The sequence below is a fragment of the Bradyrhizobium sp. Ec3.3 genome (assembly GCF_000472925.1).
In the GTDB taxonomy this organism is placed as follows: domain Bacteria; phylum Pseudomonadota; class Alphaproteobacteria; order Rhizobiales; family Xanthobacteraceae; genus Bradyrhizobium.
Map to the genome: position 1 here is coordinate 56,536 of NZ_AXAS01000008.1, position 40,965 is coordinate 97,500.

The 40,965-nt window shown below is 64.4% G+C and carries 37 protein-coding genes, 2 tRNA genes, 2 rRNA genes and 1 riboswitch (2 of these 42 cut by a window edge); of the genes, 27 read left to right on the forward strand and 14 right to left on the reverse strand.

The features are described 5' to 3' along the window. The 3 genes from YUU_RS50550 to YUU_RS0109460 form a co-directional block, all read left to right on the forward strand. Nucleotides 1-765, forward strand: the 3' portion of a protein-coding gene (locus YUU_RS50550; protein WP_245287982.1) for a nucleotidyltransferase domain-containing protein. The gene continues 63 nt to the left of window position 1, outside the view; only the last 765 of its 828 coding nucleotides appear in the window; the start codon falls outside the window, past its left edge; the stop codon is at nucleotides 763-765. After that, nucleotides 765-1,634 (forward strand): tRNA glutamyl-Q(34) synthetase GluQRS, encoded by an 870-nt coding sequence (gluQRS, locus tag YUU_RS0109455; RefSeq protein WP_027522139.1) that lies wholly within the window; start codon nucleotides 765-767, stop codon nucleotides 1,632-1,634. Before YUU_RS50550 ends, gluQRS begins: the two co-directional genes overlap by 1 nt. A gap of 87 nt (nucleotides 1,635-1,721) precedes the next feature. Beyond that, entirely contained in the window at nucleotides 1,722-3,035 is a 1,314-nt protein-coding gene (locus YUU_RS0109460; protein WP_027522140.1) for an ATP-binding protein, read from the forward strand. On the opposite strand, the gene YUU_RS0109465 is transcribed toward YUU_RS0109460, so the two are convergent. Continuing rightward, a complete protein-coding gene (locus YUU_RS0109465) occupies nucleotides 2,962-3,822 on the reverse strand; it encodes a YihY/virulence factor BrkB family protein (RefSeq protein WP_371260480.1) in 861 nt (286 codons plus the stop codon). The two genes, YUU_RS0109460 and YUU_RS0109465, sit on opposite strands and share 74 nt — an antisense overlap. A 199-nt stretch (nucleotides 3,823-4,021) precedes the next feature. On the opposite strand from YUU_RS0109465, the gene YUU_RS0109470 reads away from it, so the two are divergent. The 6 genes from YUU_RS0109470 to YUU_RS0109495 all read left to right on the forward strand — a co-directional run bounded on the left by YUU_RS0109470 (nucleotide 4,022) and on the right by YUU_RS0109495 (nucleotide 8,055). Next, nucleotides 4,022-4,216 (forward strand): twin transmembrane helix small protein, encoded by a 195-nt coding sequence (locus YUU_RS0109470; RefSeq protein WP_027522142.1) that lies wholly within the window; start codon nucleotides 4,022-4,024, stop codon nucleotides 4,214-4,216. Nucleotides 4,217-4,297: 81 nt separating this feature from the next. Further along, nucleotides 4,298-4,870 carry a cob(I)yrinic acid a,c-diamide adenosyltransferase gene (locus YUU_RS0109475; RefSeq protein WP_027522143.1) on the forward strand — a complete coding sequence of 191 codons (573 nt, stop codon included), beginning with the start codon at nucleotides 4,298-4,300 and terminating at the stop codon, nucleotides 4,868-4,870. A 128-nt stretch (nucleotides 4,871-4,998) separates the two neighbouring features. Then, nucleotides 4,999-5,748, forward strand: coding sequence for an electron transfer flavoprotein subunit beta/FixA family protein (locus YUU_RS0109480; protein ID WP_027522144.1), 750 nt, complete (start codon nucleotides 4,999-5,001; stop codon nucleotides 5,746-5,748). Beyond that, a complete protein-coding gene (locus YUU_RS0109485; RefSeq protein WP_027522145.1) occupies nucleotides 5,748-6,692 on the forward strand; it encodes an electron transfer flavoprotein subunit alpha/FixB family protein in 945 nt (314 codons plus the stop codon). The genes YUU_RS0109480 and YUU_RS0109485 overlap by 1 nt, the downstream gene beginning before the upstream one ends. Before the next feature lie 190 nt (nucleotides 6,693-6,882). After that, the gene (locus YUU_RS0109490; protein WP_027522146.1) at nucleotides 6,883-7,764 is read left to right on the forward strand and encodes a 3-hydroxybutyryl-CoA dehydrogenase; all 882 of its coding nucleotides are present in this window, start codon (nucleotides 6,883-6,885) and stop codon (nucleotides 7,762-7,764) included. A gap of 96 nt (nucleotides 7,765-7,860) precedes the next feature. Then, complete coding sequence (locus YUU_RS0109495) at nucleotides 7,861-8,055, forward strand: hypothetical protein (protein ID WP_027522147.1); 195 nt, start codon at nucleotides 7,861-7,863, stop codon at nucleotides 8,053-8,055. On the opposite strand, the gene YUU_RS0109500 is transcribed toward YUU_RS0109495, so the two are convergent. Beyond that, nucleotides 8,052-8,741 carry a TlpA disulfide reductase family protein gene (locus YUU_RS0109500; protein ID WP_035661910.1) on the reverse strand — a complete coding sequence of 230 codons (690 nt, stop codon included), beginning with the start codon at nucleotides 8,739-8,741 and terminating at the stop codon, nucleotides 8,052-8,054. The genes YUU_RS0109495 and YUU_RS0109500 overlap by 4 nt on opposite strands. 118 nt (nucleotides 8,742-8,859) lie before the next feature. On the opposite strand from YUU_RS0109500, the gene argH reads away from it, so the two are divergent. The 3 genes from argH (at nucleotide 8,860) to lysA (ending at nucleotide 11,933) form a co-directional block, all read left to right on the forward strand. Then, nucleotides 8,860-10,257: an argininosuccinate lyase gene (gene argH / locus YUU_RS0109505; RefSeq protein ID WP_027522149.1), complete on the forward strand. Its 1,398-nt coding sequence runs from the start codon at nucleotides 8,860-8,862 to the stop codon at nucleotides 10,255-10,257. A 93-nt stretch (nucleotides 10,258-10,350) separates the two neighbouring features. After that, complete coding sequence (locus YUU_RS0109510) at nucleotides 10,351-10,644, forward strand: lipoprotein (protein ID WP_027522150.1); 294 nt, start codon at nucleotides 10,351-10,353, stop codon at nucleotides 10,642-10,644. A gap of 23 nt (nucleotides 10,645-10,667) precedes the next feature. Then, nucleotides 10,668-11,933 (forward strand): diaminopimelate decarboxylase, encoded by a 1,266-nt coding sequence (gene lysA / locus YUU_RS0109515; RefSeq protein WP_027522151.1) that lies wholly within the window; start codon nucleotides 10,668-10,670, stop codon nucleotides 11,931-11,933. A gap of 127 nt (nucleotides 11,934-12,060) precedes the next feature. Here lysA and YUU_RS0109520 read toward each other — a convergent pair whose 3' ends face one another. Beyond that, complete coding sequence (locus YUU_RS0109520) at nucleotides 12,061-12,951, reverse strand: NAD(P)-dependent oxidoreductase (RefSeq protein ID WP_027522152.1); 891 nt, start codon at nucleotides 12,949-12,951, stop codon at nucleotides 12,061-12,063. A 230-nt stretch (nucleotides 12,952-13,181) separates the two neighbouring features. Next, entirely contained in the window at nucleotides 13,182-13,565 is a 384-nt protein-coding gene (locus YUU_RS0109525) for a carboxymuconolactone decarboxylase family protein (RefSeq protein WP_008567285.1), read from the reverse strand. A gap of 169 nt (nucleotides 13,566-13,734) precedes the next feature. Here YUU_RS0109525 and YUU_RS0109530 point away from each other — a divergent pair, with 169 nt between their 5' ends. Further along, complete coding sequence (locus YUU_RS0109530) at nucleotides 13,735-16,359, forward strand: TIGR02302 family protein (RefSeq protein ID WP_027522153.1); 2,625 nt, start codon at nucleotides 13,735-13,737, stop codon at nucleotides 16,357-16,359. 245 nt (nucleotides 16,360-16,604) lie between these two features. Here the strand turns inward: YUU_RS0109530 and YUU_RS0109535 are convergent, their stop codons facing one another. Together YUU_RS0109535 and YUU_RS0109540 are read right to left on the reverse strand one after the other, a co-directional pair. Further along, the gene (locus YUU_RS0109535) at nucleotides 16,605-16,979 is read right to left on the reverse strand and encodes a response regulator (protein WP_027522154.1); all 375 of its coding nucleotides are present in this window, start codon (nucleotides 16,977-16,979) and stop codon (nucleotides 16,605-16,607) included. A 34-nt stretch (nucleotides 16,980-17,013) separates the two neighbouring features. Then, nucleotides 17,014-17,871: an MJ0042-type zinc finger domain-containing protein gene (locus YUU_RS0109540; RefSeq protein ID WP_027522155.1), complete on the reverse strand. Its 858-nt coding sequence runs from the start codon at nucleotides 17,869-17,871 to the stop codon at nucleotides 17,014-17,016. A 163-nt stretch (nucleotides 17,872-18,034) separates the two neighbouring features. On the opposite strand from YUU_RS0109540, the gene ftsE reads away from it, so the two are divergent. From ftsE to YUU_RS0109560, 4 genes are all read left to right on the forward strand, one after another. After that, on the forward strand, nucleotides 18,035-18,694 hold the full coding sequence (gene ftsE, locus YUU_RS0109545) for a cell division ATP-binding protein FtsE (protein ID WP_027522156.1): 660 nt from the start codon (nucleotides 18,035-18,037) through the stop codon (nucleotides 18,692-18,694). Then, entirely contained in the window at nucleotides 18,687-19,655 is a 969-nt protein-coding gene (locus YUU_RS0109550) for an ABC transporter permease (protein ID WP_027522157.1), read from the forward strand. The genes ftsE and YUU_RS0109550 overlap by 8 nt, the downstream gene beginning before the upstream one ends. Nucleotides 19,656-19,732: 77 nt before the next feature. Then, entirely contained in the window at nucleotides 19,733-20,437 is a 705-nt protein-coding gene (locus YUU_RS0109555) for a YdcF family protein (protein ID WP_027522158.1), read from the forward strand. A gap of 8 nt (nucleotides 20,438-20,445) precedes the next feature. Further along, nucleotides 20,446-21,219 (forward strand): 1-acyl-sn-glycerol-3-phosphate acyltransferase, encoded by a 774-nt coding sequence (locus YUU_RS0109560; protein ID WP_027522159.1) that lies wholly within the window; start codon nucleotides 20,446-20,448, stop codon nucleotides 21,217-21,219. On the opposite strand, the gene YUU_RS0109565 is transcribed toward YUU_RS0109560, so the two are convergent. Next, nucleotides 21,216-21,827, reverse strand: coding sequence for a gamma-glutamylcyclotransferase (locus YUU_RS0109565; RefSeq protein WP_027522160.1), 612 nt, complete (start codon nucleotides 21,825-21,827; stop codon nucleotides 21,216-21,218). The two genes, YUU_RS0109560 and YUU_RS0109565, sit on opposite strands and share 4 nt — an antisense overlap. A 110-nt stretch (nucleotides 21,828-21,937) precedes the next feature. Between YUU_RS0109565 and YUU_RS0109570 the strand changes: the two genes are divergently transcribed. After that, nucleotides 21,938-23,122, forward strand: a complete 1,185-nt coding sequence (locus YUU_RS0109570) for a DUF2125 domain-containing protein (protein ID WP_027522161.1) — start codon at nucleotides 21,938-21,940, stop codon at nucleotides 23,120-23,122. Between the two features lie 144 nt (nucleotides 23,123-23,266). Here the strand turns inward: YUU_RS0109570 and YUU_RS0109575 are convergent, their stop codons facing one another. Genes YUU_RS0109575 through YUU_RS0109585 form a run of 3 tightly spaced genes read right to left on the reverse strand, consistent with a single transcriptional unit; the run spans nucleotide 23,267 to nucleotide 26,184 of the window. Then, nucleotides 23,267-24,202 (reverse strand): prephenate/arogenate dehydrogenase family protein, encoded by a 936-nt coding sequence (locus tag YUU_RS0109575; protein ID WP_027522162.1) that lies wholly within the window; start codon nucleotides 24,200-24,202, stop codon nucleotides 23,267-23,269. Next, nucleotides 24,199-25,296 carry a histidinol-phosphate transaminase gene (gene hisC / locus YUU_RS0109580; protein WP_027522163.1) on the reverse strand — a complete coding sequence of 366 codons (1,098 nt, stop codon included), beginning with the start codon at nucleotides 25,294-25,296 and terminating at the stop codon, nucleotides 24,199-24,201. Before hisC ends, YUU_RS0109575 begins: the two co-directional genes overlap by 4 nt. A gap of 30 nt (nucleotides 25,297-25,326) precedes the next feature. Continuing rightward, nucleotides 25,327-26,184 (reverse strand): chorismate mutase, encoded by an 858-nt coding sequence (locus tag YUU_RS0109585; RefSeq protein WP_027522164.1) that lies wholly within the window; start codon nucleotides 26,182-26,184, stop codon nucleotides 25,327-25,329. A 191-nt stretch (nucleotides 26,185-26,375) separates the two neighbouring features. Then, a riboswitch (SAM riboswitch) is annotated at nucleotides 26,376-26,455 on the forward strand. A gap of 90 nt (nucleotides 26,456-26,545) precedes the next feature. On the opposite strand from YUU_RS0109585, the gene YUU_RS0109590 reads away from it, so the two are divergent. Further along, nucleotides 26,546-27,745 (forward strand): homoserine O-acetyltransferase, encoded by a 1,200-nt coding sequence (locus YUU_RS0109590; RefSeq protein ID WP_027522165.1) that lies wholly within the window; start codon nucleotides 26,546-26,548, stop codon nucleotides 27,743-27,745. A gap of 2 nt (nucleotides 27,746-27,747) precedes the next feature. Continuing rightward, the gene (metW, locus tag YUU_RS0109595; RefSeq protein ID WP_027522166.1) at nucleotides 27,748-28,410 is read left to right on the forward strand and encodes a methionine biosynthesis protein MetW; all 663 of its coding nucleotides are present in this window, start codon (nucleotides 27,748-27,750) and stop codon (nucleotides 28,408-28,410) included. A 232-nt stretch (nucleotides 28,411-28,642) separates the two neighbouring features. On the opposite strand, the gene YUU_RS0109605 is transcribed toward metW, so the two are convergent. Further along, entirely contained in the window at nucleotides 28,643-29,509 is an 867-nt protein-coding gene (locus YUU_RS0109605; protein ID WP_027522167.1) for an alpha/beta fold hydrolase, read from the reverse strand. A gap of 236 nt (nucleotides 29,510-29,745) precedes the next feature. Here YUU_RS0109605 and YUU_RS0109610 point away from each other — a divergent pair, with 236 nt between their 5' ends. Both YUU_RS0109610 and YUU_RS0109615 read left to right on the forward strand, forming a co-directional pair. Beyond that, nucleotides 29,746-30,390 (forward strand): TIGR02594 family protein, encoded by a 645-nt coding sequence (locus tag YUU_RS0109610; RefSeq protein ID WP_027522168.1) that lies wholly within the window; start codon nucleotides 29,746-29,748, stop codon nucleotides 30,388-30,390. Between the two features lie 106 nt (nucleotides 30,391-30,496). After that, nucleotides 30,497-31,135: a hypothetical protein gene (locus YUU_RS0109615; protein WP_027522169.1), complete on the forward strand. Its 639-nt coding sequence runs from the start codon at nucleotides 30,497-30,499 to the stop codon at nucleotides 31,133-31,135. A gap of 168 nt (nucleotides 31,136-31,303) precedes the next feature. On the opposite strand, the gene YUU_RS0109620 is transcribed toward YUU_RS0109615, so the two are convergent. Further along, the gene (locus YUU_RS0109620) at nucleotides 31,304-32,092 is read right to left on the reverse strand and encodes an MOSC domain-containing protein (protein ID WP_027522170.1); all 789 of its coding nucleotides are present in this window, start codon (nucleotides 32,090-32,092) and stop codon (nucleotides 31,304-31,306) included. Nucleotides 32,093-32,348: 256 nt separating this feature from the next. Here YUU_RS0109620 and clpB point away from each other — a divergent pair, with 256 nt between their 5' ends. Continuing rightward, entirely contained in the window at nucleotides 32,349-34,988 is a 2,640-nt protein-coding gene (gene clpB / locus YUU_RS0109625) for an ATP-dependent chaperone ClpB (protein ID WP_027522171.1), read from the forward strand. Nucleotides 34,989-35,069: 81 nt separating this feature from the next. On the opposite strand, the gene YUU_RS0109630 is transcribed toward clpB, so the two are convergent. Beyond that, nucleotides 35,070-35,336, reverse strand: coding sequence for a hypothetical protein (locus YUU_RS0109630; RefSeq protein ID WP_027522172.1), 267 nt, complete (start codon nucleotides 35,334-35,336; stop codon nucleotides 35,070-35,072). Nucleotides 35,337-35,492: 156 nt separating this feature from the next. Beyond that, a complete protein-coding gene (locus YUU_RS0109635; protein WP_027522173.1) occupies nucleotides 35,493-37,556 on the reverse strand; it encodes a M23 family metallopeptidase in 2,064 nt (687 codons plus the stop codon). 1,004 nt (nucleotides 37,557-38,560) lie between these two features. On the opposite strand from YUU_RS0109635, the gene YUU_RS0109640 reads away from it, so the two are divergent. From YUU_RS0109640 to YUU_RS0109655, 4 genes are all read left to right on the forward strand, one after another. Then, nucleotides 38,561-40,049, forward strand: a 16S ribosomal RNA gene (locus YUU_RS0109640). Nucleotides 40,050-40,271: 222 nt separating this feature from the next. After that, nucleotides 40,272-40,348 (forward strand) — tRNA-Ile (locus YUU_RS0109645). 35 nt (nucleotides 40,349-40,383) lie between these two features. After that, nucleotides 40,384-40,459: transfer RNA gene (locus YUU_RS0109650), tRNA-Ala, on the forward strand. Nucleotides 40,460-40,874: 415 nt separating this feature from the next. Beyond that, a 23S ribosomal RNA gene (locus YUU_RS0109655) occupies nucleotides 40,875-40,965 on the forward strand; it runs 2,783 nt beyond the window's last position. Together the 16S and 23S rRNA genes with 2 tRNA genes alongside form the textbook arrangement of a ribosomal RNA operon.

Here is a 40,965-nt window from a genome sequence, read left to right on the forward strand (position 1 = left end):
GTTTTCTTGCCCCTCGCCATCGAAAGCGGTAGCCGGGCATGGGGCTTTTCGTCTCCTGACAGCGACTACGACTGTCGCTTCGTCTTCGTGCGTCGCGCCGTCGATCATGTTACGCCATGGACCTCGCGTGACGTCATTGAGCTCCCGCTTGAAGGAGACCTCGATGCCAATGGGTGGGACTTGCGCAAGGCGCTTCAGCTCTTGCTGAAGGGCAATGCGGTGATTGTCGAGTGGCTGCGCTCGCCGGTCATTTACTGCGGGCAGGCCTGGTTTCGCGATGATTTTCTGGAGTTTGCTCGCCAGGCGGCGAGCCGGGAGGCGATTGGCCGTCACTATCTTCATCTTGGCGAGCGTCAGCGACGCGTATACTTCGGCGATGGAACGAGCGTTGCGCAAAAGAAGATCTTCTATGCACTTCGGCCCGCGGCCGCCTTGCGATGGTTGCGCATGCATCCGACCGAGGCTGTCGCGCCAATGCATTTTCCGACGCTCATGGCAGAGTGTGAGCCGCCGAGCGATTTGAGGGCGGAGGTCGTCGATCTGATGGATCGCAAGGCGGTCACGCGCGAGCTCGGCGTAGCGCCTCTGTCACGCGTGGTAGCTGGCTTCATCGATTCAGAGTTCGAGCTTGCCCGTGGTGTATTCGAGGGCGGCGGGGTCGGTGCATCGGAACAAATGATCCTTAGGGCGGAGCAGTTCTATCGCGGTGTGGTCGAGCGACTCGAGCGGGAGAGCGGCACGATTGATCCGTTTCGGCCCGCCTGATGCCACCCGTTTTCCGATTCGCCCCGAGCCCAAATGGCTATCTCCATCTCGGCCACGCCCTTTCCGCCCTGCTCAATTTCGATCGCGCGCGCGAGACGGGCGGGCGCTTCCTGCTGCGCATCGAGGACATCGACAGGGCGCGCTGCCGGGTAGAGTTCGAGGCGGCGATCTACGAAGACCTCGCCTGGCTCGGGATCGCCTGGGAGATGCCGGTGCGGCGGCAGTCTGATCATTTTGAGGCCTACCGCGTGGCGCTGGACCAGCTCACCGCGCTTGGCCTCGTCTATCCCGCCTTCGAAAGCCGCGCTGAGATCGCAAGGCTGGTGACGCAGCGCGAGGCCGATCAGCCGTGGCCGCGCGATCCGGATGGCGCGCCGCTTTATCCGGGCACTGCGAAATCGCTCTCCGCCGCCGAGCGTGCGCGGCTGATCTCGTCCGGCGCGCCCTATGCGCTGCGGCTCGACATGGCCGCCGCTTGCCGCCGCGTAACGGACCTCATGTGGCATGAGGACGGCGAGGGGCCCGCGGGCGAGCAGGGCAGCATTCCTGCCCAACCGCAGGCCTGGGGCGACGTCATCCTCGCACGCAAGGAGACGCCGACCAGCTATCACATCTCGGTCGTCGTCGACGATGCGTTGCAAGAGGTGAGCGAGGTGGTGCGCGGTCAGGACCTGTTTCATGCCACCTCGGTCCACCGCCTGCTCCAGCAACTGCTCGGCCTGCCCGCGCCCGCCTACCGCCACCACCGGCTGATACGCGACGAGGGCGGGCAAAAGCTTTCCAAATCGACCCGCGCCACCGGTTTGCGCGACTTGCGCGCGGCGGGAGCGCTGCCTGCCGACATTCGCGCTTTGGTGGGATTACGTTAAGTTTCTCTGGGGTTTAGCAAAACGCCTCAGTGACTCCCTGGGCCCCGCCGTGCCATGCTGACTGCGAGCCGGGGTTCAAGGGGAAACATGGCGGCGAAAACGCGCATCGCGCGCACCACGCGGTCGTCAAAGCGGCGGTTGCCCAAGACGGGCGCCAAGACGCCGGTTAAGACGCGCGTTAAGCCGCATGCCGCACGAAAGCGCAGCCCAAAGACGAGTGCAAAACCTGTCGCGGCGGACATGGTTCAGGCGGCGCTTGCCGCCTTTGCCCATGAGGTTCGCACCCCCCTGACCGGAATCCTTGCGATCAGCGATCTCCTGGCGACCTCCGACCTCGGCGAGCGCGAGCGTCGCTGGGCCGATACCATCAAGGCCGGCGCGGAGCATCTGGCGAGCCTTGCCACGTTGTTCGTCGATGCCGCCAAGACAGGGAAAAATGGTGGCGGTGGCCTCGGTCAGGATCTGTTCGACCTGCGAGCGCTGGCGCGCGCCGCCGGCGACTCGCTCGCCGGCCGGGCGGCCGCCAAGGGGTTGCAGGCCCGGGTCGATATCTCGCCAAAGCTCCCCGCGCTGGTGGTTGGTGATCCCGTCCGCCTGCGCGCGGCGCTGGAGAATCTGATCGACAATGCCGTGAAGTTCACCGAGCAGGGCGGGATCGCTCTCTCCGTCGCGCCATGGCCGATCGCCAAGGACAGGATCAAGGGGAAAGCCAAAGACAAGGCCAGGACCGGCGTCGCATTCGCGGTGTCCGACAGCGGCATCGGGCTGACCATGGCCGAGATCAAGCGCCTGTTCCGTCCGTTCTCGCAGGCCAATGTCACCATCGCCTCGCGCTTCGGCGGCGCCGGGCTCGGGCTGTCATCGGTGAAGCAGCTTGCGCGCGCGATGGGCGGCGACATCACGGTCGCGCCGCGGCGCGGCGGCGGCGCCACCTTCACATTGACGGTGTCCCTGACCTCGGCCGAGGCGGAGAAATCCACCAAGTCAGGGGCGCACGACGGTCGCGGGGAGAATGCGCCGGCGGGCTTGCGCGTGCTCAGCGTCGAGGACAATCCGTTCGGCCGCGTCGTGCTCAACACCATACTGACCGAACTCGGCCATCATGCCGAGTTCATCGGCCGTGGCGAGGACGCGGAAAACCGCCTGGCGCAAGGCGGCTTCGACGCGGTGCTAATGGACATGGTGCTGCCGGGCATCGACGGCATCGAGGCGATCAAGCGCATCCGCACGATGTGTCCGCCGCTCGGTCAGATCCCGATCATCGGCATTTCCGGCCGCGGCGAGGACGAGACGGCCTCGCGCGAGGCCGGTGCCGACGCCTTCCTGGTCAAGCCCGTGTCTCCGCGTGCGCTAGCGACTGCGCTGCTTGAAGCGACACGCCGTGAGGAAGCCGCGACTTGATGATCGCGGCGTTGAGCTCGCCGCCATAGACGAAGATCGCGGCGATGAAATACAGAAACACCAGCGCGATGATCACGGAGGCGAGCCCCGCATACATCGTCACGTAGTTGTTGGCGAAGCGCGCCAGATATTGCCCGAACACGATGCCTGAGACGACCGACCCCACGATGGTGAAGACGATGCCGGGCAGGATCTGGAGAAACTTCCGCCGTCCCGCCGGCACCCAGGCATGCAGGATCAATAGCGCCACGATCAGCGCGCCGATGGTGATGCCATAACGCACCCAGGTCAGGATGCTTTCGTTGGACTCGACGAACAGCGGGATGTGGCGCCGCGCCGCCTCGATGATCAGAGGGCCGAGCACGATCAGGAAGGCCATGGCGAGCGCGGCGAAGGCCGCGACCAGCGTGTAGGCGATCGATTCCAGCCGCAGCCAGTACCAGCGCCGCATCTCGACCACCGCGTAGGCGCGGTTGAGCGCGACCCGTAAGGCCTCGACGCCGTTCGAGGCGAAATAGACCGACAGCACCGCGCCGATCGTCAGCACGTCGGTGCGGGTCGTGGTCAGAACGTCGTGGATCTCGCCGGACAATGTGTCGGCAACCTGCTTGGGCCAGACCTGGAGCATCAGCCCGGCGGCCTGGTCGGCGAGCTCCTTGGAGCCGAAGAAGCCCGCCAGCGAGGTCAGCACGATCAGGAACGGGAACAGCGCCATCAGGCTGGACAGTGCGATATGGCTCGCGATCGCCCAGCCGTCGTCGGCGAGGAACGTGTAGAACGCGTCCATCACGACGAGGTAGAGGTAGCGGATCTGCCTCACGGCGTACCCCGGCGCTGCTCTGCTCTCTCTTCCCGCAAGCGGCGAGAGGCGAAGTCTGCGGGCTGGCTCAAATCGATAATCATCCGCTTAGCTTCTGATATTATTGGCCTAAAAGCCAGATCGCGCCGCGATGGCGCAGCCGCAAACACAATGTTATCTACCCCTAATGGCATCCTTCCTGAGTTCTTTCATCCTGCCGGTGGCTGTCGGCGCCGTGGCGCTAGTGCTGCTGCTCGGTCTCGTCAACATGATGCGCGGCGGCTCGCCGAACACCTCGCAGAGGCTGATGCGGCTGCGCGTACTGTTTCAGTTCGTGGCGATCGTCATCGCCATGCTCGCGGTCTGGGCGATGGGCCGCTAGAGCATGATCCGGAAAAGTGTGCAGCGGTTTTCCGATAAGATCATGCTCAAACATTGAGAGCCGGCGGCTGGAGAGGCAAACATGGTCGTTCTCAACCGTATCTACACCCGTACCGGTGACGACGGCACGACCGCGCTCGGCTCCGGCGAGCGCCGTCCGAAATATGATCTGCGGATCGAGGCCTATGGCACCGTCGACGAGACCAATGCCGCGATCGGCGTTGTGCGATTGCACGTCAAGGACTGGCCGGAGCTCGATGCGATGCTCGGCCGGATCCAGAACGACCTGTTCGATCTCGGCGCCGATCTCGCGGTGCCCGAGCGTGAAGGCAAAGCCGAACGGTTGCGGGTGGTGGCAAGTCAGGTCGAGCGGCTCGAGCGCGACATCGACGCGCTGAACGACAAGCTCGCCCCGCTCACCTCCTTCGTGCTGCCGGGCGGAACCCCGGCGGCCGCCCATCTCCATGTCGCGCGCACGATATGCCGCAGGGCGGAACGCGTGATGGTGGAACTCGCTGCAAAGCCGGACGAGCCGGTCGGAGCGGCTGGCATCCAATATATGAACCGGCTATCGGATTTCCTGTTTGTCGCGAGCCGCGCGGCCAATCATAATGGCGCCGGCGACGTGCTCTGGGTGCCGGGCCAGAACCGCTAAGCAAACCGCCAAGATTGGCTCGCAAAGCCAACTTTTGGGCCTCCGCGCGCGTTGACCGGACTGGGCCGGGCCATTAGGTTCCGCGCCAGTTGATAACCCCCCTCAAGAATTCAAGTGAAAGAGGATCGATGAAGGTCTTAGTGCCGGTAAAGCGGGTGGTCGATTACAACGTCAAGGTCCGCGTCAAGGGCGATGGATCGGGCGTTGAACTCGCCAACGTCAAGATGTCGATGAACCCATTCGACGAAATCGCGGTCGAGGAAGCGCTGCGCCTGAAGGAAGGCGGCAAGGCCACCGAGGTCGTGGTGGTGTCCATTGGACCGGCGCAGGCGTCGGAGACGATCCGCACCGGTCTTGCCATGGGCGCCGACCGCGGCATCCTGGTGAAGGCGGACGGCAATGTGGAGCCGTTGGCGGTCGCCAAGATCCTGAAGAAGGTCGCCGAGGAAGAGCAGCCGGGCTTGATCATTCTGGGCAAGCAGGCGATCGACGACGACAGCAACCAGACCGGCCAGATGCTGGCCGCTCTGCTTGGCTGGTCGCAGGCGACGTTTGCCTCCAAGCTCGAGGTCGAAGGCAGCGACTTCAAGGTCACCCGCGAGGTCGATGGCGGCCTGCAGACGGTGAAGCTGAAGGGACCGGCGATCGTCACCACCGATCTCCGTCTCAACGAGCCGCGTTATGCCTCGCTGCCCAACATCATGAAGGCGAAGAAGAAGCCGATCGCGGAGAAGACCGTCGCCGATTACGGCGTCGATGTCACCGCGCGCCTTGAAGTTCTCAAGACGACGGAGCCACCGGGCCGCAAGGCCGGCGTCAAGGTCAAGGACGTCGCCGAGCTGGTGTCGAAACTCAAGAACGAAGCCGGGGTGCTCTGATGACGACGCTTCTGATTGCTGAACACGACAATGCGTCGCTGAAGGACGCTACCAACAAGGCCCTGACGGCGGCCGCCGCCCTCGGCGCCGACGTCGACGTGCTGGTGGCCGGCCAGAACGCCAAGGGCGCGGCGGACGCCGCCGCGAAGCTCGCAGGCGTGAAGAAGGTGCTGCTCGCCGACGGCGAGGCTTACGCGCACGATCTCGCCGAGCCGCTGGCCGCGCTGATCGTCTCGCTGGCATCCGGCTATGACGCGATCGTCGCGCCCGCGACCTCGCGCTTCAAGAACGTGATGCCGCGCGTCGCGGCGCTGCTCGACGTCATGCAGGTCTCGGAGATCATCAAGGTTGTCGCGCCCGACACCTTCGAGCGTCCGATCTATGCCGGCAACGCCATCCAGACGGTGAAGTCGAAGGACGCCAAGAAGGTCATCACGGTGCGCACCTCGACCTTCGCCGCCGCACCGGCCGGTGGCAGCGCGAGCGTCGAGAGCATCGCGGCGGCGGCCGATCCGGCCCTGTCGTCCTTCGTCGGCGAGGAAGTCGCCAAGAGCGACCGTCCCGAGCTGACCTCGGCGAAAATCATCGTGTCCGGTGGCCGCGCCATGCAAAGCCGGGAAAACTTCGCAAAATACATCGAGCCGCTCGCCGACAAGCTGGGCGCCGGTGTCGGTGCCTCGCGCGCGGCGGTCGACGCGGGCTATGCGCCGAACGACTGGCAGGTCGGCCAGACCGGCAAGGTCGTGGCCCCCGAGCTCTACGTCGCCGTCGGCATTTCCGGCGCGATCCAGCATCTCGCCGGCATGAAGGACTCCAAGGTGATCGTCGCGATCAACAAGGACGAGGACGCGCCGATCTTCCAGGTCGCCGACTACGGCCTGGTTGCCGACCTCTACCAGGCGGTTCCTGAGCTCACGGCCGAACTCGGCAAGCTCGGCAAGTAAAACACCGTAAAAACACCGGCCGGATGTCCCAACTCCGGCCGGTGTTTCATTTCTGAGGCGGTTTCTTTCGCGGGGGCACGCGGAAGGGCGCGATCCAATCTAGGTTTCGAGCCCGGGTTCTGATTAAATCGGACCCTCGGCTCACGGGGGATAGGCAGGGCGCGGCATCCGCGCCGTTCCGGTGGATGACATTATGGCAGAGATCAAGAAGGTCGGCGTGATCGGCGCGGGGCAGATGGGCAATGGCATTGCCCATGTCGCGGCGCTGGCCGGTTTCGACGTGGTGCTCAACGACATCTCGGCCGACCGTTTGAAGTCGGGTATGGCCACCATCAACGGCAATCTGTCGCGCCAGGTCTCCAAGAAGGCCGTCAGCGAGGACGACAAGGCCAAGGCGCTGTCGCGCATCACCCTCGCCGAGAAGCTCGATGACCTCGCCGACTGCGACCTCGTGATCGAGACCGCGGTCGAGAAGGAGGAGGTCAAGCGCAAGATTTTCCACGAGCTTTGCGCCGTTCTGAAGCCCGAAGCGATCGTCGCCTCCGACACCTCCACGATCTCGATCACCCGTCTGGCCGCGGCCACCGACCGCCCCGAGCGCTTCATCGGCATTCATTTCATGAATCCGGTGCCTTTGATGGAGCTGGTCGAACTGATCCGCGGCATCGCCACCGATGACTCCACCTTCGAGGCCTCCAAGGCATTCGTCGCCAAGCTCGGCAAGCAGGTCGCGGTCTCCGAGGATTTCCCGGCCTTCATCGTCAACCGCATTCTGCTGCCGATGATCAACGAGGCGATCTACACGCTCTATGAAGGTGTCGGAAACGTCGAGGCGATCGACGCGGCGATGAAGCTGGGCGCGCATCATCCGATGGGCCCGCTGGAGCTGGCCGATTTCATCGGCCTCGATACCTGCCTCTCAATCATGCAGGTGCTGCATGAGGGGCTGGCCGACTCAAAATACCGCCCGTGCCCGCTGCTGGTGAAATACGTCGAAGCCGGCTGGCTCGGCCGCAAGACGCAGCGCGGCTTCTACGACTACCGCGGCGCCAAGCCGGTCCCGACGCGGTAAGCCGGTCCATTCAACAGGTCCGCTTCGCGCTTGACGGCCCCGCTCACCTCTCGTTAACCCCTCGCGCCTAGGCTGCCGCCGTACGAGGGTCTGCGTATGGACATGATGGCCATGGTCAGCAGCATGCTGACCGCTCAGCAAGGCGCGTTGCAGTCGAACATCGCGGCGACCGTGACGAAGCAGAACATGGATGCGGAGAAATCCGCCGTCCTGACCCTGCTCGGCGCCAGCCAGCCCTCGCTCGCCAATGTCGGCGCCGGCATCGGCAACAATCTCAACGTCACAGCTTAAAGCGACGCGGCGGCCGGCTTCATTGCCGCCTGGATCAGCCCCAGCGCGTCGTCGCTGGACCATTCTGCGGGGCCGGCGATCGTGGCGATCTCGCAGCCTTGCGGGTCGACCAGCACCGAGGTCGGCATGCCCAGTGCCCGGCCTATGGCTTTAAGATCCTGAAAGGTCTTGGCTTTCTGGTCACTGAAGTAGCCGAGGCGGGTGATGCCGGCCTCTTTCAGGAAGTTTTTGGGCTTCTCGGGGTCGCGGGTGTCGATATTGATTGCCACCACCTGGAAATTCTCGCTGCCCAGCGTGACCTGGAGCCCTTCCAGCGCCGGCATCTCCTTGCGGCAGGGCACGCACCAGGTCGCCCAGAGGTTCACCAGCACCGTCTTGCCGCGGAAATCGGACAGCTTTTTCGGCTTGCCCTCGGCGTCCTCGAAGGCGAGGTCCGGCAGCTTCAACGGCGCGGTCGCCATGGTCAGCGCGGCCACCTCGCCGTGGGCGAGCGGCGCGATCCTATTGGCGGTCTGGACCGCGGCGCGGCAGACCGGATCGCCCGCTGGCCCCCGCTTCAGGCCCAACCCGTACAGCGCGGCAAAGCCGACCAGGCCCCCGACCGCCACGGTGGCGATCACGAGGGGGATCCGGCGCGTGGCAGAGCGCGCTTTCCGCTGGTCGAGCATATCGTTGGGGTCGAGCATATCGTTTGTCATCCGGTCGCAGATATGGCTATCAGGGGCCTCTTAATACGGCTGGCAGCAGTCAGCAAACGTGCGGCACGGCCGCAGCAAGCGAGAAGCAAGGCGTGAGCAGGGGATCATGAGCAACAAGATGTGGGGCGGCCGGTTCTCGGAACGTCCCGATGAGATCATGGAGGAAATCAACGTCTCCATCGACGTCGATCGTCACCTCTTCGCCCAGGACATTGCCGCGTCCAAGGCCCATGCCGCGATGCTCGCTACGCAGGGCATCATCACGGCCTCTGATGCGAAAAATATCGGCAAGGGTCTAGACACGATTTTGTCAGAGATCGGCAAGGGAGGCTTCGAGTTCAAGCGCGCGCTCGAGGACATCCATATGAATGTCGAGAGCCGTCTGTCCGAGCTGATCGGCCCCGCCGCCGGCCGCCTGCACACCGCGCGGTCGCGCAACGACCAGGTCGCGACCGACTTCCGCCTGTTCGTCCGCGACATCATCGACGAGACGGATGCCGCACTCGCCGCGTTCCAAGAGGCGCTGGTGGAACGCGCGATGGAACATGCCGGGACCGTGATGCCTGGCTTCACGCATTTGCAGACCGCGCAGCCCGTCACCTTCGGCCACCACCTGCTCGCCTATGTCGAGATGGCCGCGCGCGATCGCGGCCGCTTCCAGGATGCCCGCAAGCGGCTGAATGAATCTCCGCTGGGTGCCGCAGCGCTCGCCGGTACCTCGTTCCCGATCGACCGCCACGCCACTGCAAAAGCGCTTGCCTTCGACCGGCCGATGGCGAATTCGCTCGATGCGGTCTCCGACCGCGACTTCGTGCTGGAGACGCTGTCGGCGGCCTCGATCTGCGCCGTGCACATGTCGCGCTTTGCGGAAGAAATCGTGATCTGGACCTCGCCGCTCGTGGGCCTCATCCGCCTCAGCGACAAGTTCACCACCGGCTCGTCGATCATGCCGCAGAAGCGCAATCCTGACGCCGCCGAGCTCGTGCGCGCCAAGACGGGGCGCGTCATCGGTGCGCTCAATGGCCTCCTGATCGTGATGAAGGGCCTGCCGCTCGCCTATCAAAAGGACATGCAGGAGGACAAGCAGGGCGCGATGGAAGGCTTTGCCGCGCTGTCGCTCGCGATCCGCGCCATGACCGGCATGGTCCGCGACCTCGTGCCGGATGAAGCGAAGATGAAGGCGGCCGCGGGCGAAGGCTATGCCACCGCGACTGATCTTGCCGACTGGCTGGTGCGGACGCTGAAGATGCCGTTCCGCGAGGCCCATCACGTCACCGGCCGGATCGTGGCAAAGGCCGCGAGCGACGGCGTCGCGCTCCACGAGCTCCCGCTCAAGGAGATGCAGGCGATCGAGCCAAAAATCACCAAGGATGTGCTCGGCGTGCTCTCGGTCGAATCGTCGGTGAAGAGCCGCACCAGCTTTGGCGGCACGGCGCCGAAGAACGTGACGGCGCAGGCCAAGGCCTGGGCGAAGCGCTTGGAAAAAGAGCGAAAATCTGGCTGAGAGCAAAATTTCGCTTGTTTTTCATGGTCATCCGGCTCTCGCCAGAGCGAGCCAATCTCTGTATGGTGCGGCCCGCGTAGTGGGGATCTCGTCGTGACGTCAAAGTTTCGCCCGACCGGCTCGGGGTGGGTCATCATTGTCTTGAGCCTGAGCGCGTTGGCGCTGGCCGGCTGCGGCCGCAAGGGTCCGCTGGACCTGCCGCCGACCGCGTCCAGTGCGTCCACGGCGAATGTCGCCCCGGCGCCCACCGATACTGAGACCGAGGCCCAGAAGACGCCGAGCGTGTTCAATCCCACCTACGGCGCGGATGCCGCGCCCGCCGCTGCCAAGGGCAAGAAGAAATCGTTTGTCCTCGATCCGCTGCTGGACGAAAAGCCCGGCAGATGAGCCGGGATGACTGAGCGAACGCCATGAACCATTTCGACTACCGCAACGGCGTCCTGCACGCCGAAGCGGTGAACCTTTCCGATCTCGCCGCGAGCGTCGGCACGCCCTTCTATTGCTACTCGACCGCGACGCTCGAGCGGCACTATCGCGTCTTCGCCGATGCCTTCGCCGGCGAGAAGGTGCTGGTCTGCTACGCCATGAAGGCGAACTCCAACCAGTCGGTGCTGCGCACGCTGGCCAAGCTGGGGGCGGGTGCCGACGTGGTCTCGGGCGGCGAGTTGAAGCGTGCGCTTGCTGCCGGCATCCCCCCAAGCAAGATCCTGTTCTCCGGCGTCGGCAAGACCGAGACCGAGCTGCGCGCCGCGCTTGCCGCCGACATTCTCTGCATCAATGTCGAATCCGAGCCTGAGCTCGAGCTGTTGTCTCGCCTTGCCAGCGAGATGGGCAGGACCGCGCGCATCTCCGTGCGCGTCAATCCGGATGTCGATGCCGGCACGCACGCAAAAATCTCCACCGGCAAGTCCGAGAACAAGTTCGGCATCCCGATCGTCCACGCCCGACAGGTGTATGCACGGGCAGCGAAGCTGCCCGGCATCGAGGTGACCGGCACCGACGTGCATATCGGCAGCCAGATCACCGATCTGTCCAAGATGGAGATCGCGTTCCGCATCCTCGCCGAATTCGTTCAGACGCTGCGCGCCGATGGCCACAACATCTCGCATGTCGATTTCGGCGGTGGCCTCGGCATTCCCTATTACATGGACCGCGAGGCGCCGCCCGCGCCCGACGCCTATGCCGCGATGGTCAGGCGCATCACGCACAATCTCGGCTGCACGCTGATGTTCGAGCCGGGCCGCATGATCGTCGGCAATGCCGGCATCCTGGTCACCAAGGTGATCTACGTGAAGCACGGCGACGGCAAGAATTTCGTCATCATCGACGCCGCGATGAACGACCTGATCCGTCCGACGCTCTATGAGGCCCATCACGACATCCTGCCGGTTGCGCAGCCCGCCGCCGGCGCGCCGACGATTCTGGCCGACGTCGTGGGGCCCGTCTGCGAGACCGGCGATTACCTCGCGCTCGATCGCACGCTGCCGACGCCGAAGCCGGGCGATCTCCTCGCCATCATGACCTCAGGCGCCTACGGCGCCGTGCAGGCCGGCACCTACAACACGCGGCCGCTGGTGCCGGAGGTGCTGGTCAAGGGCGACCAGTATGCGGTGGTGCGTCCCCGCATCGATGTCGAGCAGCTCATCGCCATGGATACGCCCGCGCCATGGCTGTGAGGCTGTCGTAGCGAAAACCCTCAAAACAACCCCATGCAAAGTCGCCTGGGGGTTTCCAATCTTACGCACGGTCACAGCGCGGAAACGTTTGGTGTGTCGGGCAAATCTGCGGCGATCGCCGCGAAGGCTATGTCTTCCCGCCGACCACCACCCCGGCCCTCTTCTCGATCGGCTTGATCGCCGCGGTGAAATCCGAACCCGCGCCTTCCTCGCTGATGACGGTCTCCCAGAGACGCCCGACCGCGTCCGCGACCTCCATCGACAGGCCGAGCTGCTTCATCTCCTCGAGCGCCAGGCGCACGTCCTTCACCATCAGCCCGGTGGCGAAGCCGAAGTCGAAGCTGCGCGGCAGCACCGAGCGCGGAAACTTGTCGCGGCTTGCGGTGTTCATGCCCGAGCCCGCATTGATGACGTCGATCATCACGGCGGGATCGAGCCCGGCCTTCACGCCCATCACCACCGCTTCCGATGTCGCCACGATCGCGGTCGCCGAAAGGAAATTGTTGGCGAGCTTCATGGTCTGAGCCGCGCCCGGCTTCTCGCCGATGAAAAACACCTTTCCGATCACGCCGAGCGCGGCCTTGATGGTCTCGAAGTCGCTCCTGGGACCTGAGACCATCACAGCCAGCGTGCCTTTCTCGGCACCGGCGACGCCGCCCGAAACGGGGCTGTCGATCTGCACGATGTTGCGCGTCGCCAGCAGGCCGTGAATCCTGACCGCCATCTGCGAGCCGACGGTCGACAGATCGACGAAGCGTTTGACGCGCTTGCCGTCGATCACGCCGTTGGCGCCGGTTGCGACGTCGAGCGAAGCCTGCAGCGACGGCAGGCTCGCCAGCACGGTCTCGACCCGGTCGGCAACGTCCTTCGGCGACGTTGCCACCATTGCGCCGCGCGCCACCAGCGTGTCGAGGACCTCTTTCCGCGTATCGAACGCAACGAGCCGATGCCCCGCCTCGATCAGCCGCCGCGCCATCGGAAAGCCCATGTTTCCGAGGCCGATGAATCCGATGTCCATGGTGTTTCCTTGTGTTTGTTGTTCTAAGTGCGGAGCGCCAAGTATTCAGTGTCGTCCCCGCGAAAGCGAGGACCCAACCCCAGGGAGGAGTCGTGGTGCGAAGTGCTAACTCCGAGTCCCCGCAACCACATCTGCTTGTGTTGATGGGTCCCGGGCTCGCGCGGAGCCTGTCATCGGGCCGCGCTTTGCGCGGACCCGGTGGCGCGCCCCGGGACGACGAGTGAGGGACCTCACGCCTTGCCATCGATCTCCGCAAACACCTCGCGCGCGATGCGAAAACTGTCGACCGCGGCCGGCATGCCGCCGTAGATTGCGACCTGCATCAGGATCTCGCGGATTTCGTCGCGGGTGACGCCATTGGTCAGCGCGCCCTTCAGGTGCGCGCGGAACTCGTGCTGGCGGTTGAGGATCGCGATCATGGCGATGTTGAGCATGCTGCGGGTCTTGCGCGGCAGCTCCTCACGGCCCCACACTGTGCCCCAGCAATATTCGTTGAGCATCTCCTGGAACGGCCGGTTGAAGTCGTCGACGTTCTTCAGGGCATTGTTGACATAGGCCTCGCCCAGCACTGCTTTGCGAACTTCCAGCCCTTTGTCGTGCATCTTCTTGTCCATGGCGTTCCTTTTATCTTGCCTGACGGATGGTGGCCGAACCTACGGTGCCGAACACAACCAGTCACTCCTTCGTGTTATGCACCGCTCGGGTGCGGGGTCCCGTAGAGGAACGGGTGCCTCACTGCTGCCGTTGTGGTAGGGTGTTGTTCCGGGCAACCTGGAGAGCTGATTGAACGGCGTCACCCCCGACCCATCAGACCCGATCCGCGATGGCAACGCTTTATCGCGGCTGAAGCTGGCGCAGGCCCTCAAGCGGGCCACATATGCGATCGCCTGGGAGCGCGCCTGGCCGCATCTGGCGCGGTTCTTGACCGTTGTCGGACTGTTTCTGGTGGTATCCTGGGCTGGCCTCTGGCTGGCGCTGCCCTTCATCGCCCGCGCGATCGGACTTGGCCTGTTTGCCGTCGCGGCGCTCGCCGCCCTGTTCCCGTTGATTCGCTTCCGCTGGCCAAGTCGCGAGCAGGGGCTGAGCCGGCTGGACAACGGCTCCGGCATCCGCCACCGCCCGGCGACGACGCTCACCGACACCTTGAGCACGCAGGATCCGGTCTCGCAGGCGCTGTGGCAGGCGCAGCGCGAGCGCACGCTGGCCTCGCTCAAGCGCATCCGCGCCGGATTGCCGCATCCGCGGCTCGCCATCCACGACCCCTGGGCGTTGCGCGCGCTGGTCGTGGTGATGCTGGTTGCGACCTTCTTCGCCGCCGGCGACGAGCGCGCCATGCGTATGGGCGCCGCGTTCGACTGGAACGGCGTGCTGGCGCCGACGAATATCCGCGTCGACGCCTGGGTCACCCCGCCGGTCTACACCTCCAAGCCGCCGATCATCCTGTCGGCCGCCAACAAGGAGGCCGCGGCGCTTCCCGCGAGCGGTCCGCTCGCCGTTCCGGCCGGCTCGACGCTGATCGTGCGCTCCTCCGGCGGCAGCCTCGATGTCGTGGTCTCCGGCGGCCTCAAGGAAGTTGCGCCGAACGAACAGGCTCCGAAGGGCACCAACGAGAAGCATTTTGCCATCGCGAGCGACGGCACGGCGCATGTCCGCGCGCCCTCCGGCCAGCCGCAATGGAAGTTCGCGGCGACGCCCGACCGGCCGCCGACGATTTCGCTGGCCAAGGATCCCGAACGTCAGGCCAGAGGCGCGCTGCAGCTCTCCTACAAGATCGAGGATGATTACGGCGTCACCGGCGCCGAGGCGCAATTCGCCGTGCGTCCGTCCGAGGCGCAGAAGCCCGACGAGCAGAAGGCCGCGCCCCGGCCGCTGTTCCAGCCGCCGCAATTCGCACTCGTGCTGCCGAACGCGCGCACCCGCAACGGCCTCGGCCAGACCGTCAAGGACCTCAGCGAGGATCCCTATGCCGGCGCCGACGTCGCGCTGACATTGACCGCCAAGGACGAGGCGGGCAATGAGGCGAAGAGCGACCCCTTCAACATGCGCCTGCCCGAGCGTCTCTTCACCAAGCCGCTGGCGCGCGCGCTGATCGAGCAGCGCCGCATCCTGGCGCTCGATGCCAACAAGAACTCCGACGTGTATGTCGCGCTCGATGCGCTGATGATTGCGCCGGAATTGTTCACGCCCGAAACCGGGCAATATCTCGGGCTCTACACCGTCGCGAGGCAGCTCGAGGCTGCCCGCACCGACGACTCGCTGCGCGAGGTCGTTGCGAGCCTCTGGGCGCTCGCGGTGACGATCGAGGACGGCAACATCACCGATGTCGACAAGGCGCTGCGGGCGGCGCAGGACGCGCTCAAGCAGGCGCTGGAGCGCGGCGCGAGCGACGAGGAGATCAAGAAGCTCACCCAGGATCTGCGTCAGGCGCTGGACAATTTCATGCGCCAGCTCGCCGAGCAGTTCCGCAACAATCCGCAGCAGCTCGCCCGTCCGCTTGATCCCAACACGAAGATCATGCGCCAGCAGGATCTCAACAACATGATCGACCGCATGGAGCGCCTGTCGCGTTCCGGCGACAAGGATGCGGCCAAGCAGTTGCTCGACCAGCTCCAGCAGATGCTGGAGGGCTTGCAGATGGCGCAGCCGGGCCAGAGCGGCGAGAGCGACATGGAGCAGGCGCTCAACGAGCTCGGCGACATGATCCGCAAGCAGCAGCAATTGCGCGACAAGACCTTCAAGCAGGGCCAGGATTCCCGGCGCGACCGCATGCGCGGCAAGCAGGGTCAGCAGGGCGATCAGTCGATGTCCGACCTGCAGCAGGACCAGCAGGCGCTGCGCGACCGCTTGAAGAAACTCCAGGATGAGCTTCAGAAGCGCGGCCTCGCGCAGAACGGCCAAAAGGGTCAGAAGGGCCAGAAAGGCCAAAAGGGTCAGCAAGGCGAGCAGGGACAACCGGGCCAGCAGGGCCAGGGCGGCGATGAGGATGCCGACCAGGGCGATGATGACGGCGGTCTCGATGCTGCCGACAACGCCATGGGCGATGCCGGCTCCAAGCTTGGCGAAGGCAATGCCGATGGTGCCGTGGACTCGCAAGGCAAGGCGCTCGATGCGATGCGCAAGGGTGCGCAGAAGATGGCCGAGGCCATGCAGCAGGGCGACGGCGATGGCCAGGGCGATGGCCCCGGCAATCGCGCCGGCCGCCAGCAGAGCGGTGGTAACCAGACCGACCCGCTCGGCCGGCCCTTGCACGGCCGCGAGTTCAGCGACGACTACACGGTGAAGATCCCCGGCGAGATCGACGTCCAGCGCGCCCGCCGCATCCTCGAAGAGCTCCGCCGCCGCCTGGGCGACCCCTCGCGCCCGCAGATCGAGCTCGACTATCTCGAGCGGCTGCTGAAGGATTTTTGAGAGGATCAGTTTTCGCCGGTCGCGCTACGTATATTGACGCACGATGTCTTCCCCAAGGTCGTCCTGGCGAAAGCCAGGACCCATCACCCCAGGGAGTAGTTTGGCGAAGACTCGTCGTCCGGTACTGCTATCGATCCCACGGAGAGATCACGCAGTATGGGTCCTGGCCTTCGCCAGGACGACACCGTGCATGTGGGACCGGACTCGTGTCACTGCGGCAGGAACGCTGCGGGTGAGCAGCGCCCTTACCCCTTCTTCGCCGCGAGCGCGTCGGCGACTGCGGTGCGAATATCCGCCACCGAAAATGGCTTCGTCACCACGTCGTGCACCAGCGCATCCAGGTTCGACGCGCGCTCGCGCTGATCGGCGAAACCCGTCATCAGCAAGATCGTCAGGTCCGGAAAATCGCGCGCGGCCGAGAGTGCGAGCGCGATGCCGTCCATCACGGGCATCTGGATGTCGGTGAGCAGAAGGTCGAACGCGCCGTCCTCGCGCGTCAGGATCTCCAGCGCTTCGGCGCCGTCCTGTGCGGTGACGGTCTGGTGGCCGTCCATGGCGATGGCACGCGCCACCAGCGTGCGCATGGACTCCTCGTCATCGGCGATCAGCACCTTTGGCATCGGGCCAAACCTTTGCGGAAACGGGCAGCGCCGGTTACGCGCTGCCGCCGGCGATGTCACGCCGGTTGAAGAAACGAATATCGATATTGCGGCCTTCAGGTGGCGGCGAGGCGAGGCGCGACTTGAAGAGGGCGCGCTCGCCGGGATGCAGCACGGTCTGCTCCAGCACCGCGTTCCAGGCGTAGATCTCGGCGCCTTGCGCGTCGCGCACGGCGAAGCGCAGGCGGGGAATGTCGACCGCCTTACGGGTCTCGCCGACGATCGCGCCCTCGATCACCAGCACCTGCTTGCCGTCCACGGTCTCCGAAGTCACCTTGACGTCCCTGAAGGCGAGGCCGCGCAGGTTCACCTCGATGCCGATCATCTTGTAGAACGCCGCGGTCTGCGGCAGCAGCCGGACCATGTCGGCGCGCCAGACCAAAAGCGCTACGGCCAGCGCGCCCATGGCAGCGCAGGTCGGCAGGCCGAAAGAGGATCTTCGCGGCTGCCGGCTCACCGGACGAGCGACCCGGGCCCGGCGACGGAACAACCCGCGGAACCAGGACTGATGCGGCTCTCCGGCCAATTCGTCGTCGGAGGCCTCGGCCTCCGACCAGTCGTCGTCCTTGGTCTCCTCGGTAGGCCAGTCACTGGCGATCGAAGGGCTGTCGACCACCGGCGTGTCGGCGGCCTCCTCGCGGGCGTCGGTGTTCCACTGCTCCGCGAGATCGGACCGGTCCTCGGGGTGGCTCGCCGCGGCCATGGCCGCCACCTGCACTTCCTCGACGGCGTCCTCGGGCCGTGCCACCCAGGTCTCCTTGCAGCGGGAGCAGCGCACGGTGCGCCCATTCACCCCAAGGCTTGCGAGCTTGATGGCGTAGGATGTCGTACAATGGGGGCATACGATGTGCATGGACCAGCCTCGGCGATGACCCAGCCGTAGCGGAACCGGGCTCATTCAATGCTACAAGGCGACCGTTAACGAATCGGAAACCATAACGGCCGCACAAGGCTTTCATCGCATGCGGCAGAGTTTTGCGGCGTGCGCCGCGCCCCACCTCGAACGGAGCTGAGCCTTGGTTCGGTTCGAAAATGTCGGATTGCGTTACGGTCTGGGGCCGGAGATTCTGCGCGACCTGAGCTTCCAGATCCCGGCGCACTCCTTCCAGTTCCTCACCGGGCCCTCCGGCGCCGGCAAGACCTCGCTGCTGCGCCTCTTGTTCCTGTCGCTGCGGCCGACCCGCGGCCTCGTCAACCTGTTCGGCCACGACATCTCGCTGCTCGGCAAGGACGAGATCGCCGACTTGCGCAAGCGCATCGGCATCGTGCTGCAGGATTTTCGCCTGCTCGACCACATGACGACCTATGAGAACGTCGCGCTGCCGTTCCGCGTGATGGGCCGCAGCGAATCCAGCTACCGCAAGGAGGTCATCGATCTGCTCCGCTGGGTCGGTCTCGGCGAGCGCATGGACGCGCTGCCGCCGATCCTGTCGGGCGGCGAGAAGCAGCGCGCGGCGATCGCGCGCGCGGTGATCTCGCGGCCGCAGCTCCTGCTCGCGGACGAGCCGACCGGCAGCGTCGATCCGACGCTTGGTCGGCGCCTGCTGCGGCTCTTCATCGAATTGAACAAGTCCGGTACCGCCGTCATCATCGCGACCCACGATATCGGGTTGATGGACCAGTACGAGGCGCGCCGGCTCGTGCTGCACCAGGGACGGTTGCACGTCTATGAATAGGACCGACGAGCGCGGCGTCTTCGTCGACCTCGGACAGGAGCGTCCGCAGGTCCCGCCGAAAGCGCGCAACATGTCGCCGATCGTGCCGCGCGCCTCGATCCATGGCCGCGCGCTGGTTGCGGTCGTCGCGATCATGACCTTCCTTGCCTCGATGACCACGGGCATGGTGCTCTTGGTGAGCGCGTCGGCGGCCGAATGGCAGTCAAATGTCGCGAGCGAAATCACCATCCAGGTCCGCCCCCAGGCCGGGCGCGACATCGAGCGTGACACCACTGCCGTGACGGAAGCGATGCGCGCGCAGGCTGGCATCGTCGAGGTCAAGCCGTTCAGCAAGGACGAATCCGGCAAGCTGCTCGAGCCCTGGCTCGGCACCGGCCTATCGATGGACGACCTTCCGGTGCCGCGCATGATCATCGCCCGCGTGCAGCCGGGCACAACGCTCGATCTCGCCGCCTTGCGCAGCCGCGTGGCGCAGATCGCTCCAAGCGCGAGCGTCGACGATCACCGCGCCTGGATCGAGCGCATGCGCTCGATGACCAATGCCACCGTGCTCGCCGGCCTCGGCATCCTCGCGCTCGTCATCGTCGCGACCATCATCTCGGTGTCGTTCGCAACGCGCGGGGCGATGGCCGCCAACCGCCCGATCGTCGAGGTCCTGCATTTCGTCGGCGCCGGCGACCGCTACATCGCCAACCGCTTCCTGCGGCATTTCCTCCGCCTCGGCCTCGAAGGTGGCGTGATCGGCGGCGGCATCGCCATGCTGGTGTTCGGCTTCTCCGAGTCGATCGCCGGCTGGTTCTCCGGCACGCCGGTCGGCGACCAATTTGCCGCCCTGCTCGGCACCTTCTCATTGCGGCCGTCGGGTTACGTCGTGCTCGCGGTGCAGGCGGTCCTGATCGGCGCGATCACGGCGGTGGCGTCGCGCCAGACGCTGTTCGCGACGCTGAACGATGTCGAATAGGGCGCGGCGCGTCAAACCGGACTCCACTTCATCCAAAAACGTTCTAAAATTGCCAGGGGAAGGGACTGCCACATCATATGACCTCGCCGACCGACGATCGATCGCCGAAGTTGCCGCGCGGCTGGCTACGCGCGACCGTCGTGTCGGCGCTCGCGATCGCCTTCGTCGGCGCCGCGGCGGGTTTCGTCGCGTTCCTGTCCCAGATGCGCGGCGCCGAGCTGGCGCCGGACCGCAAGGCGGACGGCATCGTGGTCCTGACCGGCGGATCGTCGCGGGTGTCGGATGCGATGGAGCTGCTCGCTGCGGGCTACGGCCGGAGGCTCCTGATCTCGGGCGTGCACCCGACCTCTACGGTCAGCGATATCTCGCGGACCCTGCCGGAGAACCAAACCTACATGCGCTGCTGCGTCGATCTCGATCGCTATGCGGTCTCGACCCGCGGCAATGCCGCTGAGACGCGGCGCTGGGCGCATGAGCGTGGGTTCAAGTCGTTGATCGTGGTGACCTCGAACTATCACATGCCGCGCGCGCTGGTGGAATTCTCGCACGCGATGCCGGAGATCGCGCTGATCCCGTTTGCGGTGGTCGGCGACAAGTGGCGCGATGAGCCGTGGTGGACCTCGTCCTCGACGCTGCGGCTGCTGTTGTCGGAATATGTCAAATACATCGCCGCCGAGCTGCGCGTGCGGCTCGAGGATTTCGGGATTGACGTTTCGCCTGAAGTGTCGGAGCAGCCTCCTGGCGTGCAGCCGAAACGGCCCGCCACCGCACAGGCCAATTAGGATCGTTGATGTTCTTGCTCTTCCTGCGTTCGCTCGTTTTCAACGTGCTGTTCTACGCCGTCCTGGTGTTCTGGGCGATCATCGCGCTGCCGACCTTCCTGATGTCGCCGCGCGCGATGCTGACGGTCGCCGAATGGTGGGCGAACTCGACGCTGTTTCTGATGCGGGTGATCTGCAACATCAAGGTGGAATTCAGGGGCGTGGAGAAGATCCCGGCGGGGCCGCTGGTGATCGCGTCAAAGCACCAGTCGTTCTGGGAGACGTTCGGGCTGCTGCACTTCTTCGACCGGCCGATCTTCATCCTCAAGCGCCAGCTCATGCACATTCCGGTGTTCGGTCAGTTCCTGGGCAAGACCGGCATGATCGCGATCGATCGCAGCGCCGGCGTCAAGGCGCTCCTGGACATGACGCGGCGGGCGCGCGATGCGGTGCGCTCCGGCCGCCAGCTCGTGATCTTCCCGGAAGGCACCCGCCGCGCGCCCGGCGCGCCGCCGGACTACAAGACGGGCTTTGCCCAGATCTATTCGGCCTGCGGCGTGCCGTGCCTGCCGATCGCGCTCAACTCCGGGCTGTTCTGGCCGCGCCGCACCTTCATGCGCTATCCCGGCACGCTGGTGGTGGAATTCCTGGATCCGCTGCCGCCGGGCCTGCCGAAGGACGAGTACATCGCGCGCGTGCGCGGCGCGATCGAGGAGGCCACGGCGCGCATCGTCGAAGCCGGACGGAAGGAGCAGGAGCAGCTCATCGGCAGTGCGCCGAGCTACGTGCCTTCTCGCAGCTAGCGCTCGTCGCGCTCGTTGGTGGGAGCCGGATCATGCAGGGAATGCGCATCGTTGTGCAGGAGAGTCGCAAGCTGATGCAGCTGCGTATCGCGAAAACCTTCGGCCTCGATCGCCTTCACCGTCGCGGTGACGTAGTCGCGATTGGCGCCGGATTGGCCGTGACCCTGCAGCACGTGGCGGTGCTGCTGGGCAAGCGACAGGCGTCCCGCATATTGCACATGGCCGCGATCGACAACGTAGGCGAGCGCACTGACACGCTGCCGCGCGTCATTCTCCAGCCACACCGAGCGCATGACCTCGCGATAGACCGAGGTAACCTGCTCGCGCTCGCGCAAGTAAGCGACCACATCGGCACGGCTCTTCGCAGCGACGCGGAAGGCGATGCCGCGGCAGGCGCCGCCGCGGTCGAGCCCGAGCACGAGGCCCGGCTTCTCCGGCGTGCCGCGATGGACGAAGGAATAGACGCAGAGCGCGCGATGCTCGCCGACCAGGCGCGCGGGCACGCGTTCCTCGAATTCGAAGCCCGGGCGCCACATCAGCGAGCCATAGCCGAACACCCAGAGGTCGCCGGTGGTCGTCGTGACGGAGGGGAGGGTATTTTCGGACATGTTTGGCACCGCTACCAGACCCCGCCGTCCAGGCGAAGCGAATTCTCCACCTTTTGCAGCAAGCTAACCTCGCTTACATTTGCCATCATCTGGGGTCAAAGGGTCGCCGCATGTCCGATATGACCGTTGCCGCCAGGCGGCGCCCCCGCTGGGGCCTTTTCATCGCGCCCATCCTCCTCTTGATTCTCGCCGTCGCCTGGAGCGGCTTCTGGTTCTATGCCGCTTCCCAGGCCGAAGTGGCTGCCGACGCGTGGCGCGCCCAGGAGGCCAAGTCAGGCCGTATCTATGATTGCGCCAAGCGCTCGATCGCCGGCTTCCCGTTCCGCTTCGAGGTGCAATGTTCCGGTGCCAGCGTCTCGCTGGTCTCGCAGACCGCGAGCAAGACGCCGTTCACGGCCAAGCTCGACAACATCCTGGTCGTTGCCCAGGTCTATGATCCCAAGCTCGTGATCGCCGAATTCACCGCACCGGCGACGCTGACCGACGGCGTTACGCAGACGTCCTTCGTGGTGAACTGGAGCAAGGGCCGCAGCAGCGTGGTGGGCCTGCCGGCCGTGCCGGATCACGCCTCGATCGTGTTCGACGATCCCGCCATCAATCGCGTCGACGGCTCGGTGCAGGTACCGGTTGCCAAGGCCAGGCAGGTGGAGCTGCACGGACGTCTCGCCGAGGGATCCTCGCGCGACAATCCCATCATCGAAACCGTGCTCGAGATCGCGCAAGGCAGCATCCAGGGGGTGCATCCGCTGCTCGCCGAGCCGTTCGAAGCGGACGTGCGTTCGAAGATCACGGGGCTGAAAGATTTTGCGCCAAAGCCGTGGCCGCAGCGTTTCCGCGAGCTGCAGGCCGCCGGCGGCCATATCGAGATCGTACAGTCGCGTATTCAGCAGGGCGAGTTGATCGCGGTCGCGGCCGGCACGCTCGGCATCTCGGCCAACGGCCGCCTCGACGGTGAATTGCAGATGACGGTGACGGGCCTCGAGCGCGTGATCCCCGCACTTGGCATCGACAAAATGTTGGAAGAGGGCGTGCCGCAGGCAACCCTTGACCGCGTCGCGCCGGGCGTGAAGTCGCAGGACCTCAACAACCTCTTCGGCGCGCTCGACCGCGCCATCCCCGGCCTCGGCAAGGTCGTGAAGCAGAACGCCAATGTCGGCGTTGCCGCAGGCATCAACGCGCTCGGCACCGAAAGCATGCTGGAAGGCAAGAAGGCGCGCAGCTTCCCGCTTCGCTTCGCCGATGGCGCCGTGATGCTCGGCGCGCTGAAGGTCGCGCAGCTCCCGCCGCTGTATTGATTTCCCGTCATTGCGAGCCACCGGGTCCGCGCGTAGCGCGGCCCGATGACAGGCTCCGCGAAGCAATCCAGAAAGCCTCCGCGGAGGTAGTCTGGATTGCCTCGTCGCTTCGCTCCTCGCAATGACGGAGGAGAGATTTGTGACCTACTGCTTCGTCAGCGGCGGATGCGGACGGCCGAAATCCGGCGCCGCCGAATCCTGGCCGATCTCGACGATGCCGCGGCGGATGGCGCGGGTGCGGGTGAAGTGGTCGAACAATGCCTCGCCGTCACCGCGACGGATCGCGCGCGTGAGTTTTGCGAGGTCCTCGTTGAAGGTGCCGAGCATCTCCAGCACGGCCTCCTTGTTGGCGAGGAAGACGTCGCGCCACATCGTCGGATCGGACGCCGCGATGCGCGTGAAGTCGCGAAAGCCGCCGGCGGAGAACTTGATCACCTCGGACTCCGTCACCTGTTGCAGCTCGTCGGCGGTGCCGACGATGGTGTAGGCGATCAGATGGGGCAGATGGCTGGTGATCGCGAGCACGAGATCGTGATGATCTGGTGTCATGATCTCGACCTTGGCGCCGAGCGCGGCCCAGAACGCGCGCAATCGATCGACGGCGGCTGCGTCGACGCCCTCGGGTGGCGTGAGGATGCACCAGCGATTGATGAACAACTCGGCGAAGCCGGAATCCGGGCCCGAATGCTCGGTGCCCGCGACAGGATGCGCGGGGACAAAATGAATGCCCTGCGGGAGGTGCGGCGCCATGTCCCTGACGATCGCGCCCTTGACCGAGCCGACGTCGGAGATGATCGCGCCCGGCTTCAGATGCGCAGCGATCTCCTGCGCCACGGGGCCGCAGGCGCCGACGGGAATGCAGAGGATGACGAGGTCGGCGTCCTTCACTGCCTCGATATTGGTTGCGACCACGTGATCGACGATGCCGAGCTCGGCGACGCGCGCCCGCGTCCCCTCCGAGCGCGCCGTGGTGACGATCTCATTGGCAAGGCCCTGGAGCTTCGCGGCTCGCGCGATCGAGCCGCCGATCAGGCCGAAGCCGATCAGTGCGACGCGCTGGAAGTGCGGGGCGACGCTCATTTGCCCCCCATGAAGTCGCGCAGGCCTTCGACCACGAGGCGATTGGCTTCCTCGGTGCCGATCGTCATGCGCAGTGAATGGGGCAGGCCGTAGTTCTTCAGTGCGCGCAGCACCAGTCCCCGTTTGGTCAGGAAGGCGTCGGCTTCATCCGAGGTCCTGCCCTTGTCGGCCGGGAAATGGATCAGCACGAAGTTGGCTACGCTCGGCGTCACCTTCAGCCCGAGCTTGCCGATCTCCTCGGTCAGCCAGTTGCGCCAGGTCTCGGTGAATTGCTTCGACATCTGCTGATGCGCGGCGTCCTCGATCGCGGCGACCGCGGCATACATCGCCGGCGTCGAGACATTGAACGGACCGCGGATGCGGTTCACCGCATCGATGATGTGCGCAGGACCGAACATCCAGCCGACGCGCAGCGCGGCGAGGCCGTGGATCTTGGAGAAGGTGTGCGTCACGACCGTGTTCTCGGTGGTCGCGACCAGCTCGATCCCCATCTCGTAGTCGTTGCGAGACACGTAGTCGCAATAGGCGGCGTCGAGCACGAGCAGCACGTGCGACGGCAGGCCGGCCCGCAGGCGCTTGACCTCGTCGAACGGCAGATAGGTGCCGGTCGGATTGTTGGGGTTGGCGAGCCAGACGAGCTTGGTGCGCGGCGTCACCGCTTTCAGGATGGCGTCGACGTCGGCGGTGAAGTTCGCCTCCGCCGCCACGATGTTCCTGGCACCGTTCGCCATGGTCGCGATCGGGTAGACCAGGAAGCCGTGGGTGGTGGAGATCGCTTCATCGCCCCGGCTGAGATAGGTGTGGGCGAGCAGATTGAGGATCTCGTCCGAGCCGGCGCCGCAGATGATGCGGTCGGGATCGAGACCATAGATGCGGCCGATCGCTTCGCGCAGCACGCGCGAGGTGCCTTCCGGATAGTCCTCCAGATGCGTCGCCACATGCGTGAACGCCTCGATCGCCTTGGGCGAGGGCCCGAACGGCGTCTCGTTCGCCGACAGCTTGAACACCTTGCGGCCCGGCTCCGGCACCGGGCTCTTGCCGGGCGTATAGGGCGCAATATCGAGAATGCCGGGATTCGGCACGGGGCGGGACATCGTCTACTCCGGAAAGGATGCGGGGCGGCCTCAAGCCACGTCAGATCTGGCCGTCCCGGTCGGGGGCACCGTATAGCGCGTTGCGTGGCCGCCGACGAGAGCCGACGAGCGGACCGAGGCGCCGGCGCGGATCAGGGCCATTTTGATCTTCTCGAAGCCGATGCCAGTCTCCGACACCAGCAGCGCAGCGCCGTCGAAGGCGGTATCGGGCACCGCGACGATGTCGGCGAGCGGCGCCAGCGCCCTCGCCGTGTCGGCGTTCCAGCCGGACACGCGCACGCTCCAGGTCTGGACCTCCGTGACCATGGCATCGTCGGCGACACGCGAGATCACGAAGACGGGCAGCGCGGCCGGATGGTCGGCGCGCTCGAGGAAGGGCAGCCGCGCGATGATTTTCGGCGCGCCCTCGGCCTCGAGCTCGCTCCACCATGGCGTGCGGCTCGAGATCGCCGAGACCAGAGCCAAATCACCCTTCGATTTCGCCAACGCCTCGACGGCGGCCTGTGCGCTGAAATGCGGCACATAGGGCGTCGTGAAGCCGAAATGGAATCGCGCCGAATCTCGCATCGCGGACTCGCCGACCGAGACGTCGGCATGCACCGAGAACGGCGCCTGCACATAAGTGAAGGTCGAGATGATGACGCGCCAGATGCTCTCGATCGTGTCGAGCGGCAGGATGCCGCGATGGCGCTCGACGAGGCGGCGCATCATGCTGGCCTCGCGCGCCGGCCGGAAGGCCGAGCCGACCTCCTGCGTCTGCTTCGCCTGGATCAGGCGATCGATGATGTCGCCGCGCTGCATCAGCAGGCGATGCACTTCCTCGTCGATCGCATCGATCTCCTTGCGCAATTCCTGGAGCGATGGTGGCGCGGGCGGACGCTGGGACATATCTGTCGGTCTGTCAGGGGCTCGTGAAAGGCGGATCGGCCGGGCCGGATCCGCCGGCGCTATGGGTCTTGATTAGGCAGGATGGACGCCGAAAGCAAAGAGAAATGGCGGCCATTTCGCCTGACATCGCAGGGCCTCATTTGGTTAATCGGCGCCTCGGCTTGACGAATAGCGCGCCAGCAACTAGTTTTTGCCTGTTCCGTGGTCATTTGAGCCGGCCGGCTTGCAGCCACGTTAAAAAACTCGCTAAACAGGCCGGGGACGCATCCGATCCCGGCCGAACCTATCGTTCAGGCCGGGTTTTTTATGGCCTGATGTCAGCGGCGGCTTGAGGGCCGTCGCCAACGAGGTCGATGGTCAGATGGTTGGCGTCACGACGGTACCGAGCCCAGCGATCGCCGAGGAGCGCTCGCACGAGGCGGATCATCCGAGCTCGCAGGTTGCGCATTTCGGCGCGGACCAGCCGTTGTCGCTCGATTGCGGGATCGACCTCAGCCCGTTCCAGATCGCCTACCAGACCTATGGCGAGCTCAACGCCGAGCGCTCCAACGCCGTGCTGATCTGCCATGCGCTGACCGGCGACCAGCATGTCGCAAATGTGCACCCCGTCACCGGCAAGCCCGGATGGTGGGAGACCCTGGTCGGGCCGGGCCGTCCTCTTGATCCTCAACGCTACTTCATCATCTGCGCCAACGTCATCGGCGGCTGCATGGGGTCGACGGGACCTGCCTCGCTCAATCCGGCGACGGGCAAGGTGTGGGGCCTGGATTTTCCGATCATCACCATCCCCGACATGGTGCGCGCGCAGGCGATGCTGATCGATCGCCTCGGCATCGAGACGCTGTTTGCGGTGGTCGGCGGCTCGATGGGCGGCATGCAGGTGCTGCAATGGACCGCGGCCTATCCTGAGCGCGTGTTCTCCGCGCTCGCGATCGCCTGCTCGACGCGGCACTCCGCGCAGAACATCGCCTTCCACGAGCTCGGCCGCCAGGCCGTGATGGCCGATCCCGACTGGCACAATGGCCGCTATGCCGATCACGGCATCCATCCGCATCGCGGGCTCGCGGTGGCACGGATGGCTGCGCACATCACCTACCTCTCGGATGCGGCGCTACACCGCAAGTTCGGCCGGCGCATGCAGGACCGCGAGCTGCCGACGTTCTCGTTCGATGCGGATTTCCAGGTCGAGAGCTATCTGCGCTATCAGGGCTCGTCCTTCGTCGAGCGTTTCGATGCCAACAGCTATCTCTATCTGACACGGGCGATGGACTATTTCGACATCGCCGGCGACCATGACGGCGTGCTGGCGAAGGCGTTTGCCGGCGTCAAGACGCGCTTCTGCGTGGTGTCCTTCACCAGCGACTGGCTGTTCCCGACCTCGGAATCGCGCGCGCTGGTGCACGCGCTCAACGCGTCGAGCGCGCGGGTGTCGTTCGCCGAGATCGAGACCGATCGCGGCCACGACGCCTTCCTGCTCGACGTCCCCGAATTCTTCGATATCTCCCGTGCGTTCCTACAATCGGCGGGCAAGGCGCGCGGCCTCAACGGCAAGGGCAGCTGACGATGTCTGTGCAAGAAGTGCTGCCGCTCGACGGCCTTGCGGCTGAACAGGAAGGTCACTACCGCGCCGATCATCTGCTGGTTGCGGAGATGGTCAGGCGCGGCTCGAAGGTGCTCGACGTCGGCTGTGGCGACGGCGACCTGCTGCAGCTCCTGGAAAACCGCGGCATCGACGGCCGCGGCATCGAGCTGTCGCGCGAGGGCGTCAACCGCTGCGTCGCCAAGGGGCTCGCGGTGGTGCAGGGCGACGCCGACACCGACCTCGTCAACTATCCCGACGACGCCTTCGACTACGTCATCCTATCGCAGACGCTCCAGGCGACGCGGCAGCCGAGGGTGGTGCTGGAAAATCTCCTGCGCATCGGCCACCGCGCGATCGTGTCGTTCCCGAACTTCGGTTACTGGAAGATGCGCCTGCAGCTCCTGATCGGCGGCCATATGCCGCGCACGGAGAATCTGCCCGCGACCTGGTACGACACCGCCAACATCCATTTCTGCACCATCAAGGATTTCGTCCAGCTCTGCGACGAGATCGGCGTGAAGATGGAGCGCGCGGAAGCGCTCGATCTCTACGGCCGCCCGTTGCGGCTCAGATTGCCGTGGTGGGTGTGGAATCTGTTCGGCGAACAGGGCGTGTTTCTGCTGAGCCGCGGCGGTGGGAAGTAAAATCAGCTGACCCTCACCCTGAGGAGCGCGCTCTTGGCGCGCGTCTCGAAGGGCGAGGCCACTGGCGGGGCCTTCATCCTTCGAGACGCGCGTTCCGCGCTCCTCAGGATGAGGGGCTGATGCTTACACCTCGTCATTGCGAGCGCAGCGAAGCAATCCAGAGTCTTTCCGCGGAGGGATTCTGGATTGCTTCGCTGCGCTCGCAATGACGGAATATAGGATGATGCCTTCGCTAATTCGCAGCCACTGACCTCGGATCGCGCACCGGCCAGCGCCCCGCTTCCACCAGCGTGACGAACCGCTCCACCGTTTCGTTGAACAGCGCGGGCTCCTCGAGATTGAGGACATGGCCTGACTTCGGAAACATCGCGAGCCCTGCGGCCAGCAGATGCTTCTTCAGGAACAGGCTCGGCCCGACGCAGGGGTCATCCTCGTCGCCGCAGATGATCAGCGCTGGCGTCGCCACGCGTCTGATCGCATCCGTCATGGAGTAGATCGAGGGGCGGCCGCCCTGGAAGCCGCGCATGGTGTTGGCCGAGCCCCTGGCATCGTGCCGTGCCAGCGCGGCATAGAAATCAGCGTGGCCGCGCGGGTCCTTCACCAGAAACGGAATCCGGCTCGGCGCATCGCGCGTGACCTTGGCGACCTCGAGAGAGCCGAGTGTCTCGAATTGCTCGGCATTGGCGCGGCACTGCTTGCGCCAGGCTTCGAGATTGTCGAGCTCCGAACCGGAGCCGACGCCCGCGAGCGTCATCGACAGCGCGCGCCCCGGCGCGTTGAGGCCGATCTGCAGCGAGGAATATGCGCCCATCGAGAGACCGACGAGATGTGCGCGATCGATCGAGAGATGGTCGAGCACCGCGAGTGCATCGGTGTAAAAGTGCTTGTAGGTGTAGACCTCGGCCGATGCCGGCACGTCCGACGGCGCATAGCCGCGCGCGGAATAGGTGATGCAGCGGTGGCCGCGCGAGAAGTAGCGCATCTGCGGCTCCCAATTGGAGTAGTCGGCCGCGAACTCGTGCAGGAAGATGATCGGCGTGCCGTGGCCCGCTTCCTCGAAATAGATGCGGACATCATCCCTGGTCGTGGCGTGGGGCATTAACCGTTTCCCTCTTTCTGGGCCGTCGCGTTAAGCATCGCAGTTAATGCTGTGGGCAGCAATGCGGCAGCATCAGACCAGCATCGACACAGGGTCATCGCGGAAATTCCCTGAAGCGAATTTCTGCAATGCCGCATTGTGCCTTGCTCTTGCCACATCTGGACTTTCATACGACGCGCGGATGTCGGCCACCGCACGGGCCGATGGGAATTGGGGGTGTCAACGAAGGATGAAGAATGTTTGAGTTGTTTGCGTTCGGCCGGCTGCGTCACGTCATCGCGCTGGCTCTCTTCTCCGCGGCGTTCGCCGCATCTATCTCTCCAGCATCGGCACGGTCTCATCGTCACAGCGCAGAGCGGCACGCTTACGTGCATCACGCCGCGCACCATGCCGGCAGGTATCATCACTATCGCCACGCGCGCTCATCGCGCTTCGAGCGCGGCGCCGCGCAGTTGGAGGCGAGCGGCTTCGCCAACACCCAGGCCAGCTATGACCCGAGCGCCAACACCGGCGGCATGGCGGGCGACTTCGGCGGTGGCTCGGGCCTCGTCTCCGAGGCGCGCCGCTATCTCGGCGGCAATCCGACCGGCCGCGGCAGTCTGTGGTGCGCGCGCTTCATGAACATGGTGCTCGAGCACACCGGCCATAAGGGCTCCGGCTCCGACATGGCGAGCTCGTTCGCGCATTACGGAACGCGTGTCTCCGGTCCGCAGGTCGGCGCGATTGCGGTAATGTCGCGCGGCCGCGGCGGCCATGTCGGCATCATCACCGGCATCGACGCCAAGGGCAATCCGATCATGATCTCCGGCAATAACGGCAATCGCGTCCGCGAGGCACCGATCTCGCGCGGCCGGATCTATGCCTATGTGATGCCGAACTGATCGATCGTCCCGGCACATTTTCGAACCTGCCGTCGAGCTCGCGCGACCCTAAGGAGACGCGGGCTCGGCGGTTACCTCCGTCCGCCCTGCGGATCACGGGGTGTACATGGTGTTCGAGAAAGTGACGCGGGCCGTCTTCGACGAGCTTCTGGCGAACGATGGATCGGCAAGGTTTCGGCGGGAGCTTGCCCGTTACGATCTGGGGTCGGACCCACCTGCGCGGGATGATTGTGCCGTGCTTCGCGGGCCGCTCGCAGCATCCGACTTCGTCGACGTGCCGGCCTTCAACACGCTGGTGATGGGCGATCTGACCGTCGACGGCCTGGTCGATCTGGGGAACGCAGGCGCGTTTGATGAAGGCGGGATGTTCGTCGTGCTCGGCAACGTCGCCTGCACGGTGTTCTCGACGGGGTTTGCCAAGGGGACGTTCATTGACGGCAATCTCGAAGCCGACTCGTTGATCCTGAACGCCTTCGATGACTCCGCGTTGGTGGTGATGGGAAACCTGCGGACCTATTTCTTCTACGGCCGGGACATCTGGGCGGAGGTCGGCGGCAAGGCCGAGATGCACTACGGCGACGGTTATTGCCTGCCGATCGGCTATACCAGTGCCGGTGCCGAGGCGATCGAACCGTTGCATGATCGTGCGACGTCGCTACGCCGGCTCAATCTCGACAATACGGACTATATCGAGCCTCACCGCTTCCTGGACCTGATCAGTAGCGGGCGACCAGTTTTCAAGTGAGGCAAGCAGAACTAACGTTCGTCATTGCGTGGAGCGTAGTTGTAGGGTGAGCGAAGCCACTTGTCCGCGTAGCTCGTAGAGCGAAGGCGGAAACGTGCCCATCACTTCTGCCTGCGTGGAGTGATGGTGGGCAGGGCGCGAGAGCGCCTTTGCCCACCGTACGGCAGCTCACACCAGCTTCGGCTCTTCCATCGCGAGCCGATCGCCGATGGCGATCTCGCCATCTGCGATGACCTCGGCATAGATGCCGCAATCCATGTGGCCGAGATGGCGCGACAGCGTCGGCGGGATTTCGAGATCGCGTTCCGCGGTCACAGGATCGACATTCGTCGCCGCGCAGCGCTTGATGCGCTTGACCACCTTCAGCCGCGCATTGCCGATCGCCAGCGTGTGGCCGAGGAGGTCGAGCTCGGACCAGGCCGGCCAGCCCTGAACGTAGAGGTTGCCGCGGAAGCGCAGGGGATGGACGGCAACGCCGCCCAGCATCTTCTCGATTGCATGGACACTGCCGAGATTGATGATGGAGACGACTTTGCTAGCGACATCCGAAAAGTTGTGGTCGCGGCCGGACAGCACTTTTGGCGGCCCGCGCAGCTCGCTCTGGAAATTGCCGGTGAAGTAGGTCTCGATCGCAGCGCGCCCGCTTGCCGTTTCCAGGTCGCCGCTGGCGACGACCTGGCCGTCCTTGCGGATGGTCAAAAGATTGGTCGCGTCCTCAAAGCGGCTGTTGAGGCCGGCCAGGCGCTCATTGCGCATCAGCATCAGGAACTGGGTCTTGGGCATCCATTGCGGCGCCTCCGGATCGAAGCCGCTCGGGCCGTTCTCGATGGCATAGCGGCGGTCGGCGGGCAGGGTCTGGCCGACCCGCAAGGCGACGCGGGACAGGGGCTCGGGCGTGAGGCCTTTGACCGGATAGCGGTAAAGGCCCGTGATCGCGGCAGTCGGGCTGGTCATCATGGCGACTAGTTAACGGATTCCATCTGCTGGCGCCAAGCGGGGCATTTGGCTCACAAATTTGTCGTGCACGAATTTGTGAAGAAGCCTCTTCCGTTCCCGTGACTTGGTTCCCACATCTGCGTCAGGCCGGCGCCAGCGTCGGCTGCTAACGACCGCTTGCTGCTTGAGAAACGTCAATGTGGCCAGCGGAAACCCAATGAAGATGCCATCTGGAGTGCCTTAGAGGGCTCCGGGGGCAGGCCGAGGGAAAGACAAAATGAACATTGAAAAGTACACCGAACGCTCCAGGGGCTTCATCCAGTCCGCGCAATCGCTCGCGATGCGCGAGGGGCACCAGCAGTTTTCGACTCTCCACCTCCTGAAGGTCCTCCTCGACGACAATGAGGGCCTGGCTGCCGGCCTGATCGACCGTGCCGGCGGCAATTCCCGGGCGATTTTGAAGGCGACCGAGGAGGCCCTGAACAAGGTGCCGAAGGTCAGTGGCGGCGGCGCCGGGCAGATCTATCTGGCGCCCGAGCTCGCCCGCACGTTTGATGCTGCCGAAAAGGCCGGCGAAAAGGCCGGCGACAGCTTCGTCACGGTCGAGCGCCTGCTGCTCGGGCTCGCGCTCGAAAAGAGCAGCGAGGCCGGCACGATCCTCAACAAGGGCGGCGTGACCCCGCAAAACCTCAACGCCGCGATCGAGGCGCTGCGCAAGGGCCGCACCGCCGACAGCGCGACCGCCGAGAACGCCTATGACGCGCTGAAGAAATACGCCCGCGATCTCACGCAGGCCGCGCGCGACGGCAAGCTCGACCCGGTGATCGGGCGCGACGAGGAGATCCGCCGCACCATCCAGGTGCTGTCCCGCCGCACCAAGAACAATCCCGTGCTGATCGGCGAGCCCGGCGTCGGCAAGACCGCCATCGTCGAGGGCCTGGCGCTGCGCATCGTCAACGGCGACGTGCCGGAAAGCCTCAAGGACAAGAAGCTGCTCTCGCTCGACCTCGGCGCGCTGATTGCCGGCGCAAAATACCGCGGCGAGTTCGAGGAGCGGCTGAAGGCCGTGCTCCAGGAGGTGACCGCGACCGAAGGCACCTTCATCCTGTTCATCGACGAGATGCACACGCTGATCGGCGCCGGCAAGGCCGACGGCGCGATGGATGCGTCCAACCTGCTCAAGCCGGCGCTTGCCCGCGGCGAGCTGCACTGCATCGGCGCGACCACGCTCGATGAGTACCAGAAGCACGTCGAGAAGGATGCGGCGCTGGCGCGGCGATTCCAGCCGATCTTCGTCAGCGAGCCCTCGGTCGAGGATACCATCTCGATCCTGCGCGGGCTGAAGGACAAGTACGAGCAGCACCACGGCGTGCGGATCACCGATTCCGCGCTGGTGGCGGCGACGACGCTGTCCAACCGCTACATCACCGATCGCTTCCTGCCGGACAAGGCGATCGACCTCATGGACGAGGCCGCCGCGCGGCTGAAGATGCAGGTCGATTCCAAGCCCGAGGAACTGGATTCGCTGGATCGCGAGATCATCCGGCTCAAGATCGAGCAGGAAGCGCTGAAGAAGGAAAGCGATATCGGCTCCAAGAGCCGCCTCCAGGCGCTGGAGAAGGAGCTCGCCGATCTGGAGGAAAAATCGGCGGCGCTGACGGCGCGCTGGAGCGCGGAGAAGAACAAGCTCTCCAACGCCCAGAAGCTCAAGGCCGAGCTCGATGCCCTGCGCGTCGAGCTTGCCAATGCGCAGCGGCGCGGCGAATTCCAGCGCGCCGGTGAGCTGGCCTATGGCCGGATCCCGGAGCTGGAGAAGAAGCTCGCCGATATCGAGGCGCGCGAGGGCTCAGGCGAGATGATGGAGGAGGCGGTCACCGCCAACCACATCGCGCAGGTGGTCTCGCGCTGGACCGGCGTACCCGTCGACAAGATGCTGGAGGGCGAGAAGGAAAAGCTCCTCAAGATGGAGGAGGCGCTCGGCCAGCGTGTCGTCGGCCAGAGCGAGGCCGTGCATGCGGTCGCAACCGCCGTTCGCCGCTCGCGTGCGGGCTTGCAGGATCCGAACCGGCCGATCGGCTCGTTCATGTTCTTAGGCCCCACCGGCGTCGGCAAGACCGAGCTGACCAAGGCGCTCGCCGAGTATCTGTTCAACGACGAGACCGCGATGGTCCGCCTCGACATGTCCGAATACATGGAGAAGCACTCGGTCTCGCGGCTGATCGGCGCGCCTCCGGGCTATGTCGGCTACGACGAGGGCGGCGCGCTCACCGAAGCGGTGCGGCGCCGGCCTTACCAGGTGGTGCTGTTCGACGAGATCGAGAAGGCGCATCCTGATGTGTTCAACGTCCTGTTGCAGGTGCTCGACGACGGCCGCCTCACCGACGGCCAGGGCCGTACCGTCGATTTCCGCAACACGCTGATCATCATGACCTCGAACCTCGGTTCGGAATTCCTGGTGAATCAACCGGAGGGCGAAGACACCTCTGCCGTGCGTGAGCACGTGATGGGAACGGTTCGGGCGCATTTCAGGCCGGAGTTCCTCAACCGCGTCGACGAGATCATCCTGTTCCATCGCCTGCAGAAGAGCGAGATGGGCCGGATCGTCGAGATCCAGTTCGCCCGACTGCAGAAGCTGCTCACCGATCGCAAGATCGCGCTGACGCTGGATGGTGCAGGCCGCGACTGGCTCGCTGCCAAGGGCTGGGATCCGGCCTACGGCGCGCGGCCGCTGAAGCGGGTGATCCAGCGTTACCTCCAGGATCCGCTCGCCGAGATGATCCTGGCCGGTGACGTGAAGGACGGCGACACTGTTGCGATCTCCACCGAGGGCAACGTGCTGACCTTCAACGGCAAGGCGCAGCAGACGGCCGAGATCGCCCAGTTCGAGGCGCCGGTGCCGAAGAGGAAGTTGAACTGATCGTCCTGTTGCCTCAAACAACAAACCGCCCCGGAGAGGTCGTCCTCTCCGGGGCGAATTTGTTTTGTCAGATCCGACTGGCTAGCTGGCTGCAGACACGGCGCCCGGATTGGCCGGGCCTTGCTCGTCGTCGTCCTGTTCGAGTTCCGACAGGATATCCACCAGCTCGCGCACGCGGCCCTGTGCCAGAGGCCGCAGGTCGTTGATCATGGGCTCGTCATTGGCGAGCCAGGCCTGGGCTTCGGCGAGTTCTTCGATGGTCGCCCCGGTTCCGATGATCTGGGCGATGGTGACGTCATCAGCCCCGCTGACGGCCTTGGTGACGTCTTCGCGTGAGAGGCGCCGCATGGTTGGTCCTCCTCTGGCTCAACGGCTCAAACAGGTCGCGCGGGTCAATCGAGACGCCGCCGATCAGTTCCACAACTGGGGACGTAGGACGGAACCCGGCCGTGAAAAGGCCGGTCTCGAGAAAAATTACCGGTTGGTGACTTCGCGATTAGTGACTTAGCGGTTAGTGACCTGGAGCGGGCCGCCGGTCGCATCCGAGATGCGGGCGATGCCGCTCGAGCGGTTGCTCATCATCGCCTCGATGCGGTCGCGCTCCTTTTCGAAGCCCGCCATGATCGGCCCTTCGAGCGAGCGACCGCGCGGCAGCTTGACGCGCATCGGGTCGACGAAGCGGCCGTTGACCAGGATTTCGTAGTGAACGTGGGGTCCGGTCGACTGGCCGGTCGAGCCGACGAAGCCGATCACCTGGCCTTGCCGCACCTGCTTGCCGGGCTCCATGCCCTTCGCGAACGCCGACATGTGGCCGTAGGCGGTCTCGTAGCCGTTGTTGTGCTTGATGCGGACGTACTTGCCGTAGCCGCCTTCGAGCTGGGCCTTCTCGATCACGCCGTTGCCGGCGGCGAAGATTGGTGTGCCGTAGGCGGTGGCCCAGTCGACGCCGGTGTGCATCTTTACGTAGCCGAGGATCGGGTGGCGGCGGCCGCCGAAGCCGGAGCGCATGATGGCGCTGTTGACGGGCTTGCGGACCAGGAACTTCTTCGCGCTCTTGCCGGTCTCGTCGTAGTAGTCGACGACGCCGTCGTCGGGGCTCTGGAAGCGGTAGTATTTCTTGGTCTCGCCGCCGACCGTGAGGGAAGCGAACAGCACCTCGCTCTTGTCGGCCGCCGCCGTGCCCTCGTCCTCGCCGGCGTAGAAGACGTCGAAGGAATCGCCCGGCTGCACCTTGCGCTGGAAATCGACATCGTAGGAGTAGATCTTGATCATGTCGTCGATGACCGGCATCGGCACTTTGTTGCGCATCGCGGTCTCGTAGATGCTCTGGTAGAGCCGGACGCCGGTGCCGTCGTCGTCGTCATCGTCGTCGCTGTTGGCATTCGCGGCCGCGTCGGCGACGGTGTTCATGCTTGAGACGTCGACCGCGATGTATTTGCCGAGATCCGACAGCGCTGCGATCGCCTCGACCATGGTGTCGTTGGCGACGACGACGCGGAATGGCTGGAGTCGGGCACCGGCGCTTGCGGGCGCCATCAGGATGCGAAGCTTCTCGCCTTCCTTCAGGCCGCCGTCGCGGCCGCGCGGGCCGAGCGTCGCGGATATCGCCTTGATTTCCTCTTGTGTCGCGCCGAGATCGCGCAGCACGGAGGCGACCGAGTCGCCCTTCTTGACGAGGTGCACGCGCTCGCCGTTGGGATTGCCGCCGGTGATCTGTTCCTTGGTCTTCGGCAGCAGCGTGACGTTTTCCGGCACCACGCGCGTCTCGAAGCCGGCATAGGGGTCCGCCGAGGGCGCCTCGGTGGCGTAGGCCATCTTCATGTCGGACGGGCCGGTCGCGCCTGAGACGTCGGCGGTGGCGTTGGCGAGCGCGGCATAACGGACGCCGCCGTTGCCACGCCAGTTGGCGGCATCGCGAACCCGCATCAGGATGTCGTCGAGCGCCACCACCGCGGAAATCTTGGCTTTGGGCAGCACCGGCGACAGGTCCTTGGTGACAAAGGACACTTCGGCGTCGGGCTCGACCGCCTCGGGATTGTTGGGATCGTCGGATGCGGTCTTCGGGTCGGCGCCGACATCGGTCAGAAGGCGCTGGGCATTGAACGGCGGGATCTTGGCCGAAAGATCGCTCGCCGTCATCGAGAGGTTGCCGGCGATGCGGACGAAGGGCCGCACCCGCATCACGTCGCGGTTGCCGACGCGGGCCACCGTCGAGACGCGCACCACGTTGCGCGAGGCCGTGGATTCACTGGGCGGCGGCAGGCGGTCGCTCTTGTGCACGGTGGCGGCGCGATCATTGGCGCCGAATGCGCCGCGCAGCACGCCTTCGACACGCTCCGGCACCTTGGCGAAGGTCAACTCGCCGTCGAGCGAAGCGAAAACGGCGCCGCCGATCAAGGCCGCGCCGCAGAGTCCGGTCAGAATCGTGCCGCTGAACCACTGTACGGAGACGCGGCGGCGATCGATCACGGCAGCTTCGGAACCATCGACGGAAAGCGGCGGCTCGTGGCCGAGATCGATGATCCCGGTCTCACGCCCATAACCCCCGCGTGGCGCCCTATGGTTCAACCCAAGTCCCCCAATATCACCGACATGCGCGAAGCCTGTTCCCGCGCCTTGCCGTCGTCGCCCTCTTCAAGGGGGATCTTCGGAAAAGGCACGCCGCTTGAAGACGCTCGTCAGCCAAAAGGCCCTCGAGGGGCCGGCCGAACTCACGAACAGCGAAGCGGATGAAGGTCTCTCGATGTCTCTCGAATGTCCCGGGAAGGCAGCTGCATCTTTCAGATCGCCTCCCCTTGACCAGTGTAAATCGCCGGCAGCCCCCACAGGCACCCAGCGATTCAAGCTTGTGTCATACCAGAACGCCCCGGGATTGTGGCTCTAGTACGGCGCCAAATCCTGAAAAAGTTTGACGATTGAGCCGGGCGCGAGCTGCCCGCCGGGCGCGCTCCTTGGAGCCCCTTCGGAACTCAAATTTTTTCTCTCGCAGGCCAAACTTTTTTTCCCGATTTTCTCCGAACGCGTCGCCCGAGGCCGACGCGCCCGTCGCGTAAGCCTCGGAAATCACCGCACTTTTTCCGCAGTGCACACAGGCTTTGGCCGTGCGACGATTTGTTGACAATACCCGTTGACAGCGCCGAGGGGAGGGGCCTATAAGCACGACCACTGAGCGCGGCGCCGCCGGGTCACTGACCAAGGCGAGCGAACGCGCCACTGATGCTCCTCACCTTGTTGAGTGCACAACAGCCGACACAAATCGGTTGGAGTCATTCATCGTCGGTAAGGGTGTCGGAACCCTTCCTCCCAGGAAGGTTGGGACCTCTCCGGTCCCGGGCTGTTTGACAAGTGAAGATGAAGAAAGAGAAACGTGGACGGCGGAGTCCTTGCGGGTCTCGCTTCTGAAAAGCTTCGGCTTTTCTGATCGAGACCGGACGAAAGACTTCGGCGGTACACGTTTCAAAGGTAACACCATGGCCTCTTCATTGAGGTCAGTTCGCAAGCGATGTGAATCGCTTCGCGAGTATGGTGGGACCTCGTCAAACGTTGTGATCAGCCGGTTCAAAGTTCAAGTCCAACTTGAGAGTTTGATCCTGGCTCAGAGCGAACGCTGGCGGCAGGCTTAACACATGCAAGTCGAGCGGGTGTAGCAATACATCAGCGGCAGACGGGTGAGTAACGCGTGGGAACGTACCTTTTGGTTCGGAACAACACAGGGAAACTTGTGCTAATACCGGATAAGCCCTTACGGGGAAAGATTTATCGCCGAAAGATCGGCCCGCGTCTGATTAGCTAGTTGGTGAGGTAACGGCTCACCAAGGCGACGATCAGTAGCTGGTCTGAGAGGATGATCAGCCACATTGGGACTGAGACACGGCCCAAACTCCTACGGGAGGCAGCAGTGGGGAATATTGGACAATGGGGGCAACCCTGATCCAGCCATGCCGCGTGAGTGATGAAGGCCCTAGGGTTGTAAAGCTCTTTTGTGCGGGAAGATAATGACGGTACCGCAAGAATAAGCCCCGGCTAACTTCGTGCCAGCAGCCGCGGTAATACGAAGGGGGCTAGCGTTGCTCGGAATCACTGGGCGTAAAGGGTGCGTAGGCGGGTCTTTAAGTCAGGGGTGAAATCCTGGAGCTCAACTCCAGAACTGCCTTTGATACTGAAGATCTTGAGTTCGGGAGAGGTGAGTGGAACTGCGAGTGTAGAGGTGAAATTCGTAGATATTCGCAAGAACACCAGTGGCGAAGGCGGCTCACTGGCCCGATACTGACGCTGAGGCACGAAAGCGTGGGGAGCAAACAGGATTAGATACCCTGGTAGTCCACGCCGTAAACGATGAATGCCAGCCGTTAGTGGGTTTACTCACTAGTGGCGCAGCTAACGCTTTAAGCATTCCGCCTGGGGAGTACGGTCGCAAGATTAAAACTCAAAGGAATTGACGGGGGCCCGCACAAGCGGTGGAGCATGTGGTTTAATTCGACGCAACGCGCAGAACCTTACCAGCCCTTGACATGTCCAGGACCGGTCGCAGAGACGTGACCTTCTCTTCGGAGCCTGGAACACAGGTGCTGCATGGCTGTCGTCAGCTCGTGTCGTGAGATGTTGGGTTAAGTCCCGCAACGAGCGCAACCCCCGTCCTTAGTTGCTACCATTTAGTTGAGCACTCTAAGGAGACTGCCGGTGATAAGCCGCGAGGAAGGTGGGGATGACGTCAAGTCCTCATGGCCCTTACGGGCTGGGCTACACACGTGCTACAATGGCGGTGACAATGGGAAGCGAAGACGCAAGTCCTAGCAAATCTCAAAAAGCCGTCTCAGTTCGGATTGGGCTCTGCAACTCGAGCCCATGAAGTTGGAATCGCTAGTAATCGTGGATCAGCACGCCACGGTGAATACGTTCCCGGGCCTTGTACACACCGCCCGTCACACCATGGGAGTTGGCTTTACCTGAAGACGGTGCGCTAACCAGCAATGGAGGCAGCCGGCCACGGTAGGGTCAGCGACTGGGGTGAAGTCGTAACAAGGTAGCCGTAGGGGAACCTGCGGCTGGATCACCTCCTTTCTAAGGATGGTCCTTCAGAGAGCTCACGCTCACTATCGGACCGTTTTAGAAACATCAGGGGCCAACAGATCGCCAGATCGTTGAGCTCCATTGGCGGGATTTCGCCGTCTTCGTTTCTCTTTCTTCGCGGACGAACACGCGCCAGGGGCTGCGCTGTACGATTGGCGCTTGCCGCCGGTCGCACGCGAGCAAGACCCTAATCCTCGTTAGGATATGCGTTAGGGGCTTGTAGCTCAGTTGGTTAGAGCGCGCGCTTGATAAGCGTGAGGTCGGAAGTTCAAGTCTTCCCAGGCCCACCACTTTGATCGAGTGTAGGCATTCGTCTTCTGGTTACGGGGCCATAGCTCAGCTGGGAGAGCGCGTGCTTTGCAAGCATGAGGTCGTCGGTTCGATCCCGTCTGGCTCCACCAGATGGTTTGATTGCCGGCGCTGCTTGTACCTGGGTCTTGCACCTAAATCGTCCGCGAAACATCACTTCGCGCCCACTAGTCCGGATGGACAGTGAGGTTGCGTGATTTCTGACATCGTAAAGAGGAGATCGATCCGAGTTGGGTCGTGCAGCAAATCGTTGCGCGGGCCTTCATTATCTCCGGATCATTTCGGCGCTCGCTTTCAACCGTGAGGTTGGCTGCGAGTTGTAAATGATCCTTTTAGCGAAGCTTGACCGCCTCGCTATCGGAACGATCTTACGAAGCAAGCTGGTCTTTCTAGTCAATGTCCGGCTGCACGTAGCATTCATCGAGGGTGCGCGCCTTAGAGATTTAGGTCTCTTGGCAATCGTGCAGACAACATTCTGCCGAGTGTGTGGACATTGATAATGAGAGCAATCAAGTGCCTTAAGGGTGTTCGGTGGATGCCTTGGCGCTGAGAGGCGATGAAGGACGTGCTACGCTGCGATAAGCCGTGGGGAGCTGCG

Excerpts from the sequence above, each read along its gene's own strand:
- YUU_RS0109560 (WP_027522159.1), top strand. The coding sequence starts at position 20,446 with ATGTTCTTGCTCTTCCTGCGTTCGCTCGTTTTCAACGTGCTGTTCTAC.
- YUU_RS0109565 (WP_027522160.1), bottom strand. The coding sequence starts at position 21,827 with ATGTCCGAAAATACCCTCCCCTCCGTCACGACGACCACCGGCGACCTC.
- YUU_RS0109480 (WP_027522144.1), top strand. The coding sequence starts at position 4,999 with ATGAAGGTCTTAGTGCCGGTAAAGCGGGTGGTCGATTACAACGTCAAG.
- YUU_RS0109610 (WP_027522168.1), top strand. The coding sequence starts at position 29,746 with ATGTTTGAGTTGTTTGCGTTCGGCCGGCTGCGTCACGTCATCGCGCTG.
- YUU_RS0109605 (WP_027522167.1), bottom strand. The coding sequence starts at position 29,509 with ATGCCCCACGCCACGACCAGGGATGATGTCCGCATCTATTTCGAGGAA.
- YUU_RS0109550 (WP_027522157.1), top strand. The coding sequence starts at position 18,687 with ATGAATAGGACCGACGAGCGCGGCGTCTTCGTCGACCTCGGACAGGAG.
- YUU_RS0109500 (WP_035661910.1), bottom strand. The coding sequence starts at position 8,741 with ATGCTCGACCCCAACGATATGCTCGACCAGCGGAAAGCGCGCTCTGCC.
- YUU_RS0109630 (WP_027522172.1), bottom strand. The coding sequence starts at position 35,336 with ATGCGGCGCCTCTCACGCGAAGACGTCACCAAGGCCGTCAGCGGGGCT.
- gluQRS (WP_027522139.1), top strand. The coding sequence starts at position 765 with ATGCCACCCGTTTTCCGATTCGCCCCGAGCCCAAATGGCTATCTCCAT.
- YUU_RS0109525 (WP_008567285.1), bottom strand. The coding sequence starts at position 13,565 with ATGGACAAGAAGATGCACGACAAAGGGCTGGAAGTTCGCAAAGCAGTG.
- YUU_RS0109575 (WP_027522162.1), bottom strand. The coding sequence starts at position 24,202 with ATGAGCGTCGCCCCGCACTTCCAGCGCGTCGCACTGATCGGCTTCGGC.
- YUU_RS0109460 (WP_027522140.1), top strand. The coding sequence starts at position 1,722 with ATGGCGGCGAAAACGCGCATCGCGCGCACCACGCGGTCGTCAAAGCGG.
- metW (WP_027522166.1), top strand. The coding sequence starts at position 27,748 with ATGTCTGTGCAAGAAGTGCTGCCGCTCGACGGCCTTGCGGCTGAACAG.
- argH (WP_027522149.1), top strand. The coding sequence starts at position 8,860 with ATGAGCAACAAGATGTGGGGCGGCCGGTTCTCGGAACGTCCCGATGAG.
- YUU_RS0109465 (WP_371260480.1), bottom strand. The coding sequence starts at position 3,822 with ATGGACGCGTTCTACACGTTCCTCGCCGACGACGGCTGGGCGATCGCG.
- lysA (WP_027522151.1), top strand. The coding sequence starts at position 10,668 with ATGAACCATTTCGACTACCGCAACGGCGTCCTGCACGCCGAAGCGGTG.
- YUU_RS0109485 (WP_027522145.1), top strand. The coding sequence starts at position 5,748 with ATGACGACGCTTCTGATTGCTGAACACGACAATGCGTCGCTGAAGGAC.
- YUU_RS0109620 (WP_027522170.1), bottom strand. The coding sequence starts at position 32,092 with ATGATGACCAGCCCGACTGCCGCGATCACGGGCCTTTACCGCTATCCG.
- YUU_RS0109540 (WP_027522155.1), bottom strand. The coding sequence starts at position 17,871 with ATGCACATCGTATGCCCCCATTGTACGACATCCTACGCCATCAAGCTC.
- clpB (WP_027522171.1), top strand. The coding sequence starts at position 32,349 with ATGAACATTGAAAAGTACACCGAACGCTCCAGGGGCTTCATCCAGTCC.
- YUU_RS0109555 (WP_027522158.1), top strand. The coding sequence starts at position 19,733 with ATGACCTCGCCGACCGACGATCGATCGCCGAAGTTGCCGCGCGGCTGG.
- YUU_RS0109535 (WP_027522154.1), bottom strand. The coding sequence starts at position 16,979 with ATGCCAAAGGTGCTGATCGCCGATGACGAGGAGTCCATGCGCACGCTG.
- YUU_RS0109495 (WP_027522147.1), top strand. The coding sequence starts at position 7,861 with ATGGACATGATGGCCATGGTCAGCAGCATGCTGACCGCTCAGCAAGGC.
- YUU_RS0109585 (WP_027522164.1), bottom strand. The coding sequence starts at position 26,184 with ATGTCCCAGCGTCCGCCCGCGCCACCATCGCTCCAGGAATTGCGCAAG.
- YUU_RS0109470 (WP_027522142.1), top strand. The coding sequence starts at position 4,022 with ATGGCATCCTTCCTGAGTTCTTTCATCCTGCCGGTGGCTGTCGGCGCC.
- YUU_RS0109570 (WP_027522161.1), top strand. The coding sequence starts at position 21,938 with ATGTCCGATATGACCGTTGCCGCCAGGCGGCGCCCCCGCTGGGGCCTT.
- YUU_RS0109520 (WP_027522152.1), bottom strand. The coding sequence starts at position 12,951 with ATGGACATCGGATTCATCGGCCTCGGAAACATGGGCTTTCCGATGGCG.
- YUU_RS0109590 (WP_027522165.1), top strand. The coding sequence starts at position 26,546 with ATGGTTGGCGTCACGACGGTACCGAGCCCAGCGATCGCCGAGGAGCGC.
- YUU_RS0109615 (WP_027522169.1), top strand. The coding sequence starts at position 30,497 with ATGGTGTTCGAGAAAGTGACGCGGGCCGTCTTCGACGAGCTTCTGGCG.
- YUU_RS0109475 (WP_027522143.1), top strand. The coding sequence starts at position 4,298 with ATGGTCGTTCTCAACCGTATCTACACCCGTACCGGTGACGACGGCACG.
- hisC (WP_027522163.1), bottom strand. The coding sequence starts at position 25,296 with ATGTCCCGCCCCGTGCCGAATCCCGGCATTCTCGATATTGCGCCCTAT.